Consider the following 45,285-nt stretch of genomic DNA (forward strand, 5'->3'; position numbering starts at 1 on the left):
TCGCGGAGCGTTTAACTCAGTCGGAGCTTGTACCCCGACTGAGTATAGTTTGTCATAACCTCCACCTACGCTAACGCTTAGAGGTGGGGGATTTCTCCGACTGAGTTGAATCTTATTTTTTATTACTTATTTTATCGCTTGTTTTATTGCTTATTTTTTCCTGCGCCTTGCAGGAATCACAGACTGCGGAGAGAATGGTATGACCAAAATCCAGGCTGATGCCATATTGCTCATGCAATTTTTTCTCGGCAGAACGGAAAATGTCATTTTTTAAATGATAGATTTTCCCACACACTTCGCATTGCGCATGAATATGGCTGTGGCATTGTCCGTGCATCTCCGAATATTGAAAGCAGGTCGCATTGGTTGCATTCTCCTTGTAGCGAACCAGCGTTCCTTCTCGGCTCAATCGTTCCAGGTTTCGATAAATAGTGGAGCGATCGACGCGCTCGCCCTGTGCTTCAAATTCTTTTGTCAGATCATGTGCTGTAAAACGCCGATCTGCATGCGCTTTCAAATAATCGATAATCAGATTTCTTGATTTGGTTTTGTATTCGCCTTTCATGCATTCTATTATATGCGAACGCATATCACAAATGCAACCTCCTATCGCAAATACACGCATTCATTACCGGTTGCGGATTCGGATATCGGTCAGTGCGACCTGGTCGCCGGTCAATGCGACATAGACAGGTTTTGAAGCATCTTTCATGATTGTCGTGTTTTCCATGTAGATGCCCAGATTGTTTGTGGAGATTGTGACATGGTTGCCTTTTCGCGTTACGTCAAATGCGGATTCCATGCCGACTTTGTTGATTTCTTTCCACTGTTCCCAGCCCGGGAAATCTTCTGATTTTTTCATGATAAATTTGTTTTCAACGTAGTCTTCGCCGCCGGTTTCCTCACCATTTAATTTCAGAAGTACATATTCTTCGTAGCCTTTGCCGTTGACGCGCCCGTCATCCGAATAAAACAGAATAATATACGGGCAGTGCCACATATGGCTGGCCGACGGCAAACTCATAGTATGGAATGCCACATGTAAGTCTTCTTTTACCGGGATGCCCTCGGTTGATGCGATGCGTGGTCTGTCAATCTGCACATTCGGGATGTCGGATTCCATTCGATCGATGTAGTTAATTGCCTCGACGATTTTCTTGATTTCGCCTTCCGTTACATGTACACCGGTCGGTTCGACACTGATCTGCTCCAACTCGCAGTGTTCGCCAGTCAGACCAATGAATGAGGCTTTTGATTTATCCGGCAAAGCAATAATAATATCCACGGTATATTTTGCACTGGTCATTGTGATTGAGACATGATCCTCAAATCTGCCTCCAGAAATAATATACTGTTCTGCGCCATCCTCCGATTGAGCCGCATGATTTTCCATTACATTGACTTCTATATTTCGTGCACTGGTGGAAATATAATGGCCGTCAAACCAGATTTCACCATATTCCACATAATGATATGCCTCGATTGCTTTTTGATTGTCATGGACCTGACGATCATAGGAATCAAACAAAATGATGGACGGAGATGAAAATTGACCGGTGGCTGTATTCTTCGGCTTACATGTAAACATAATCTGTATTGCCTCTGTTCCCAGCGGGATTCCGACGGTGACCTCCTCACGGTATTCGTTGCAGGACAAATGGTCCTGCAATTCGAGCACTTCGTTCTGCTCGGTGCGCGTATATTCGCGGTCCATCAATTGCACCATCAAGTCGGCGATGTCCGGATCAAACCTGCTTCCGGCCTCTTTGATGAATTCCTCACGAACAGTCAAGTATGGCAGCGCATCGCGATACTGCTTTTGGGATGTCATCGAATCAAACGCATCCGCCACGGCAATGATCCGCGCGATTTCCGGGATGGTCTTGCCTTGCATTCCGGTTGGATAACCGGTTCCGTCATAGCGTTCATGACAGTATAATGCTGCCTCGCGCAAATATGGATATTCTTTGATATTGGCCAGAATCTCTCCACTGATGATCGGGCGGTTCTTTTGAATTGCCAGCTCCTCTTCTGTCAGATTGTCTTTTCGGCCGATCAGGGAATCCGGTATGGCAATCATACCGACATCATGCAACAGCGCTGCATAATATACTTCATCTGCCTGTTCCTCGTTTTTGCCCAGCATAACTGCAAGCTTTCTGGCATAATCTGCCACACGCTCCGCATGGCCTTCGGCATAGGCATCGCGCTTTTCAACCGCAATAACGAAAGCAGTTGCCGTCTGATCGAACAGACGCTTCATACTTTTCTTTTCTTCCTGCAATTCGTTCATCTCAAGTTTGTGCGCACGCTTTACCGTCTGGTTGATATCGAGATGTGCAAATACATACATCAAAATGGATACGATTACCATTGCCATATTGACGATGGAAATACCGTATGCAAAAATCTGGATAATTGCAACGACGATTGGCACGAAAATATACAGACTCAATGCAGTATAAATCAGCTTACCAAACGACTTCCTGTATTCATGGACAACGGTATACTGTACCAGCGGGCCGACGACAGGGACTACGTAACACAGCAAAAACAACGGTCCGCGATGATAAATGTTATTGGCATCGATGCTGTAATACCAGTGTGTGAACTGCGAGATTACAACCATAATCATACCCATGATCGATATCACATTTACGAATTGCACGCGTTTCGGGATTTTCTCAACCTTGCCCTCCACCTGCAACAAATCTCGCAGATAGCGGTTGAATACCCATACAATTACGGATGTCAGGAAAAAAACAGCAAAATTGCTCACGCGAGACATCACATAGCCTACACCGTCCGGTTTGCCGGAATAAACATAAGCCATGCGGTCAAAGTACAGCAAAAATGTAGCTGTCAGTTCCATCATAATCAAAATCCGCTTACGCCGCTTCGAAATGAAATCCGTAATCAACAGCAGAACGGCAATTGTCATGCATGCAACAGAGAGGATAAACATGATATTCAATTGGTTTGTTCTAATGAATTCAAACATTTGCTCAATGCTCCTTTATCTTTGCTTCCAATCCGTCCCAATCGAGTTTTTTCAGCAGCTGCGCAATCGTATCCATGAATGCTCTGTCGTCTTCCGGCAGTGCATTGTGTGAAAGCTGCTCCAGAATCATTTCAACCGCATCATAATCCATCATATCAATCATCTCTGCCAGAGCCTGATAAGCATCCTCCAGCTCGGCCGGATCGATTGGTTCAAGATCTTCCTGTATGGTTTTCTTCTTGATGTCCTGAAGTTTGTCCTTGTATTCCAGATAATCATCCAGCAGCAATCCGGTATTTTCGATAATGTAATCCACATCCTGACGATTTCCCGCGGCCTCGAGTGCCTCTGCCATATGCGACAGATTCTGTGCACCAATGATTCTTGCGGAGCTCTTCAGTGCATGTACCTTGATGGTATAGAGACGATAATTCTGCTGGTCAAAGGCATCGCGGATTACCTTCGCATTCTCGTCAATCGTATCAAGGAACAGATCCAGTGAGAACAGATATCCGGAAATGCCTCCCGAATTTTTGATTCCCTCTTCCACATCTATTCCATCCACCTGATAAAGCCACATCTTGTCTTCCGGCATTTCGGTCAGTTCGACAACCGCATCTTCCCGCGTAGGCTTTTCGATCATATGCTCCGGCAAATGCTGCATAATCGTTTTTTCGAGGACTTCACTGTCAACCGGTTTAGAAAGATATCCATTGAAACCTTTTGATTTGTAGAAGGCTTCGCCTGCCGTTGCGTTTGCGGTCAGCGCATATACCGGCAGATTCTGATCCATTTCACGGATTCTTGCGACCGTTTCAATTCCATCCATTCCCGGCATCATATGATCCAGGAGAACCACATCAAAGTGCGAATCCCTGATTTTTTCGAGCGCATCTTCGCCGCTTGAAGAGGTCGTGACAAATACCTTTGTTGCTTTCAGCAATCCCGTAATGACATTCAAATTCATCGGGTTGTCATCCACCACAAGAATATCTGCATCCGGTGCGATAAATTGAGGTACATAAGGTCCGCTCTTCTTTGAATCATCACGCTCAATGAACACACCGAGCGGAGTTTCGTCGACGATCTTTTGCGTCAGTGTCAGAATAAATTCGGAACCTTCTCCATACACACTCTCGCACCAGAGGTTGCCGCCCATCAGCTCTGCAAACTTTCTTGAAATGTCGAGTCCGAGGCCGGTTCCCTGAATGCCGGAATTCTTTTCTTCATCCAATCGTTCATAGGCTGAAAACAGCTTATCCATATCCTCTTCGCGGACACCGATTCCCGTATCCTTGACATAGAATCGCAAATAAGCCACATCATCTCTGCGCTCATCCATGGTAACACCGAGCACAAATCCGCCCACCTCGGTATATTTCACCGCATTCGTCAAAAGATTCAGGACAATCTGTTTGATCTTGCCTTCATCTCCGTACAGTGTCTTTGGAATCAGTTCATCAACGACCACATCAAACTGCAGTTCTTTTTCGGTACTGCGCACACGAATCATGGACACAATGGAGCGGAGCATGTTTTGCACATCATAATTTTGTTCCACCACATGCATTTTGCCCGACTCAATCTTGGATATGTCAAGCAAATCATTGATCAATCCAAGCAGGGATTCGGACGCATTCCGAATATCGAACCCGTAATTCATCATAGCGAGGAAATAGCCTTTCGGCACATCGGTCGCATCTTCTCTCATCATCATCTCATTCATACCCATAATCGTATTGATCGGAGTACGGATTTCATGTGACATATTGGCAAGGAATCTTGATTTTGCCATATTTGCCCGCTCTGCATCTTCTTTTGCCTGACGGATTTCGTCATATTGGCGTCGGATGACAGTGGATTTCAGAATACGCCATACCACGATACCCGCAATCACAGCAATCAAAATTCCGAGAAGAACACGGATAAAAATCAGATCATTTAAGGTCGGCCGCTTCACCAGTTCATATACTTCTTCCTGTATTACATTTCCTGTCGAATGATTGATGACCTGAATATGCAATTTGTATTTTCCATAACGGAGGCGCGTATATTCAAGCGCCTGCAAATCAGTTTGATTCGCTGTGATTCCATCATCCGGACCTTGTTCCAAATACATACGCACCGTCGGATTCAACAGGGTATAATCCATTACGGATGCCGCAATCCGGACACGCCCGTTGGAAACAGGCAGATGATAAACACCCTTCTCATCGGGCAGAATTATTTCATCATCAGAGATGATGGATTTGATACAGATTTTGATTTGTGCAGTTTCTTCATAAAACTGATTGATATTGACCCTGATGACTCCGTACCGACCCGGTATATACAGATTGCCTTCTGCATCCTTGTAATTCACCGCCAGTCCGGTCATCGCATACGGCAGTCCATTTGAAATCGTATACAAATTGAATTCTTCGATTGTGTCGTTCAGCAAATCCTCTGCCTTCACCGAAAACAGTCCATAGGAAGACAAGACCCATGCTATCCCCTGATTATCAAAGCTGATATCATAATTGTTATTGTTTGGAAAACTCTTAATTTCCCGCATATTGCCGTCTTTAAAAGTTTCAATGGAGTTCGAAGTTACAATCCAAAAGGTTTCATGCTCATCATCTCTGATGATTTTCATAACCACATCACTGGTCAGACCGTTGTCCCGATTCAAATGCGTAATCTCGGCCTTTTTGATTGCATAAATTCCGTCCCCATCGGTTCCCACAAAAATGACTCCGTCTTTGTCTTCTGCCACGGTAAGGAATACTGTGTTTTTAATCCCGTCTTTGCTGCTGACGGTTCTGGTAATCTTGCCCTTTTCGATTACGGCCAGGCCTCCGTTTGTTCCGACCAGAGTCGCACCTGTTTTTGAAAAAGCAATACAGCGCACCTGATTGTCCGGAAGCCCGTCTTCCGTCGTCCATTGCTGCATACTGCCATCTGTCCGATAGCAAATCAGCCCGATATCATTGGTATATGTGCCAATCCAGATATTATGATCACTGTCCTCAATCACAGAGCGAACACGCGAGCCCTTCAGATATTCCGTGAGCGCATTTGTGACCGGTTTTTGATTCTCATCCAGAATAAACAATCCGTTATCGGTTCCAATCCACAAATGATTTGACTGCAGGCAGACAGCATTGGTCACATCCCGCGGCAAGCCGGCCTTTCCACTCACATCAACAAAGTTGTTGGTCACAATCTTCATCACACCCTGTGTGGAAGAAGCAAACCACATATTGCCCTGATAGTCCGATGTCATCATTTCAATTCCGCTTTGCAGAGGGATATGATCCAGCAAAACAAATTTTTGATTTGCATTGAAATATCCGACCTGCGAAGTGGAAGCAACCCACAGCCTGCCACATTCATAGCTCATCCAATGAATATCGGACAATGGTGCGACGGACAGCTTGGTCATTTGAGACGCATGGTCTCCGAATTTGCCATAATACAGATCTGTTTCACCGGTTCCGAGATAAAGATATCCTTCATTCTGATGATCCACCATAAATGTGGTAATTTTATCCATTGCAAGTGTTTCACTGGTATACAGATTTGTGATTTTGCAATTGACAATGCAAAAAATAATGCCGCTTGACGTCTGTCCGAATATGCGTCCGTTTTCATCCTGCTCGAGCTTTAGAATCCGTTCATCATCCAAAAGCTGATGCGAAAGCAAATGCACTTTCATCTCACTGTCCACATAGCAGATTCCGGACGTGGTACCGACAAATACATTTCCGTTGTCATCTTCGGCAAACGAACGAATCGACGATGACGGCAGCCCATCGCGATAAGTCAAATGTGTCTGGTCCTCTCCGTCGATGACCACAACTCCATTGTCATTGGTGCCAACCCAGACTCTTCCGTATATGTCCTCATAGATATAGCGGGCACTTGTCAGACCGTTGTTCGGATTGAGCAGTTCAAATTCCGTACCGTCATATCGGAGTACACCTCCATATCCACCGATCCAGATATAGCCATCCTGCGCAGTCATAATGCACATCGCATCCGATGTCGGCAGGCCATTTGATGAATCATAAATCTTGGTCGAATAGTCTACCCCCGATAATTGTCCGGTAACAGCATAGCCGCCTCCCCTACCTGAGTCATCCTGTGTTTTTGCGCCTAGCGGAACTGCTGCCGTAAGCCCGATGGACACGGCCAACAGAACTGCTGCACATTGAATTTTTCTGCATTTCATGAATCAGCCACCTCCATCTAATACTTTTTGTTATATTTGCGCAGGATGATTTTGATTTCCGGAATCGCATCCACAAATACTTCCACGCATTTTGGATCAAACTGCGAACCGGCTCCGTCCTGTAACATCGAGATTGCCTGTTCGAGAGAAAATGCCTTCTTATATACCCTAGAAGAAGTCAGGGCATCAAACACATCCGCTACCGCCATAATACGCGCAGACAATGGAATTACCTCCCCGTGCAATCCTTCCGGATATCCGTTGCCATCCCATCTCTCATGGTGGTAAGCAGCCATATTTCTCGCTTCTTTCAGATAATTTTCTCCGCCGATGGTGTCGATGGCCTTCTCCATAATCCGCTTTCCTGCAATGGTATGGGTCTTTATTACTTCATATTCCTCTTCTGTCAATTTGCCCGGTTTGTTTAAGATGCTGTCCGAGATGTTGATTTTTCCAATATCATGAAGCGGCGCACTTCGCACGACATCCGAGATGAATTTGGAATCGATTTTTCCGGCATAATATCCCTTCTTTTGCAAGCCTTCCACAATGATTCTGACATATGCCGCAGTCTTTTGGATATGGGCACCCGTGTCGGAATCACGGTTTTCCACGAGGTCCGCCATTGTAATGATCAATCCGTCCTGCATCTTTGCCGTATGTTCTGAAAATCTGCGGATACTGCGCAATTGTTCGGTCTGATGCACCGCCATATCACAAATCTCATGATAGAGTTTCTCCAGTTCATCACCCGTGCGTATATCGATTGCACGCAATTGCCGGACAGCCTCATCCATCTGAGCCTGATCGGACTCCGCTTTTACAATATTCTCAAGACTCATTCCGATACTCTTAATCGGATATGTAGTATTGATACTCGTAGACCAAAGTCCCACCGCCAGAAGCAGAATCAAAACTCCCGAAATCACCATCAAAACACGGCGCTGGAAATTGCGCATATAGCCTACAAGATAATCCACAGATGCTTCTGCTCTCGCATAGGCAACACACTGGCCGAGTTCATTGACAATCGGCGAATATGCCGAAACAGACCAGGACCATACATTTTTGGTTTCAATGACCGGAATTGCCTTTCCACTTAACAAATCTTCCTGATACGGGCGCACTGCATCCTCAAGCGGCAAAATATCTCCCGGACTATATCCAAGTTCATTTTCATATCGCTCATCATTCTCCAGTCCGTCCAGGTCAAATACATAAATTTTATTGTCTTCTTCATATTTTATGATGGATAGATAGACAACACCGGATGCATTTTCACGGATATTGTATAGCATCTCCTCTGTCTCTTCATAGCCACTCACATCTCTTCCGTCTGCAATATATTCCCCGATCTTCTCCGGATCCACCTGTCCCGCAGCAAATTTTGCGGCCGTCTCTACGATATGGGTACGCTCATTCCGCTCATTTTCAAAATAAAGACGGATTCCAACCCCCCCGGTGAACAATGCAGAGGCCAATGTCATTACAGTAAGCATGATTGCAATTCGCACTTTAATGGTTATTCTGGTCGTTCCCTTCCAGTTCTCGAGATTTTCGCGTTCCAGATCTGACAAAGGTTTTTGCCGCCATCCGCTTTCTTTGATGCGCATACGAACCCTTTCCGGAACAAAATGCAGGATGATAAGTGCCAATAACAGTCCAATCGACTTATCCGCGATATTCACAATGATATTTGCAGGAATAAAACATAGAAAATCCGGGATTCCGGTGCTTGATGCCATCGCTTCCATCAACAATACAAGCGACTGACTCTCCGGTTTGTTAAACAGGCCCCACTGAATGATGGCACTGAGTATTCCCGAACCTGTACCTATTACAAGAATATAGATCAGCACATTTTGATAATTTAATTTCTTTTTGCGCCGCACGAACCAAACCGTATAGATTGCAATCAATGCGTTTACGGTTCCAAAATAAATATAATGAGGACTAAACAGGCTGAAAATCATATTGGATGCTACAGCCGTAAAAATCCCCGGGAAATATCCCCCCAGAACAGAAAGCACTATGATACCGGTCGAATCCAGATAAAGAGGAATCTGAAGACGGTATCCAATCAGAGACAACAATACATTGACTCCGATTCCAATCATAACCGAACAAGCCCGAAACATACTGTCTCTGGCTGCCTTACTCCTTTTTGCCCCCACTCAAAACACCTCCATTGCTTACCCCAAGCAGTTTACGTCATGCTTTTCCTTCTCTTATCACGCCGTACGCGATTGATATGTCGCTCGAAATCTCCATTGGTAATCAGGCTGGCAATCACGAGCTGTTCAAAGGTCGGAACCGTGCAGGAATAAAACCCCAGACGCTGTTCATATCGTTCGACCAGATGCTTCGGCAAAACCATATAACCCATTCGAAGAGACGGCGAAATCGTCTTGGAAAAGGTGTTGATATAAATCACATTATCATCTTTTGAAAGAGCAAACAACGTCTCTTCCGGTTTGTTCGAAACCGAAAATTCAGATTCGTAATCGTCCTCCACCAGATAATGTCCCGGTCTCTTTGCCCAGCGGATATATTCAAATCGTTTGGATGCAGAAGCCTTAATACCGGTCGGATAACTGCGATAAGGAGAGACATGCATCACGGTCGCATCGGTTTTTGCCAGTGCTTCGCTTTGAATGCCATCCGCACCGAGTGGCAACATGTCACAGGTCACCCCTGCTGTCCGATATATTTTTTCAATCTTTTCATATGATGGTGACTCCAATGCATAGATAGCCTCATTGCCCAATATTCCGACAATCATACTATATAAATATTCTGCACCGGATCCGATAATAATCTGATTGAGATCCACATGGATGTCACGATTGCGCGCCAGATAGACTCGAATTGCTTCGCGCAATTCCTCTCTCCCGCAATTTGGGGATGCATCCAAAATATCCTCCTGATAGTCACTCATGACACGTCGCATGGTGCGCGCCAAAACAGAATACGGGAAAGTCAGTTCCTGGCCGGTTGCAATCCGGCTGTGTAACTGTACCTGTCCGGTCTGCACAAATCCGTCTTCGCTTTTAAAAATCACATAATATCCGCTTCGCTCTACACTCTCGACATATCCCTCTTCACAAAGCAGTTCATATGCATTCTTTACCGTAATCACACTCAATCCGGTTTCCGCAGCAAGCATTCGTTTGGAGGGTAGCTTGCTCCCGTATGGATAAATGTTGTCCACAATATCTTTTTTTAATAATGCATATAATGCAATATAGGCAGATTTATACTTCTTTCTGTCAATCAGATATCCCATCTTATATTCCCTTTATCTGCGTCTGTTTCGTCCTGTTTCTCTGTAATAATCTTCCTTATCTTCATACATCATCTGCTCCGAGGCTTTGATCAGTTCCCCGATTTGCTTCTTTTGACCATGTGCATATCCCACTGCTGCAATCCGTTCATTCTGCCTCAGCAGCTGTCTGAATCCATCCATTAATTCTGACAGTTTTTTGTCTGATATATTTTCAATCACACAGATAAACTCATCGCCACTGATTCGGCATGGAATTCCGGTCGGGATTCCTTTTCTGATGAGTTCTGCAACACGTCTGATCAATCTGTCACCGGCTTCATGTCCCTGCGTATCATTGGTTTCTTTCAGGGAATTGATATCGATGAAAGCAATTCCGATTTCCTTGTGCTCGTCTACCGAATCCATATATTCCTGAAATCCGCGCCGGTTGCGAAGTTCTGTCAAATAATCCCGGCAGGAAATCTCATTATAGAGTCTGGCATCAGCAGCCGCCTCAGCCACCAGTCTTGACTGGATAATGACATAAATCACATTCATTGATAATGCCGATACCATGTATCCGTATCGTATGTTTTTATCCATTGTCAAGATAATTGAGCCGAGTACCGGAACCAATACTATTAAAACCACAAAAATTTTGTTTTGAATACGAAAATTTCTAAATTCGAAGATATAAAGAAATATCATGGCAATAAAGCAAATCCCCGGGATGACTCCCATATAGGAATAGCAGGAACCGGCTTCAAAATAGCCATTTTGGATATGAAACAGCTTTCCTGACAACGTCAACACCGTAAGAATACATATATCGAGCAAACACAAAGCAGACACTGCATACGCAAACCGCTTTGTAAATGTCTTACTGCTTTCAGATATCAAATCATACAAATAGAATGAATAGGTAATGACAATGCAGTCTGTCAGAATGGATGCAAGATAATTAGAGCCACAGAGGAGCAGATTCCATTCACTCCTGCCCTCTAAGACGCATGTCACAATCTCAACCATTAAACCGGCGAAGGTCATCCACATGCAGTAACGGAAACGCCTGGTTGGTTTCAACGCTTTTTTTGGCACCTGATATAAACCTATCGCAATGACAACAATAAAAAGAGCCGCTATCAGATTTGCAGCAACCAAAATTCTGTTCATAAAATCTCCTGTTCCTATTCCTATTTCACGTTCTCTCTCGTAAGTCAATTATAACTGAATTTGCCGGTCTTCTCAACGAAAAAAGAAGCCGCATGCTCTGCAGCTTCTTTCCCGTTATCTCTATTCTGTTCTAGGCAATATTCCATTGTGCATTGTCACTCTGCAATTCGGTCATATGCCGGAAAATGCCGTTTTCTTTGGCCAATAATTCTGAAGGAGTGCCTTCCTCCGCGACCTTGCCATCCGCAAGTACCACGATTTTGTCAGCCGCTTCCACGGTTCGCATGCGATGTGCGATAACCAGAACCGTCTTGCCTTTTAACAGACGTGAAAGTGCAGACTGCACTTTGGTCTCATTCTCGACATCAAGCGAAGCCGTCGCTTCATCGAGCAATACAATCGGTGCATCTTTTAACAATGCTCTGGCAATTGAAATGCGCTGTCTCTCTCCTCCGGAAAGTTTCGCACCATTCTCTCCAATCGAAGTCATATAACCGTTTGGCAGTTTTTCGACAAATTCATCACAATTTGCCGCACGCGCTGCTGCAATGACTTCTTCATCTGTTGCACCATGTTTGCCCAAACGGATATTTTCCATGATGGTATCGTCAAACAATACCACATTCTGAAATACCATCGAGTAATCGCTGAGCAACACTTCCGGATCCACCGAATTGATATCCACTCCGCCGACTTTAATGCTGCCCTCATTGATATCCCAAAGTCTGGCAGCCAGTCTGGCACAGGTACTCTTGCCGGAGCCGGAAGGACCAACCAGCGCAGTGATTTCTCCTTCTTTTGCGGTAAAGCTGACCTGCTTCAAAACCTGATTGTTGTCATAAGAAAATCCCACATTTTCAAATACAATATCATGTCCGTCTGTATCAAAAGACTTTTTGCCTTCTGCAATCTTCATCTCATGAATTTCATTCAGTCTCGATGCAGACACCTGAGACACCAGCATCTCCGCAATCAGCGCCAATGCCTGATCAAACGGTGCATACACTCTTGTGATGGCAAGCATGAACATAAACAGTACCATAAAATCAATCTGTCCGTCCAAAATCAGTTTTGCTCCGGTAAGGATGGTCGTTGCCACACCCAGTCGCATAATCACACTTGCCGCATTCACAAAAATCCCGCAGGATAATTCGCCCGCAATCATCTTTTTTTCATGCGCATCGATTTTTGCATTTAATTCATCCAAAAACTTTTCTTCCTGATTGGTTGCTCTGATTTCCCGTATATTTTCAATCGTCTCCTGGATTCCATCTGCCACCGTAATGCCGGCCTGCTTGGTAATTTCAGAGTTGCGCTTATTGATTTTGCGGCTTCCAAACAATAGAATAAATGCCACCGGTACACCCCAAAGACATGCAATGGCAAGTCTCCAGTCAAATGCAATCATCATAATTGCAACCACAGCTGTTGAGATATAAGAGCCATACAGATATCCCAGGCAGTGAGACCAGACATGCTCGAGTCGATTCACATCTCCCATAATGGTCTCCGTCAAATCAGCCATATCGCGCTTGCCAAAGAATCCCAGCGGAAGTTTTCTCATTCGCTCCGCAAGTGAGATGCGCACATCCTTGACCTCTCCATAAACCAGCCCGTAAGTTGCTCTGTACTGTTGCAAATGTGCAAGCAATGCCAGTACGACAAAGCCCACTACCATCAACAAAAATACCCATGGTTTCGGAAGCCCTGCCCCGTTGGTCAGGGTATCCATATATTTTTCCATCATCAGATACAGGATTCCCATGCCACCCATGACAATCAGATTTGCTATCACCGTCCACACCGTGGCCTGTTTTGTATTACGGATTCCCTTCTCTGTCAAAGCATATTTTCTTTGAAATTCTTTTCCAAACATTTATACTGCCTCCCCTGTAGAAATGCGCCATTTCACTGCCTGATTATAGTCCGCCCACATGCGTGCATACATGCCGTTTTGCTGTTTTAGCTGCGCATGTGTTCCTTCTTCTACCACTTTTCCCTCATCGAGCACAATGATCTTGTCCGCTCCGGTCACCGTTGATAAGCGATGTGCAATCATAATTACGGTCCGTCCCTTTGTCAATGTTGCAAAAGCTTTTTGAATCAGAGATTCGTTTTCCGGATCTGCAAATGCTGTCGCCTCATCCAAAACCACTATCGGCGCATCCTTTAAAATTGCCCGGGCAAGTGCCACTCGCTGCTGTTCTCCTCCGGAAAGGTAAGTTCCTTCCGTGCCGATTACAGTATCCATTCCCTCTGGCAATTTTGCGAGAATATCATCACATTGTGCGGCAGATAATGCGCGTTGCACTTCCTCCCTGGTCGCATCAGGTCTTGCGATTTTAACATTTTCATAGATGCTGGCTTTGAACAGCCGGTTATTTTGAAATACAAATGCGATGCGATTCATCAGCTCATGCGGATTGGTCTGTCTGACATCCACCTGTCCCACCAGAACGCTTCCGGATGTGACATCCCAGAAACGCGGAATCAGACTTGCCGCAGTCGTCTTTCCTCCACCGGAAGGGCCGACCAGTGCAACTGTCTGTCCCGGCTCTACTGCAAAGGAAACATGATCGATCGCCGGCACATCCGCCCCGTCGTATGTAAAGGAAACATCCCTGAATTCGATGCTGTTATCCTTTGGCAGCTTCGGATGATTCGTCTGTTTTAATACCGGTGCATCCATCACCTGTGAGATTCTTCCGAGCGCGGTACTTGCGAGCATCATGCCGCTTGCTGCAAACATAATTCTTGCAAGTGCGGTGGATACGATTGCGGAGAAGACTGCATAGAATGCAAAATTGGTAACAAATGCAGCAAAATTGCCTGCAGATAATGCCCCCGGTGCAATCAGAATTGCTGCCGGCACCAGGAAAATAAATGCGCCGGCGGTAAATGTCAGATTCACAGACTGTGGGACTCTGCAGACGCCGTCTGTATATTCCTCTGCTTTCGTGCTGTAATCCTCGATGGCATCTTTAAATGCTTTAAATGAATATACAGTTTGCTGGAATACTTTCACAACCGGAATGCCGCGTACATATTCGGTTCCGGCTTTGCTCATATAATCCTGTGCCACCTGATATTCCTGCATCATCTTTGCATTTTTGCCCCCCATCATTGTGAACATCGCAACAACAGAAATCACTGCTGCCAGCAAACAGGCGGTTCCCATTCTCCAATCAAAGACAAACATCATGACAACCATGCCCAAAAACATCGTAACGCTTCCGACGATATCCGCAAGATTGTGTGCCAGGAGTGTCTCTGTTTCAGATGCAGCTCCATCCAGACGGTTCCTCAATAACCCGGATGCATTCGAATCAAAAAATCCCAGCGGTGTTTTCATCAAATGTGTCATTCCCTGCTTGCGTATATTCGAAGCAGTCCTAAACGCTGCCAGATGTGTACACATCAATGCCGCAAAATAAAAGAGAATCCCTGCAAATGCAAACGCAAATGCCATCCATCCGTATCTTCCGATATCTGTCGCCTGTGACCAATTTGGTGCGACAGTAATCAACCCTCTCATAACCAGCCATATGCACAGATACGGCAACATTCCCAGTACCATGGCGATGGCTGATAAAAACAACCCTATGTAGGTCAATACCCTGTAATTTCCGGCATAATCCAGCAGGATTGCCAAATCACTTTTTCGTCCCGACTTTTTCATAACTACCTCCTTGACTCATCTATTTTTTATCGGACTCTGTTACGTTGGTTAGTTCCAACTAACCCATGTGCATAAAATAAAGTTAGTGGGCACTAACTGTATTCATTATAGTTAGTGTCCACTAACTTGTCAAGGACATCCTAGGGCTTGCAGGCAATCCGTATGTCATTATCTTAAGGTCAACAGATATTTCTTGTGTTCATCCGATACACGGTAGCTTTCGATGGCTTTCTGTATGGTTTTTCGATGAACCCAGTCTTCCAGCCTGTGTTTTTCGAGATAAGGAATTGTCTTGTCATACTGCTTTGCAAGCGCGGTTGCAAAATACCAGGCAATCATCATTTTCAGATAATAATCTTCACCGTTTTTTTCGGCAACCAGTTCCGGATATTCCTCGCGGAAATCTTCGTCCAAGAATTCATTCATCAACATACGCATTCCGAATCTGGCAGTATAGACATGTTCTGACGCAATCCACTTTTTGATATACGGCAACAGTCTTTCATGATTTTTCTTAAAACATTTCGGTGTCGCCTGATCCGACAGTGGCCAGCAGTCCACATAGGGCAAAAATGCTTCCACTTTCTGAATGCAGGTGTCAAAATCCCTGATCATCGCCACTATAAAAAAGTGAATCAGATTTTCCTCATAATAAGTATGTGGCAATGTCTGCAGAAATGCATCACAGTCCTCGCTTGCAAATACTTCTTTTGCGATTTTTCGCAATTCTGGAGTCCTGACTCCGATGATTTTGTCCGCATCAATATTCGGCACCAGTTTCACCTGAAATGTACGATAGGTTTCATCTCTTGCCGCAACCAGTCTATCGATTACTGTCATTGTCTGATTCTCCATGTCTGCGATCAATGCCTTTGCGCTCATAATACTTTGCCTTGGCCTGATACATTTCACTGTCAGCTCTTTTTTCTAACTCATGAATATCTAATTCTTTATGATTCTTAGCGGCAGCATAGCCGAGAGAAATGGAAAGTTCTTTTGCATATTCTCCCTGCCACTGCGCTGCTGTCGTCATGACCTGATTAATGATTGTATCCACATCATCCGTATGGAGAATTGCCATAAATTCATCTCCACCGGTTCTATAAACCTTGCCTTTCTTTCCCACAGTAAGTAAAAGGCAGTCTGCAGCCGCTTTAATCAGTTCATCACCCGCAACATGTCCCAATGTGTCATTCACCATCTTTAATCCATTGACATCCGCTGAGAGAATTGCAAAATCTTCATCCATTCCCTGCTCGCGATATACTTTTAAATCCTCATCATAGCTTCGGCGGTTAAACAGTCTGGTCAGCTCATCCGTCATTGCAATTCTGACAAGCCATTCTTCATGCTTTTTCTCATCATCCACATCTCGTGTTGTGAAAACAATTCTTTCCGGAATTCCATTTTCGTCCATTTCCACAGGGATATACTGTGCTCTGAACCATCCGTCCTTCACATCAATAAAATCCTTACTGATTAGCCTTTTTTTGCCCAGCCGTTCCCTGACTGTTGTAATATCCGTAAATTGATTAAATTCTTCTATCTGATCCGGCATAACCCGATGAAACAGATTTGCTGTCATTGCTGTATGCGTCTGCGTTTGCAGATTCAGTTTCTTCTTAACCGCGTCTCCATCCCGCACAGACATTTCCGTATTATCCTTAAAGTCAATCAGATTCACTCTGTCATAAATATTCGCGATTGCCCTAAGGACATTAATCTTGTCCTGAATCTCATCATTTTTTGCTCTTTCCAGTTTCACGCTTGCCTCAGCAGTCCACATCAAAAAATGATAGCGAACGCCCATACCAACCATAGAAATCAAAGTAAGAATCGAATAATTGATGGTATTGATGCCGGCAGCACCGTCGATTTGATACAGCAATTCATAGACAAACGCATATACGATTAGGCTCAAAACAATACCAATCCATGGTTTGAGCGTAATAAAACAGACAAGCATAATCTCTACAGCATAAAAAGTAAGTATCTGCTCTCCGTTCGCATATCTGCGGTAAGAGCTCCACATAGACCAGATTGACATCACAAGATAATAGCAGATGTTAAGAATCACAACCTGGACATGATTGATAACCTTATTCTTTAAAATATGTCTGGTGCTTAAGAATACGATAAACGAAGATATAATGCAAAAAAGAACGCTGGAAAAGCTGCCCCACTCCTCTTTGCCAAAGTTCTTTCTTGTCAGCATAAACAGCGCAAGCGAAAATGTCTCAAAAAATACCACAATCAAAGAGACATATTCGATATGTCTGGTCCCTGTTTCATCCATCAGTTGTCTGACATCCGGGTCCAGTTTTGGAATAAATGGTCTTTTTAACATATTTTTTCCTTTGTCCTTATCATTCATATTGATATCATATATTATACCATTAATATATTGGAAAAAACATGCTTGTTACTTATCACTTATTCTTCTGATGGAGCTGCCTTATAGAGCTCCTCTACAAATCTTTTGCCAATCTGGCTAAGTCCATCTTTATGTATATAACCAATTTCCATATAGCTATACGGAAGGTGTGCGCTTTCTCTAAGCGGGATAATCTTATAATCACTCCATCCTACGGCGCCTCTGACAGCTCCCGAACAAAAAGTAAATCCGTTCAGTTTATTCATAATCTGAAGCATGGATGCTCTGTCCGAAACCTTTATCGAATACGGATAATCCTGCTCTCCAAAAATCTCCTCCGCCATATACAAAGGACTATCCTTTCCCTGCTCATAGGTTAAAAGAGGATATTTTGTGATATCTTCATAGTCTATGATGTCTCTGTCTGCAAGCGGATGATTTTTTCCCAGATATACATAAAATCTGCAACTTACAATCTTCTTATATGTCAGAGAATGATCTACAAAAAGTTTCTTTAAGGCCTCCTTATTGAAATCACTAAGAAACAAAACCCCAACCTCGCTTGCTGATGTGCTTACATCTTCTATTACCTTGGAAGTAGTCGTTTCAAGAATTGAAAAATGATATGTTGAAGCATCATAGTCTTTAACAGTATCTGAAAATGCTTCACACACAAAGGAATAATGTTGTGTCGAAACGCTGAATATTTTTCTGGCATTCCCTTTGCCATCATATCGCCATATGAGCTGATCATACTGATCACAAACTTTCTTTGCATAAAATAGGAAGTCAGATCCTTCAGCTGTAAGGTTAACCCCCTTATTGGTTCTATTGAAGATCGTTATTCCCGACTCTTCTTCAAGACCTCTTATTGTATTGGTAAGTGTAGGCTGTGATATAAAAAGACTCTCTGCTGCCTTGTTCATAGAGCCTGTTTGTGCCACAACCATTGCATAGCGTAGCTGTTGCAGTGTCATTCATAATCCCTCATATCACTTTTTTGTTTGGATAAAATGCTAACACATTTATTAACAAATGTCTTATTTCAAAAAGCTATCTCCGGTAATAAGCAGTGATTATTTTTGAGTATCACTTAACGCAAGCACTCCGCCATCCATTCGATATACGATATCTGCATAATTATATGCTGACTCATCATGCGTTACGATTACTACAGCCGCACCATCTTTTGCTTTTTGACGAAGAAGTTCGAATACAATTTGTGTATTATCATCATCAAGATCACCTGTCGGCTCATCTGCAAATACTACAGAAGGCTGATTAATTAATGCTCTTGCAATTGCACATCTTCTGAGTTCTCCTCCAGACAACTGGCTTGACAGATACTCCTCTCGTTCGGAAAGTCCCAGGAGCTCAATCAACTCCTCTGCTCTATCTGAATCATTGCCATTATTGTTTGCTAAAAGTATATTCTCCTTAATCGTTAAATTACTAAGTAGACTTTGGCCTTGCGGAATAAACCCGATATTTTTGCTTCTAAAGTCAGAAATAAAATCATCGTTCTGCTGATATAAATCGATATCATCATACAAAACGCTTCCTTCTTGCGGTTTCAACAAACCGGCCAACACGCTGATAAGCGTTGTTTTCCCACTCCCGGATCTTCCGAAGATAACCGTAACCTTACCGGGAACAATTGTTATATCAACAGAATTTATGATAGAGATCGTATTATCTTTTTTTCCATTTTTCGTATAAGAAACTAATATATTCTTTGCATCAATCGTCATGATATTCGCTATTTCCCTTCGAATATGTTGTTGCTTTCCTACTCTCTTAATATCCTTGCTGTATCCACTGACACAGCCCTATACGCTGATATCAAACCCGATATTGTTCCAAGAAGCACAACGCTTATAAAGGTTACAAGGATATAGTATGTGGTCGTAACCACACCAGGAAGCAAATACGGAAGATCAAGTCTGGTACCAATAAGAACACTAAATGAATACATAAATGCTCCCGTGATGATGATGCCAAACACACTTCCGATAATTCCAATTATAATTGCCTCTGACATAACCAAAACACCCAGCTTCTTTCGTGAAACTCCGATTACTCTAAGCGCTGCAAACTCTTTCTTTCTCTCACCTGTGATGATGTAGAAAGCTGCTATCAAAATGATTGCTGCAAACGCCCATATGATTTTGACAAAAAACGAAATTGCAGAAGAGATGATGCCTAGCCGATCCGAGGTCGAAGTCATCATTGTCCTTGCTCTGACAGCTTTGACTTCGCTGTTGTTGAGATTAATATCAGATACTATCGTATCGATGTCATATCCGTCTTTTACATCAATATAAACAGAAGATATCACATCATCCGGGCTTTGCTTTGATAATATGCTAATCCCTTTATCCTCCGCTGCCTCTATTAAAGTTTTAACTGTATCACCTGTTGTATATACCGCAGTATCAAGTCCTGTTCCGGTCTTTTCAAGCTTGCCGACTACAAGAAATTCCTTTCCATACAACTTCAAGGTATGGCCCACTTTAGTAGAGAGCATTGAACCAACAATGATCTCATCATCCTTAAGCACGCCCTGATAGCTTTCATTCAACCAGGGTTTGATTGTGAAATCAGTCTCTTCATCAAATCCGATTATCTGAACCTTAACACTACAGCAGTCTGCATTGGCCGACACCAGAAAATATTGCGCCGATATCCTATCTACTCCCTCAATACTTTCAAGGTCATTTAAAATACTTTTATCCATATAAAAATATCCGGGTGTTCCCTGAAGCAGGAGATTTTGAAGATCTACCTCTGATTCTGCATCCTTTGGAAGCACAATGATATCTGCGCCCAATCTTTCATTCAAGCTATCAAGTCCGTTATTAAGACTTTTGATAAAGATGCTTCCTCCGAATAATGACATTGTCAAAATTACGAGTATTAGAATTAATCCTATCGTTCTTTTTTTATAACTGATTATATTTTTTAACGGCAGTTTCGCTATGTTCACTTACTAACTCCCTGCTTATTCTTCTTGATAAAACTAATAACTACATCTGCAACTGATACAACAAACACAATCGCGCTAATGACTCTTACTGCTGGCTGAAAGATACTGATACATCTCATACTGCTCATCATGCAAAGTGAAAAAATAGTTCCAGGAACTAAAAATACGGCTACCGCAGTTGGGATCTGTGCAAGTGTTATACCAAGCTTCACCTTTTCATTACTTATAATAACTGCTGCCAATGACTGAACAACAAGAATAACGCCAAGTGTCGTAACCACCAGTTGTGCATAATGGCAAGCCATTACATGTTCTTCTGACAACGGACAAGCAGCGAATACTGTAAACGATCCGATTGCAAGTATTAATGAAAGTACAAGTTCAATGAACTTTACAAAATTCTTTTTTAAATAATTCATATTTCATCCTTCCCATTTGATCTGATTTAAAACTCTTTTATAAACATTCTCTTTAGATTTAGATATTGTATTCCGGTTGCGGAATCGCCTGCGCCAATTCGAAAAATTCAAGGATTTGTCTCCTCATGTCAAGAAACGATGCACTTCCTCTCTGTCTTGGTCTGGACAAATTCACATCTATAATCTTACTAATCTTACCCGGTCTTGGCGTCATGATGACAATTCTATCGCTTAAATATATCGCTTCATCAATATCATGCGTCACCAAAACCATAGTAGTTCCATCCTTTTTCCACAATTCCAAGAGTTTATCCTGAAGATCCGCCCTCGTAAAAGAATCAAGAGCTCCCATAGGTTCATCCAAAAGAAGAGCCTTAGGTTCATTGATCAGCGCTCTTGCTATGGCAACTCTTTGCGCCATACCACCCGAAATCTGGTGTGGATACGACTTCTCAAATCCTTTCAGTCCGACAAGTTCAATATAGTTTTCTATATTTTCTTTTTTGCTTTTATAAACATTTCTTGCCCTTAAACCATAAGCAATATTATTCCTAACGCTCAACCACGGGAAAAGGCTTCCCTGCTGAAACACGTATCCTCTGGACGGATCAGCACCTGTGATTTCTGCCCCATCTATGAATAACTGCCCTGTCTGAGGTTTGTCCAGTCCTGCTATAAGACGAAGAAGTGTTGTCTTGCCACACCCGGATGGTCCTATAATTGATATAAACTCTCCGGGTTTTATTTCGAGATTCACATCTTTCAAAGCTTCCACTCTGTTACCATCTGAATCTTTATAAATACGATTTACATTGCTTATGCTGATAGAACTTTTCATACTTTAATAACCCCCTGTTGCCATCTGAGTACTCTTTTCCTGATAAGACCAATCAGAAAATTGATAAACGAAAACAGGACAGCCATGATAACAATAGCGGCAAGAACCTTATAATATGCGCTCCATACCTTGGACTGGTTGATATAATATCCAAGACCTCCCGGTTGACCCAACATCTCGCTCATTACAAGCGTGGTAAATGCCATCGCATTTGCCGATCCGATGCCGGTAAAGATATCCGGCATCGCATGCGGTATGGCTACATGCAGTATCTGATTGATCTGCCCTCCCCCAAGGACTGTTGCTGCTTCGTAGCTCTGCTTAGGCGTACTTTGTATACCCTGAGCTGTCAGGAATGCAATCTGAAACCAAGCACAAATTACAATTAAGAATACTGCTGCACTAAATGATGTTGGGAAAAGTGTAAGCGCAAAAGGCATCCATGCAACTGCCGGCACGACTCCTGTTATCTTAAGAATAGGAAATACCCAATAATATACCTTCGGAAACCATCCAATCAATATACCTGTTCCAACTCCAAGCAGTACCCCGCAACTAAAACCGGCTAAATAAAGCCTGATAGAATATAGCGTATTCTGTACGATGTAGCTCCCTTCTGCAAGATAGGCTTCTATAATTTGAGCCGGTCCGGGGAAAAACGGTTGTGCAAAGATTTGAAGCTTAGTTCCTCCTATATCCCATATGGCAAGAGCGATTCCAAGTGCAAATCTAAATGCTGCATTTTTTGCATAAAGTTTTCTTTTATCTTTTTGAAAACTCGACCGTATTCCGGATATTGCATATATCAAAATCAATGCTACCAAAACCACAATGTAAGCACTATTAATATCAAAAGCAATCCTCAGATTCAAAATATTTAACGTATATATTTTGAATGTTACATCTGCCTTTTGAGGAAACAGGACATTTACCAATATTGCCACGATAAAACCGGATATTGTAAATAGTATCATGGCAATTTTCTTTTGCTTTACTGTTTCTAACGTTATCAATTTCCCACATCTACTTTCTTATAAATATTATTTGTGAACTCTTCCGGATTCGTTTCAAGATATCCAATGTCATAGAGGCCCTTCGCAAAATAACTCACATTTTCTTCTACAAGCTCATCCCAGTTTTCTGCATGCTGTGTTGCAGACGGATATCCATAACTCTTTACAAGTTCTACTGCCAGTTCTCTGTCTTCAATCGCAGCATAATTTTTCTCTACGATGATATCGACCGCTTTTTCAGGATTTTCATATATCCATTCCTGCGCTTTTCTGTAAGCACGAAGCAATGCGGCAACTTCCTCCGGATTCTCTTCAAGTACTTTGGTAGAAGCATATAAGAAGCAGCAGAATTTATCTTTAAAATACGCATCCGTTCCAAGATCGAAGATAATCTTGACATCTCCTGCCTTTTCATGAATTGATCCAAGTGGATCCCAAAGCGCTGCAACATCAATCTCTCCGCTTTGTAAAGCTTCAAACTCTAGATTTCCATCTGAATATGGAAGGAATGTCACCTCTGCATCTGCAGGATCTGCAGATATTCCAGCATTTTCAAGCCATAAGCTCGCCACCTGATGAGGAGTTCCACCGATTTCATCCACACCAATCTTCTTACCTTTCAAATCCTCCACAGTCTCGATATCAGAATCAGTTCTTACCGCAAACTTAATACATCCCTCGTGAAGACCGTCTACAACCTTTACATCGATTCCATTCTCAATAGACGGGAAGAACTGGAAATCTCCATTTACAATCGGGATTGTGCCGTTGTTCAAACCAATCTTTCTGGTCTCAAAATCTGCAGAAATCAAAGTTACGTCAAACCCCTCTTGTGCAAAGTAACCATTTTCATAAGCGATATAAATAGGCGCTCCACAAAGGGCTCCATCCTTTCCTGGGATATCAATCTTGCCATACTTATAATCCCCATCTGTCGCAGTTGCTCCTCCTTCAGTAGTAGAATCGGATGAAGATCCCTTTTCGCTGTCATTAGTTGATACTGCACAGCCCGTAAATAATGAAAAAACAAGCCCAACTGCAACCATCTTTTTTAACCAATTTTTCTTTTTCATATTTGCTCCTTCGTAAACACTAAATAATTTCTCTTTTTCTTCATACTCTACAAAATGTCTTGCACACGTCTTGTATGCGCCTGTTAAGCAGCAGAGCTATCAGCATCCAAAAGTCCAGCCACCTTGAACGCCTGATCTAAATCTGCAATAAGGTCATTCACATCTTCCAGCCCAACTGAAATTCTGATAAGATTTGCAGGGATATCTGCAAGCTCTTTCTCTTCATCTGTAAGCTCACTGTGTGTTGTATCCGGCGAATTTACGATAAGTGAACGCACATCGCCAAGATTTACAAGATAATGGAATAGCTTAAGATGATTAAGGAATCGTGCTTCCTGCTCCTTGCCTCCCTTAATTCCGAAAGAAAGAAGTCCTCCACCACCATTTGTCAGATGCTTATCCGCAACTTCTTTATATTTATATGAGTCAAGCTTAGGATAGCGAACCCATTCTACTGCCGGTGAGTTTTCAAGATACTCAGCAATCTTTAAAGCATTTGCACTCTGCTTCGCAATTCTTTCTGAAAGGGTCTCAAGGCCCAGAATTCCAAGATATGCATCATTCGGTGAAAGTGCAGCTCCCAAAAGGTTAAGGTATACAAGTATTGCACGGAATATGAAAAAGTTGTCCGGGAACACTTCTTTCGGACTCTTACCTTTAAGCATCACAATTGGCTCATAGAACTGTGGATATCTGTCCTGTGTATAATAGTCAAGCTTACCATTGTCAAGAATAAGACCTGCGATGATATTACCATGTCCTGTAAGTCCCTTGGTTGCAGAATAAACAACGATGTCAGCACCATGTTCAAGCGGTCTGTAGATATAAGGAGTTGCAACTGTATTATCAACAACAACCGGTACACCATGCTTATGGGCCACCTCGGATATCGCATCAATATCCGGAAGATATGCATTTGGATTGGATATCGACTCAAGATACACTCCCTTAATGTCATCTCCCTCAGATAGTTCCTTATCAAGTTCTTCCGGATCAAGAACACTTCTTGTAAGTTTTATTTTCACTCCGACTTCCGGGAAAAGTCTATCGAAACTATCAATCGTACCTCCATAAAGGTAAGGTGAAGCGAGAATTGTTCCGCCGTTTGCTGCAAGATTTAGAAGTGTGTATGTAATTGCTGCCATTCCTGATCCTACTGCCACAGCATTCTTAGCACCTTCGAGAGCCCTAACTCTTTCAGAAAAATAAGTTACTGTAGGATTGCCGACTCTTGTATAAAGATATCCTGCTTCCTTATAAGTAAATAGATTCTCAGCATGCTCAGTATCTCTGAAATCAAATGCTGCTGTGTGATAGATCGGAGGTGAAACCGAATACTTATTATCAGCAGAATCATATCCTGCCTGAATCTTCAACGTGTCAAAACCATATTCTTTGTCTGCCATAATCATTACATCCTTTCTAATATTTGTTTTTGCATTGTCTTCATTAGGTGGTTGTTAACTGTTAGAACTTATATTGCCACTTGAACCAATAGGCGTCCATAATCAAATCCTGATAGTTGTTATAAGCTTATTTAAGTGGTATAGCCCAGATTTGTAACGGTTATAAAAATTTGCGAAAAAAAAGAAATCGAGCTTCCTCGATTCCTTTTTCATCATCTATCTGCAATTTTAAATCTGACTTACTGCAAAATGCTTAGCCGATCGTGCACAGCTTGCCACGAAGGACATATCCTATCTTCTCATAACAGGCATTGGAAGCTACATAATCTGCATCGGTATAAAGCATCGGTACGTATCCTGCCTCTTTTGCTTTCATCGTCACCTGATACACAAGATTTTCCGCATAATGTCTTCTTCTAAATTCAGGCCGTGTAAATACAAGGTTTATAGATGCCATATCTCCGTCAGGTGCATATTTACAACTGGCTACGTTGTGCCCCTGTTCATCCTTCCAAAGATACATATTCCCTGATCGGATAAACTCTTCAGCATCTTCCCGGTAACCTGAAATATCCTTCTGGTCAATGCTTAGTTCCTTGTGGAATCTATCCATGAAGTCAACCAATTCTTCCAGGTCCTTCATCTCACAACAGTGGATGCCGCCATCTGACTCTGTGTCAGGTCTGACAGGCTCAAGGCAGTCATAAGCAAACATATTTGTAATGATCTTCAGCTCCAATCCTTCTTCCGCTGCGCGTCTTATAAAATACTCCGCAAGAGAATACTTAATGTTAAAATGATATTCTCCGGTAAGTAACTTATTTTCTTTGGCCAGCTGATATGCCTTCTCCATTTCCTCTTCTGCAGCATCATCTGCTGTCCATATCCAAACCGGAAACGGATGCCCTGTAAAGCAAAGGATCAGCCGCTCATGGTCAGACAACAGTAGTTTACATTCCCCGCCCATGATCCGCTTCAGAACAAAAAATGTGTATCTGTCTCGTTCTAAAAGTTTATAGTCCCTTTCATCAACATAAGTCTCTATCATAGCTTTACCAGTACCTCCCACCTTCCGTTACGCTTACCGTTCTTTCTGCGTTATCGAAGGATTCTTTCGTAATTCCTTTAAAATGCAATTATTGCACTATGTAGAATCGCCGTTCGGCAGTTGTTTTATACCATCCATACTGACCATGGACAGAGTCTCCATCTGCTTAACAGCGAGTTTTCTAAGCAACACTATCCTTTCAGACATAGTTTTACCCTGTCCAATCAGGATTGCATTATAGCTTTCCATGTTTGCCAACACGAGAAGCTGATTAAGGTTGGCATCATCTCTGATGTTTCCTTTCTTATCTGAATTAGCATCTCTCCACTGTTTTGCAGTCATACCAAACAATACAACATTAAGCATATCCGCTTCATTGGCATATTTATATGAAATCTGCTCCGGTGTCAGTTCCGGTGGAATCAGATAATCCTTGATCGCATCAGTATGAATTCGGTAATTAAGCTTGGCAATCTCACGGTTCAGGTTCCAGTTCAAAGACAGGCGGCTGTTCTCATCCTTCTTTAGGCGCTGATAATCCTTCATGATATAAAGCTTAAACTCAGCAGATACCCAAGACGCAAACTCAAGTGCTATATCAGAGTGAGCATATGTTCCACCATAGCGGCCAGCCTTCGTAACAATACCTATGGCATTCACACCATCTATCCATTTTGTAGGAGACATTGTAAATGCATTTAACCCGGCTTCTGCTCTAAACAGGTCGAATTCGACCTGTTTAAAACTCGAATTATGTAAACTCTCCCAAATACCGAGAAATTCTATTGTTTCTCGACTTCTCATCCAGTTTTTGACAACATCGTGCGGCATATCACTTTTATAACGCGCTATGTCCGTTAGGGATATAAATTCATTTTCATAATCCGCAGTATAAATCCCTATGTCAAATCCTTTAGCGTGTATCGTTTCCTTCTTTATTGTTTTTGGCATATTATTTCACCTCCCCGATTAGGTAATCATATAGCTTTTCAGCAGAACTGAAGTCGATATCATGGTCATTCTCGTCTGTAATCATGCCAGGCTCATACTTTCGTCCATAATCCAATTCATAGATGAAATAATCGATATCCTCAACATCATCCTTTAACAGTTTTCGAAGCAAAAATACAACCGAACTCTCATGCGAGATCTGAAGTCCGGCGCCATTACAGAAATCACATTCAACATTATCTCTGCTTTTCCTGAAAAGCTCATCAACCTTATCAACAAGATCCGATGCTTCTCTTAACCGGCTCATAATATCCACAAATTCTTCTTTACTGATATTTGCGCTGAATTCTTTTGCATTTTCGTGCAAAACTCTGTGAATCATCTTCTCAACTTGCTGAAATCGTATAATTCCCAGTGTTCTATTATCTAAAAAAGAAGCACCGTTTTTATCTTTTATTACCCATTCACAGTCAGAATTATTGATAATATACAGGTAATCTGTCCTGTTTTCAGTAACATCAATAACTCTCTCTTCCTTACAGGCAATCGAATGAATCAGTTCTTCCTCGTAACCATAATGAGACTTATTAAACCGGATCACAAAACTCTCATAGTTGCCGTAATTCGAAAAAAATCCCGCTTCGAACATCTCCAGAATTCTATCTGCATTCCCACCCGGATACATATCTCCATTAAACTCTACTGACGAGAAAATCTTCCCTTCCCGATCAATGTAAATAATCTTTCCTCTTGTCATCACGCACCTCCGATTTTTTCTTTTATCGTATAATATGCGTGATTTTTTGTCATTGGACGGATAGTCCAAAATCCCGGCTATGCAACAAGTGGCGAATAATATGCCTGCATTCGTTTTACAAATTGGTTTGAATTAGCCTTTGTAACCAAAGAACTATCATACGTATACTTTGTGTATTGTTTCACTAACAGATTCTCCATATGAACATGGAACAATTCACTAAGGCGAAGAAGATTATCAACCGAGGGCAGTATTATTCCCTTAAACCATCTGTATACCGGTTGCGGGCATGACAATCCAAGATACTGTTGAATATCCTTTACGCTATATCCATTCTCATATGCATATTTTCGGAGGTTGTTTCCGGTCTTCTCCATATCGATTATAGTTTTACTTTCAGTCATTCGTACTGTCCCCTTTTATTCTGTAATAAACCTCCATCTCAACATCCAGAGTAATGGCTTTCGGACGTGTGTTGCCCATTTTTCTGCAAAAGGCACACAGTCTCCACATGATAAGTGTTCGGGAACATATCCACACAGGCCACTTTCTGTACGCGATAGCCACGCGCTGTTAAGACTTCCAAATCGCGTGCCAGTGAAGTCGGCTTGCAGGAAATATAAATCATGCTGTCGACTCCATAATCAATTATTTTCTCGAGTGCCTTCGGATGAATTCCATCACGCGGCGGATCTAAAATAATAAAGTCCGGCTTTTCTTCAATTTCATCGAGTGCTTTTAAAACATCGCCTGCCAGGAATTCGCAGTTGGATAGACCATTCAGTTTTGCATTTTCCTTTGCGGCTTCCACTGCCTCTTCAACAATTTCCACTCCGACGACTTTCGCACAGGCCGGCGCCATCATTTGTGCAATGGTGCCCGTTCCGGAATATAAGTCATAGAGGGTGGCGCCCTTCATCTCTTCCTTCGAATTTGTACCATATGCCTCGCGGATAAATGAGCGCGCTTTCTCATAAAGCACTTCTGCTCCAAGTGAATTGGTCTGGAAGAATGAAAATGGAGAAATCTTAAAACGAAGACCCAGAATTTCTTCATAGAAATAATTCGCGCCATACAGAATGTCGGTTCCTTCGTCTTTGACAACATCCGCAAGGCTGTCATTTTTCGTATGCAGAATTCCCTTGATTTTTCCGGTCAGTTTTCCTTCTGCTTCCAACTCCAACAACTCCTGTTGATAGGATTCCAGAAGCTCATTTTCGTCAAATGCATCAGGCAGTTTTGTCGTCGTCACCAGATCGATTAAGATTTCCTGCGTTTTGACCGCTTTGCGTACCAGCAGGTGTCGCAGATAGCCCTCATGCGTCAGACGATGCAGATACGGCACTTTACTCTGCGCAAAGAAATCACAGGTTGCCTGCAGAATAAACCGGAAATCACTGTCTACGATCCGGCAGTCATTTACAGTTACAATATCATAAAAGCTTCCACGCTTATGCATTCCAAGTGCAAGCGGGCCATCCTTATATTCATCACCAAACGTAAATTCCATCTTATTGCGATATGCTTCCTGAAGCGGGCTTCCGGTAATTGGCAAAAACTCATATCCACTTTCTTCTTCCGTTCCAATCGCATCCGCAATCAGCTTTCGCACCTGCGCCTCTTTCATTTCAAGTTGCTGCTCATATGGAAGTGACTGATAAGTGCAGCCTCCGCAAATGCCAAAGTGCGGACAACAGTCTGCCGGTGCATTTTCCATTGGACTTTGCTCCAACACTTCCAGCAATCTGCCTTCATATTTGCCATGTCGCGCTTTGTTGCATGCAAAAGAGACCATCTGTCCGGGAATGGTATTTTTTACAATCAATTTCTCCCCGTCTGCGGTCTCTACGACTCCCTTGTTCGGGAAGTCCACATATTTTACAAGGCCTTCGCCACGAAATCCTTTTTTCATTCGTTTTCTCCAGTCATTTCGATTTTTTGCTCTTTTATTTCATAGAAAAAGGGATCTGCATTGCAGACCCCTTTGTAGTGTTTTATTTCTCCTCAGCTGCCTTCGTGGTTTCCTGCTTTGGATCCAGGTCATCATCCTCGAAAAAGTCTTCGTCGAAATCATCGTCGAAGTCATCCTCAAAATCATCCAGATAGTCCGGTGTAAAGAAACGGTAAATACCGTATGCAGCTGCTGCGATTGCAACAATCACACCGATAATCGCAAAAATGATAACTGCCTTCGATGGCTTCTTCTTCTCTTCCTCTTGCTTTTTCCCAACTAGTTCATTCAATTTTACCTTTGCTAAGAGTTCTTCTACTTTGTCCATTTGAAATACCACCCTTTCAATCACATTTTTATTATCCGGAACGCTTGCTCCATTACAAAAATTATAGCATACCTCATTTTCAATTCCTAGCCTATTTTTGTAATCCAGTTGCCGGAACTAGAGCTTCTTTAGTTTTGCAAATGTCGCAAACATTTTTTTGGTTCCCACAGTGTCGAAGTCGACCGTCACCTCATAATCGCGACCGCCGGATACCAGCGCCGTGACAGTGCCCTCTCCGAATTTCATATGAGATACACGGTCTCCTACGCCGTAATTCAGATTCATTGCACCTGTTGTAGCGCTTTCAAACTGGCGCTGTTGCGATGGTGATACATATTTGCGCACCGGTGTGTTTTGAAATCCCGGGCTTTCAAAACGCGGTACTTCCCGTTCGCGTGAATAGGAGCCCTTTAACAAATCATCCGGGATTTCCTTCACAAAGCGTGAAAGTTTGCTCCACTGTGTTTCTCCACGCACCATGCGTGACTTTGCCGCGGTCAGCGTCAAATGCTCTTTTGCACGCGTGATGCCGACATAGCAGAGACGGCGTTCCTCTTCCACCTCGGAATTGGCGCCATTGCCATCAATCTCGTCGGAAGTAATGGACATATAGCTTGGAAAAAGCCCATCTTCCATTCCGGTCAGATAGACATTCGGGAATTCGAGTCCCTTCGCGGAATGCAGGGTCATCAGAACAACATAATCCGTATCTTCGTCGAGGCTGTCAATGTCTGCAACCAGCGCAACTTCCTGTAAAAAGTCATTGAGCGATGGAGTCTCTGCCGTTTGCATATAATCAGCGGCTTTTGAAATCAATTCGTCAATATTCTCAATACGCGCCTGTGCTTCATCCGTGCCTTCCGCAACCAGTTCTGCCACATATCCGGTCTGATCAAGCACGGCTTTGATCAGTTCTACCACATCTTTGTTTTGTGAAAGCACACGCATGGATTCAATCAAATTGACAAACGGACGAACTTTGTCTGCAGCCTTTCCCAATTTTGGGACAGCATCCGCGTGACAGAGTGCTTCATAAAAATCGCAGCCATGTTCAATGGAAAAATCCATAATTTTCCCGATGGAGGTGGCTCCGATTCCTCTCTTTGGCACATTCAAAATACGCTGAACGGATAAGTCATCATGCCCGTTTCCGATTGTCTTCAAATAGGCAAGGACATCCTTGATTTCCTTGCGGGCATAGAAGTTGACACCACCGACAATCTTATATGGTATATTTTTGCTGATAAAACGCTCTTCGAACAGACGGGATTGCGCATTCGTACGATACAGGATTGCAAAATCCTGATATCGATATTCGTGGTTGCGTACCTTTCTATCAATATCACGCACCACATAATCCGCCTCTTCATAGCTGTTGTCCAATTGCTCCAGCTGAATTTTTTCGCCTTCCCCGTTTTCAGTCCATAACCGCTTTGCTTTTCTTCCAATATTATTTTGAATGACCGCATTTGCTGCATCAAGAATGTTTTGTGTAGAGCGATAATTCTGCTCAAGCTTAATGACTTTCGCATCCTCAAATTGCTTTTCAAAATTCAAAATATTATAGATATTTGCCCCGCGGAATTTGTAAATCGACTGATCGTCATCTCCGACCACACACAAATTCTTGTATTTCATGGCGAGCAGGCGAATCAGTTCAAATTGAACCGTATTGGTATCCTGATACTCGTCCACCATAATATAGCGGAATCGCTCCTGATAATTGGTAAGCACTTCCTTGTCCAGTTTGAACAGCTCGACCGTCAAAAGTAATAAGTCATCAAAATCCAGCGCATTATTCTGTTTCAAGGCGCGCTGATATTCCGCATATACTTCTGCCTGTTTGCGCTTTGTGAAATCACCGACCGCGCGATTGGCAAATTCAATCGGGCCAATCATCTCATTCTTTGCCGATGAAATCACACTCAGGAACATTTTTTCCTTCATCATCTTGGTATCGATTTCGAGACGTTTACAAATATCCTTCATCAGCGATTTCTGATCGTCCGTATCATAAATCGTAAAATTGGTGTCGTATCCCAACCGGTCGATATATCTTCTCAAAATTCGCACACACATAGAGTGAAAAGTTGAAACCCAGATTGCTTCCGAGCCGAATCCCACCAGTCTGTCAATTCGTTCGCGCATCTCTCCGGCCGCCTTATTCGTAAAGGTAATTGCCAGAATATGATACGGATCCACCTTCTTCTCCTGAATCAGATACGCGGTTCGATGTGTCAGCACTCTTGTCTTTCCCGAACCGGCTCCTGCCAAAATCAAAAGAGGACCTTCTGTCGTCATCACTGCCTCCTTCTGAGGCGCATTCATCGCATTCAATAAATCCATTCTGCTATCCTAATCCTGTTTCTTAATTCTCATACAAATTTCAATCCAAAGTATTATATCACAGAACTTTCCCCGTTACTATCTGCTACTTTGAATTGCAAACAGGTGGGAAAAATATTCTTGCTTTTAAAACTTTACTATGATAAAATTATTTTAGTTAGATTTAGGAGGAATGCAGATGAGTAAAAAAATCAGAACAGAAGAAGTGGACCATTTATTCGATGCCATCCTTTCTTTGGAAAATCGCGATGAATGCTACAACTTTTTTGAGGATGTATGCACCATCAACGAGTTGTTATCCATCTCTCAGCGATTTGAAGTGGCAAGAATGCTTCGCGCACAGAAGACTTATCTTGATATTGCAGAAAAGACAGGTGCTTCTACCGCTACCATCAGTCGTGTAAATCGTTCACTTAATTACGGATGCGATGGATATGATTTGGTATTCAAGCGCTTAGGTGAAGAGAATTAATTAGTAAAAACAAAACAAGCTCTAAAAAAGAAGGCTTACCGATTCGGTAAACCTTCTTTTTATTTTAGTTTTATTCTTCTTTGGCATCCGATTCTGCCGGATGGTCTGCATTTTCTCCCATGGTATCAATCAAACGCTCGATGACCATTTTCTTGACATATACATCAAAGCTCAACATACAGATAAAGCTATAGGTGTGAAGCATTTTCTGGTCTTCTTCCGGGAAATCGGTAAAAGTTTCCTGCGCCTGCTTATATTTCTTTGCGATATCCTTAAAGAATTTGCCGGCTTCAATGTCTTCTACTTTGAAGATTTCATCATAGACATCCTCCATGTTAAAATCTTTCCCGTTGAAATAACGCTCCGTGATTGGGTTCAGAATTGACTGAATATCGCTGATGCTCAAAATATTCTTGAAATAATAGATGAACAGCAATGTCAGCATATGCTCTTTGGAATATTTCTTTTTATCCGGTGACGGAAGCAAATTGTTTTTTGCGTAATTGTTGATCATGGTTTTGGTCAGAATCTTGTCCACATCATGACGCTTACAACCTTCTAACTGCTCGTCCATAAAGGTTGTCACCTGATCCATATATAAATCAATATTCGGCACATCTTCTGATTTGATATAATCCATTCCGCGAATGACATTGACAATATTCGCAAGAAATTCTTTCATTTCGTTCTCTTGTTTCTCCATTTTTTCACCTCAACTCCCATTTTATAGTATTCAAAACTAGATGTAAACATTTTTAAATCTCATCATGCGAAAAAATGGATTCCATTTACTGTCAAAAAGGAAGCGGTCATCATAATGACTGCGGCAAGCAACACGCCGAGCATGGCTGCCAGAACTGTCGATTTGAAGTCCATATCCAGAATGGAGGCTGCCAGTGTTCCGGTCCATGCTCCTGTGCCCGGAATCGGAATGCCGACAAACAGAAACAGTGCAACAAACAGTCCTTTTCCGGCTTTTTCCTGCAGTTTTTTCCCGCCTTTTTCTCCTTTTTCCAGACAAAAAGTAAAGAATTTGCCAATCACTTTTTTGTCTGCGCCCCAGATCAGAATCTTGCGCGCAAACAGATAGATAAACGGTACCGGAATCATATTTCCGATGATGCAGACGATAAATGACGGCACCATTGGCAGTCCGAATCCCTGTGAGAAGGGAATTGCTCCTCTTAATTCAATGATTGGTACCATAGATAACAAAAAACAAAACAAATATTTCCTAAACATTCAAATAATTCTCCAAAAATGTGATTAATTTTTCCATTTCTTCCTGCGTACCGATGCTGATTCGCAGATATGGTGCAATCCTCTTAGGATGATTAAAATGACGCACAAAAATATGTTCTTCGCGCAGTGCCTCGAACAAAGCGATATTATCAATCTTCGGATGGGTTGCAAAAATAAAATTGCTCATGGAATCGCCAAAGACGAATCCCAGGCGCTTTAATTGTGTCTTGGTCCACTCTCTTGTCTGAATGATTTTTGCAGTCGTCTGTGCAAAATAATCCTCATCATTGATTGCCGCGGTACCAAGTGCGATTGTCAGCGCATCCATTGTATAGGAATTGAATGAATACTTGACATCATTCAGATATTTTATCAGGGTTGGATTGCCAAAGCAATATCCGATTCGACTTCCCGCAAGAGAACGGGATTTTGAAAATGTCTGCACCACAATGACATTATCATATTTTTCTATCAGGCCGATTGCACTCTCACCGCCGAAGTCAATATATGCCTCATCGACAATCACAACCACATCCGGGTTTGCCTGTACAATCTGTTCTACGGCAGACAACGGGAGTAATTCTCCTGTCGGTGCATTCGGATTCGGAAAAATAATGCCGCCATTGTCTCTGCAATAATCCTGTGGATTCAACTGAAACTGCTCATCAAGCGGAATCTGTTCATATGGAATTCTGAGCATATCAGCCCATACATCATAGAATGAATAGGTGATATCAGGAAACAGAATCGGCTTTTTGCTGTTAAAAAATGTCATGAACAGCATTGCAATGACATCATCCGAACCAACCCCGACAAAGGTCTGATCCACGGTCATACCATATCGCTTTGCGATTGCACTTCTCAAATCATTTACAAGCGGATCCGGATACATACGAAGCCGATTGACATCAAAACTTCGCAATACCTTCTCGACACCCGGAGCAGGCGGATATGGATTCTCATTGGTATTCAATTTGATCATCGACTCTAACTTCGGCTGTTCTCCCGGTGTATACGGGGTTACTTTTCTGACATTTTCTTCCCATTTACGCATAATTCAATTTCTCCAAAAAACGATTGTCAACACACTAATGACATTTTAACGGACTTTCTAAAAAAAAGACACCTAAAAATAAAAAAAATACTTTTCTTTTTATATTGTCATGCTATGATGAGGTTTAGATAGGACTAAATGAGGAATATACTATGAGAAAGAAACAATCAAACAAATCTCGCACACTGGATATGACCACCGGCTCTCCGTCGCGATTGATTATGCAATTTCTGCTGCCGCTGCTCGGAGGTGTGCTTTTCCAACAATTTTACAATTTGATGGATACCATCATTGTCGGACTGTACCTGGGTGTGAAACCGCTTGCCGCTGTTGGTGCAACAGGAAGTATCTGCTTTTTACTCATCGGATTCTGCAACGGAATGTGCAGCGGATTCGTATTGCCGGTTGCACAGGCCTTTGGTGCCAAAGATTCCGCGCGATTAAAAAAATATGTTGGCAACTCCATCGTTCTGACTGTCATCTGTGCTGCAGCGATGACAGCATTTACCACAGCCAACTGTCGCCAGATTCTCGAATGGATGAAGACACCTTATGATATCATTGACCATGCAGATGCCTATGTATTTATCATTTTTCTCGGGATTCCAGCCACGATGATGTACAATCTGCTGGCCGGATTTCTGCGCTCTGTCGGCAATTCAATTGCACCGTTTGTATTTCTGGTATTTGCAGCACTGATGAATATCGGATTGGATTTGCTGTTTATGATTCCAATGAATATGGGTGTACGCGGCGCCGCACTGGCAACGGTACTTTCCCAGCTCATATCTGGTATCCTGTGTCTGATTTATATCTTATTTAAAATGGATATTTTGCACATCAGCCGCTCGGATCTGCGATTGCAGCGCAATCATGCAGGCATTCTTTTGCGCATGGGATTTCCGATGGGAATTCAATATTCCATCACCGCAATCGGAAGCGTATTATTGCAATGGTCCGTCAACGGACTCGGCTCCATCGCAGTTGCTTCCATGACTGCAAACAGCCGTGTCTCCGGATTCCTGATGGCACCGTTTGATGCACTTGGTTCCACCATGGCCACCTACGCCGGTCAAAATGTCGGTGCAGGCCAATATGATCGACTGAATAAGGGATTGCGTTCCGCCGGCATCATCGGACTAATCTATTCCACCGTCGTCATGTCAGCGGTCTTCCTGTTCTCAAAACAGATTCTGCTGCTCTTTGTAAAGGCATCAGAAACCAAAGTCATCGCGCAGGGAAGTTACTGTCTGATTATCAACCTCGCATTTTATTACTTCCTGGTATTTGTCAATGTCCTCCGTTTCATGATTCAGGGAATGGGACATTCCGGACTGGCCGTCTTTGCCGGCTTGTTTGAAATGGTTGCACGATCCGTTGTCGCAATTTTTCTGGTGCCATACTTTGGATTCACCGCTGTATGTTTTGCTTCACCGCTTGCATGGGTGCTCGCAGATGTCTTTCTCGCCCCGGCATACATGTATTGTGTAAGGCGATTCAAACGCCAAAAAGAATTGGTTTCCGCTACATAAACGATAAAAAAAGAGGAATGTGTCTGCACATTCCTCTCTTCATATCCGTTCTTTCGTATCTGTTATGTTATTTCTAATCTTCCGTCACATGTTCCGCACCCTGCCCCAGAATGCTTCGCACATGATCATCCGCCAGAGAATAAAATACGGATTTGCCTTCCCTGCGCGCTTTGACCAGTCGGTTGGTCTTTAAAATTTTCAGCTGATGCGAAACCGCAGACTGTGTCATGCCAAGCGCTTCCGCCAGATCGCAGACACATACCTCCGACTCAAACAATACATAGAGAATGCGAATTCTGCTGGAATCTCCAAACACTTTAAACAATTCTGCCAAATCATACAGAATATCCTCATCGGGCAATTTTTCCCGGACAATATTCAATAAGTTCTCATGGATACAGGTATCGTCACAACAATCCAGGTCCATGATTTTCTTCTGACTCATGTTGTCACCTCTTAATCTTTCTTCACAAATAATGCACGGATGGCATTCAAAACAGCAATGACCATCACACCGACATCTGCGAATATTGCAATCCACATATTTGCGATTCCCAAAGCTCCGAGGATCAGGCAAATGACTTTGACTCCGATTGCAAATACAATATTCTCATAGACAATGCGCATACATTTTTGCGCAATTCTGATTGCCTTTGCGATTTTTTGCGGATTGTCATCCATCAATACAATATCGGCCGCTTCGATTGCGGCATCGCTGCCCAATGCGCCCATCGCGATTCCGACATCTGCTCTCGAGAGCACCGGTGCATCATTGATTCCGTCACCGACAAATAAAACCATCTCTTTGTCATGATGCTTTTGTGCAAGTACCTGTTCAACTTTTTCGACCTTGTCGGCCGGAAGCAGTTGCGCATATACCCGGTCGATGCCAAGCTCACCTGCAACTTTGTGTGCCACTTTTTCGGAATCTCCTGTCAGCATAATCGTCTGTCTGATTCCGACTTTCTTCAAATCTGCAATTGCAGATTTTGCGGTTGCCTTCATGCGATCCGAAATTACGAGATAGCCCTCGTATCTGCCATCAATTGCCATATGAACAATGGTTCCGACTGCATCAGTCTGTGTCTGAATTTCATCCGAAAGACCGATATGCTGCATCAGCTTTTCATTACCGATGGCCACGCGCTTTCCTTCGACAGTTGCCAATACACCGTTACCACTGATTTCCTCTATATCCGATACTTTGCTCAAATCCAGTTCTTTTCCGTATGCCTGCTGCAGGCTCTTCGAAATCGGATGCGTCGAATGACTCTCTGCATAGGCCGCATATTCAAGCAATGTTTCTTTTTCGATGTCTCTGTTGTGATAAATACCGGTCACTTCAAACACACCTTCTGTCAATGTACCCGTTTTGTCGAGCAAAACATATCGGCTGTTTGACAGACTCTCGAGATAATTGGAACCTTTTACCAGCACACCGGCTTTGCTTGCACCGCCGATTCCCGCAAAGAATGAAAGCGGAATGCTGACAACCAGTGCACATGGACAACTGATTACCAAAAAGATCAATGCACGGTAAATCCAGTCAGACCAGGTCGAAAAACCATGTCCGTTTCCGGTCACGAACAATACCAGCGGCGGAATCAGCGCCAATGCCAGCGCACTGTAGCAAACAATCGGCGTATAGACGCGGGCGAATTTGGAAATAAAATTCTCCGAGCGACTCTTACGCGAACTTGCATTTTCCACCAGTTCGAGAATCTTGGATACGGTGGATTCCTCAAATTCACGTGTTGTCCGGATATGAAGCACTCCATTGAGATTCACACAACCGGAAATCACCTCTTCGCCTTCTTTGACTTCTCTCGGCAGTGATTCTCCTGTCAACGCACTCGTATTTAAAGTTGATTGTCCCTCCACAACGATTCCGTCGATTGGGATTTTTTCTCCCGGTCTTACGACGATAATCGATCCGGTAACAACATCATCCGGTTCTACCACTTCAATTCCATTGTCTGTCAGCAAATTGGCCGTATCCGGACGAATATCCATCAGTGCTGCAATATTGCGACGACTCTTTCCGATTGCATAGCTCTGGAAAAATTCTCCGATCTGATAGAATAACATAACGGCGATTGCCTCAGTGTAATCACCATTCTCATAAATGGCGATGCTCATTGCACCGATGGTTGCAATTGCCATCAGAAAGTTCTCGTCAAATACCTGTTTGTGATAGATTCCTTTTGCTGCCTTTCGCAAAATATCATATCCGATGATCAGATAAACCGCCAGATAGCATCCCAATCTCAGCATTCTTGCCCAGAGCGCTTCCCCAAACGGAATCCACATCAGGACAAGCATTGCAACGGAAGCAATGATAATGCGAAGCAGCATTTTCTTTTGCTTTTTATTCATAATAGATTTCACAATCGCTTTCTACTTTTTTGCAATTTGCCAATACAGCATCCATTGTTTCCTTCTCATCTGCTCCGTCTTCAAATTCAACCTTCATCTTTAATGCCATAAAATTGACGGTTGCATTCGCTACACCGGCTGTATTCTTTGCAGCCTCTTCCATTTTGTTTGCGCAGTTTGCGCAGTCAACCTCGATTTGATATGTCTTTTTCATAATAAATACTCCTTTCATCTTTTCATATGAACAATCATTCATATGTTCATAACTTCATTATACATATGCCGCCTGATCTGTCAATCCTTTTTTTAGAATCATTTGGAAAAGATTGCACTCTGTGATACCATGTGTTCATGAAGAATTATAAAATGATTATCCAATATGACGGAACCAGATACAGTGGCTGGCAGGCGCAAAAAGATACGCCTGATACCATTGAAGGAAAAATAGAAAATGTTCTCACACATTTGTTTGAAGAACCAATTACAATCACAGGAAGCGGACGCACGGATGCGGGCGTACACGCGCTTGGACAGGTTGCCAATTTTCATGCTTTGGATATGCCTTGTGATACCATCCATGATTATCTGAATGCGCATCTGCCAAAGGACATCGCTGTATGCTCTGTAGAGGAAGTCCCTGAGCGTTTTCACAGTCGTCTCAGTGCGATCGGCAAGACTTATTTGTATCGCATTCACACATCTCCTGTTTCCGATGTGTTTGCACGCAAATTCTATTATGATTATCAGACCCCGCTGGACATTGCGCGCATGAGAAAAGCTGCATCATATCTGATTGGCACGCATGATTTCAAATCTTTTTGTGCGAACAAGCGCATGAAGAAATCGACGGTGCGCAGAATCGACGACATCGTCATTACCCCTTCGGATTCCGAGCTGGTCATCGCTTACACCGGCAACGGTTTTCTGATGAATATGGTGCGCATCCTGACAGGTACTTTGATTGAAGTCGGAGACGGACGGCGTGATCCGGATTCCATCCCTGACATTCTGGCTGCACTTGACCGGGAAGCAGCAGGCTATACTGCCCCTCCACAGGGCCTGTACCTGAAAGAAGTTTATTATGATTGACTTTGCCTGCCGACTTGAATCACGATTCCATGAGTGCTATAATCCATGTAAAAATATTATGAAAGGATAAATACATGGGGAATTTAGTCAAAAAATTTGCCGCTTTTGCTGATAGCAATCGTCATCTTTTTATATTGTTATATTTCATTGTCTATATGGTTTGGTTCACCATCATTGAAAGCACGGTCACCACAAGCTTTCATGTGATTCATACCCCGTTTGATGACTTGATTCCGTTTTGCGAATACTTCGTCATCCCGTATGTACTCTGGTTTGCCTATGTCGCATGGGGAGTTGTATATTTCGCATTTCGCAATGTGGATGAATATTATAAATTATGCATGTTCCTTTTTACCGGAATGACGATTTTCCTCGTAATTTCAACGGTATATCCGAACGGTCATTTCCTTCGTCCAAGCTATTTTACACATCATAATGTATTTACCAAATTGTGCTCTATCATCTATTCGACCGATACTGCAACCAATCTGTTCCCGAGCATCCATTGCTACAATGCTCTGGCCATTCACTTTGCTGTTATGACCAGCCGGGAATTCAGACATAACAAAATCGTGCGATTCATCTCATTGATTTTGTGTGTCAACATCATTCTGGCAACCATGTTCATCAAGCAGCATTCCTGCTTTGATGTCATCACAGCTCTGCTGCTTGCCGCAATTATGTATCATCTTGTATATGTTCTTGATATTTTCCGCCGCCAGACCGGTCCGAAAATGCAATTTAAAAAGCCCCAATAATGGGGCTTTCTTTTTTTGCTTTTAAGTTGTAATTCGTACATTCATCCAGGAAAGCAAATCCGCATAGACCTCTTCCTTATCCGTCTCATTCAAAATCTCATGTCGATCGTTCGGATAAAGCTTGTAAGTCAAATCCAGACTGCCGCCCTGTGCAAACAAATCATAAACTTTTTTGACACCGATTCCATTGTTTCCAACCGGATCGTCCTGCCCGGAAACAATAAACAGCGGAAGCTTGTTCGGAACCTTTTTGATATTTTCAAAATTGCAGGAACACTGCACCGCCTGAAACAGTCCTTTATATCCGTTGACCGTAAACATATAGGTACATTTTGGTTCGCTGTAATACCATTTTACAATCTCCGGATCCTTGGTCAGCCAGCTGTTCGTCGCATCCTTTCCGGTCAGGTCATATCTCTTGTACGGCTTGTCAAAGGAAAGCTTTGCCACAAATTTGCTGACATAATGCCAATTATGAATTTTTGCAAGGAAATTGACTACCTTAAATCCCATATTGGTTGTCTTTTCCGGGATATAGCCGGTGCCCATAATAATTGCACCTCTGAGATTGTCATTGTATTGTGACAGATAACTGCGCAATAAATAGGATCCCATGCTGTGTCCCAGCATAAAATACGGAACATCCGGATATTGCTCCTGCGTCATGGTGCGAAGCGTGTGGATATCCGTAAGTAAAAGCGAAAGCGGGTCCGGCTCTCCGAAATATCCCCACTCCGACTTGTCTGTTACCGAATCACCATGTCCGAGATGATCATGTCCCACTACCATATATCCATGCTCTGTCAGAAATTTTGCAAATGCATCATAGCGTTCCACGAATTCCACCATGCCATGCACAATCTGCAAAATTGCTTTTATCTCTCCATTCTCAGGCATATGTCGAACTGCATGAATCGTCGTCTTGCCATCACTGGATGGAAATGTAAATATCTCTTTCATTTTGTAAAAACCTCCCCGGATTTTATTTCGTCTTGGCAATCAGTTCGGTCATACACTCCGATAATTCCCGAACTTCTTTTTTCTGTAATTGCACTTCCGAAAGAATATCATCAATCTGCAAACGGTTGCGTGCTTCCATGCGCTCCACTTCCGTCTCAGCATCTTTGATCAGTCCCGCCGTATCAATCAATTGACGATAAGCCCCAATCGGCGCAGTCTCCTGCATCTTTTTGCCTTCTTTGGATAAGGCATTCAGATCCTTCATAATTTTGGAGACGGCAACATTGTTTTCCTTGAGCAGATTGATGAGCGTGCGGATATTCTCTTCCATCACCGCAATCTGCTTTTGCGATGCCTCAAATTTTTCCATCAAATCCTTCACGGACTGGTCATAATTTGATGCATAATTGCGAATCGCCTCTGCCGAAGCCACAAACTGCACTCCGGATTCCCCCATTCGACCGGCATCAATGGCTGCATTCAGTGAAAGAACACTCATCTGCTTTGCGTAGTCTTCCATTGTTTTCAAATTGCGGATATTGTCCATATATTCTTTCTTCATGGAATCTGCAATCTCACTGAGTGATTTTGAAGGGTCGGTAAAATGCTTATTATTATCAACTGCCTTCAAGCTGTTTTCTGAAATTTTGTCCAGCTTATTCAAAAATGAAGTCTGTGAAGCATCCCACTCCTCTGCCGTTGTCGCCGCAACGCTCATGGTTTCATGAAGCGCATTGATCAATTTTGCATTTTCGGAAAGGATGGCTCCGGATGCATCCAGATTCTCCGCAATCTGATCAAGATCATTCTTCATCTGAATTGTGGAATTCTCATATTCCTGCACATTGGATTCCATCAAAGTGGAGCTCTCCGCCACTGCAGTGAATAGATCGTCCTTTCTTTCGAGTTCTTTTGACAGACTTTCGATTTTTTCCAAGTTTTCTTTATTTTTGCTACCAAACATAACAGCACCTGCATCTTTATATTTTACAACAATTATACTTTATCATACCTGCCTTTATTTTGTAAGGTGTAGGCTTCATTTTATTGATTGTTTTTCACATATAGTACTTGATTTCCAGCTGCACCTGCCTGCCCCGGTAATCATTTACTTTTGGAGTGTAAACAATGGACAAAAACATTTGATTCGCACTGCCCCAAAATGCGTTTTCCACTTCCGCATCACCATATTTTTCACGCAGAAAATCAAGCAGCAAATCCGCTTCATGGAAACAGATTCCATCGATTGAAGTGCCGATCTCAGTTTCAAACGTAATGCGCAAAATCTGATTGGTTTTGCCCATGCGGCGCATCCGGCGAATCCTGCATTGACTTGCACCAAAAACCGGTCCTGCGTTTTCATTTCCAAACGGTTCAAGTACCTGCAACTGTTCCACCCGTTCCACTGTCAGATATGACAGTGGTGGACAGGCATCCAGGCTGACCGTCTCAATCTCCTGTTCTGTTGTAATCGGAGATGTTTCGTTGATGACAGTGCGAAACCGGTCAATCTCTTCCTTGCGCATCGAAAGGCCGGCCGCCTTCGGATGACCGCCGAATTTGAGAAACAAATCCGCATGCTTTGCCATCTCCTGTGCCAGCGAATATCCTTCTATGGAACGCGCAGATCCCTTGATGCAATCTTCTCCGTCCGTCAAAATAAACGTCGGCTTGTAATAGCGTTCACGAATGCGTCCTGCCACAATTCCCGCGATACTCTCATGCACATTCTGAAGATACAATACCAATATCGGATCATTCTCATATCCGTTTTCTTCGCAGACGCGAATCGCTTCTTCGACGCCTTCTGTGGTCAGGTCCTTTCGCTCATCATTCAGGGTCACAAGCTCCCCTGCCAGCTTCAATGCACGCATCGGATCCTCTGTCAGAAACAATTCCAATGCGCGGCTTGCCGTATCCAATCGCCCGGTCGCATTAATGCACGGTCCCAGTACAAAGCCAAAATGATAGGCCTTAATCTGCGCATCCTGCAATTCGCATTGGCGAATCAAGGCTGCCATGCCAAGATTTTTGGTCCTTTGAATGACACATAAAGCCTCTTTGACAATCACACGATTTTCTCCAACCAGTGGCATAATATCTCCAACCGTTGCCATGCCGACATTCTCGATAAATTCATCAGTTTCTGCCGGATTGACATTTGCCAGCTCATATGCAATGCGCAACACTTTCCATGCAACCGACGCGCCGCAAATCTCCTTAAACGGATATTCGTCTCCGGGCAAATGTGGATTTACCACCGCATCCGCATCCGGGATTCCAACGGTCACCTGATGATGATCCGTCACGATTACGGTCATTCCGTATTCCTTTGCCAATGCAATCTCATCGATTGCCGATATTCCATTATCGCATGTAATGATGCAATCCACCGCATCCGCTTTGGCTTCCTCTATCAGATTCCGGTTCAGCCCATATCCGTCTACAATGCGATGCGGAATCTGCACACTGACATTTGCACCCAATCTGCGCAATCCTTTTGTCAGAATATACGAGCTCATCACCCCATCGATATCATAATCGCCGATTACACGGATATGTTTGCCCGCCTCAATTTGGTTCAACAAAATCTGCGCTGCGGACTTCGCATCCTTCAACAAATACGGACTGGGTAATTCCTCCGGACTTCCCTCCAGATACTCCCGAATCTGCGCCTCATTTTCCACGCCCCTGTTTCTCATAATCCGCGCCACCAGCGGATCTATTCCATACTTCTTTGCAATTCCATCGAAATCCCCACTCTTTCTGATTTCAACAAATTTTCGTTTCACAGTCTTCATGTCCACCTCTTCATTCTTTTTTATTTTACGCAATTTAGCATCAATTTTAAAGCCCCATAATCTACCGGTCCTGCCATTCACAGTTTGCATTGCCTGGCATCCTCGCCCCATGCCCCCGGCAACCCCTTCACTTTGCAAGAATATTTTGGTTTTCATATATGCAAAAGCTCGCATCCTGAT

At 43.0% G+C, this 45,285-nt stretch carries 38 protein-coding genes; 4 read left to right on the forward strand and 34 right to left on the reverse strand.

Features of this window, described 5'->3' with window-relative positions; all coding sequences use genetic code 11:
• Positions 1–112: 112 nt before the first annotated feature.
• The 25 genes from CSX02_RS03250 to pcrA all read right to left on the reverse strand — a co-directional run bounded on the left by CSX02_RS03250 (position 113) and on the right by pcrA (position 32,821).
• Positions 113–589: a Fur family transcriptional regulator gene (locus CSX02_RS03250; protein WP_189281317.1), complete on the reverse strand. Its 477-nt coding sequence runs from the start codon at positions 587–589 to the stop codon at positions 113–115.
• Between the two features lie 39 nt (positions 590–628).
• Positions 629–3,001 carry an HD domain-containing phosphohydrolase gene (locus CSX02_RS03255; protein ID WP_099385622.1) on the reverse strand — a complete coding sequence of 791 codons (2,373 nt, stop codon included), beginning with the start codon at positions 2,999–3,001 and terminating at the stop codon, positions 629–631.
• Positions 3,002–3,005: 4 nt separating this feature from the next.
• Entirely contained in the window at positions 3,006–7,214 is a 4,209-nt protein-coding gene (locus CSX02_RS03260; protein WP_099385623.1) for a hybrid sensor histidine kinase/response regulator, read from the reverse strand.
• 17 nt (positions 7,215–7,231) lie between these two features.
• Positions 7,232–9,388, reverse strand: a complete 2,157-nt coding sequence (locus CSX02_RS03265; protein ID WP_242970404.1) for an HD domain-containing phosphohydrolase — start codon at positions 9,386–9,388, stop codon at positions 7,232–7,234.
• Positions 9,389–9,420: 32 nt separating this feature from the next.
• The gene (gene pdxR / locus CSX02_RS03270; RefSeq protein WP_099385625.1) at positions 9,421–10,500 is read right to left on the reverse strand and encodes a MocR-like pyridoxine biosynthesis transcription factor PdxR; all 1,080 of its coding nucleotides are present in this window, start codon (positions 10,498–10,500) and stop codon (positions 9,421–9,423) included.
• 12 nt (positions 10,501–10,512) lie between these two features.
• Positions 10,513–11,652 (reverse strand): GGDEF domain-containing protein, encoded by a 1,140-nt coding sequence (locus CSX02_RS03275; RefSeq protein ID WP_099385626.1) that lies wholly within the window; start codon positions 11,650–11,652, stop codon positions 10,513–10,515.
• Between the two features lie 130 nt (positions 11,653–11,782).
• Positions 11,783–13,528 carry an ABC transporter ATP-binding protein gene (locus CSX02_RS03280; RefSeq protein ID WP_099385627.1) on the reverse strand — a complete coding sequence of 582 codons (1,746 nt, stop codon included), beginning with the start codon at positions 13,526–13,528 and terminating at the stop codon, positions 11,783–11,785.
• On the reverse strand, positions 13,529–15,331 hold the full coding sequence (locus tag CSX02_RS03285) for an ABC transporter ATP-binding protein (protein ID WP_099385628.1): 1,803 nt from the start codon (positions 15,329–15,331) through the stop codon (positions 13,529–13,531). It abuts the gene before it with no gap.
• A 168-nt stretch (positions 15,332–15,499) separates the two neighbouring features.
• Entirely contained in the window at positions 15,500–16,171 is a 672-nt protein-coding gene (locus CSX02_RS03290) for a DNA alkylation repair protein (RefSeq protein ID WP_099385629.1), read from the reverse strand.
• Positions 16,155–17,678, reverse strand: coding sequence for a sensor domain-containing diguanylate cyclase (locus CSX02_RS03295; RefSeq protein ID WP_189281319.1), 1,524 nt, complete (start codon positions 17,676–17,678; stop codon positions 16,155–16,157). The genes CSX02_RS03290 and CSX02_RS03295 overlap by 17 nt, the downstream gene beginning before the upstream one ends.
• Before the next feature lie 86 nt (positions 17,679–17,764).
• On the reverse strand, positions 17,765–18,682 hold the full coding sequence (locus CSX02_RS03300; protein WP_099385631.1) for a LysR family transcriptional regulator: 918 nt from the start codon (positions 18,680–18,682) through the stop codon (positions 17,765–17,767).
• Positions 18,683–18,781: 99 nt separating this feature from the next.
• On the reverse strand, positions 18,782–19,456 hold the full coding sequence (locus CSX02_RS03305) for an ABC transporter ATP-binding protein (RefSeq protein ID WP_099385632.1): 675 nt from the start codon (positions 19,454–19,456) through the stop codon (positions 18,782–18,784).
• Positions 19,457–19,494: 38 nt separating this feature from the next.
• Positions 19,495–20,691: an ABC transporter permease gene (locus CSX02_RS03310; RefSeq protein WP_099385633.1), complete on the reverse strand. Its 1,197-nt coding sequence runs from the start codon at positions 20,689–20,691 to the stop codon at positions 19,495–19,497.
• On the reverse strand, positions 20,688–21,110 hold the full coding sequence (locus CSX02_RS03315) for a DUF4418 family protein (protein ID WP_099385634.1): 423 nt from the start codon (positions 21,108–21,110) through the stop codon (positions 20,688–20,690). Before CSX02_RS03315 ends, CSX02_RS03310 begins: the two co-directional genes overlap by 4 nt.
• A 58-nt stretch (positions 21,111–21,168) precedes the next feature.
• Positions 21,169–21,948: an ABC transporter ATP-binding protein gene (locus CSX02_RS03320; protein ID WP_099385635.1), complete on the reverse strand. Its 780-nt coding sequence runs from the start codon at positions 21,946–21,948 to the stop codon at positions 21,169–21,171.
• On the reverse strand, positions 21,945–22,922 hold the full coding sequence (locus CSX02_RS03325; RefSeq protein ID WP_099385651.1) for an ABC transporter permease: 978 nt from the start codon (positions 22,920–22,922) through the stop codon (positions 21,945–21,947). The genes CSX02_RS03320 and CSX02_RS03325 overlap by 4 nt, the downstream gene beginning before the upstream one ends.
• Before the next feature lie 35 nt (positions 22,923–22,957).
• A complete protein-coding gene (locus tag CSX02_RS03330) occupies positions 22,958–24,034 on the reverse strand; it encodes an ABC transporter substrate-binding protein (protein WP_099385636.1) in 1,077 nt (358 codons plus the stop codon).
• Positions 24,035–24,117: 83 nt separating this feature from the next.
• Positions 24,118–25,440 carry an O-acetylhomoserine aminocarboxypropyltransferase/cysteine synthase family protein gene (locus tag CSX02_RS03335; protein WP_099385637.1) on the reverse strand — a complete coding sequence of 441 codons (1,323 nt, stop codon included), beginning with the start codon at positions 25,438–25,440 and terminating at the stop codon, positions 24,118–24,120.
• A 253-nt stretch (positions 25,441–25,693) separates the two neighbouring features.
• Positions 25,694–26,488, reverse strand: a complete 795-nt coding sequence (locus CSX02_RS03340) for a GNAT family N-acetyltransferase (protein WP_099385638.1) — start codon at positions 26,486–26,488, stop codon at positions 25,694–25,696.
• A gap of 96 nt (positions 26,489–26,584) precedes the next feature.
• Complete coding sequence (locus CSX02_RS03345; protein WP_099385639.1) at positions 26,585–27,439, reverse strand: KilA-N domain-containing protein; 855 nt, start codon at positions 27,437–27,439, stop codon at positions 26,585–26,587.
• A 1-nt stretch (position 27,440) separates the two neighbouring features.
• Positions 27,441–28,196 (reverse strand): hypothetical protein, encoded by a 756-nt coding sequence (locus CSX02_RS03350; protein WP_099385640.1) that lies wholly within the window; start codon positions 28,194–28,196, stop codon positions 27,441–27,443.
• Between the two features lie 77 nt (positions 28,197–28,273).
• Positions 28,274–28,600: a helix-turn-helix domain-containing protein gene (locus CSX02_RS03355; protein WP_099385641.1), complete on the reverse strand. Its 327-nt coding sequence runs from the start codon at positions 28,598–28,600 to the stop codon at positions 28,274–28,276.
• Between the two features lie 38 nt (positions 28,601–28,638).
• Complete coding sequence (gene rlmD / locus CSX02_RS03360; RefSeq protein ID WP_099385642.1) at positions 28,639–30,108, reverse strand: 23S rRNA (uracil(1939)-C(5))-methyltransferase RlmD; 1,470 nt, start codon at positions 30,106–30,108, stop codon at positions 28,639–28,641.
• An 82-nt stretch (positions 30,109–30,190) separates the two neighbouring features.
• The gene (locus CSX02_RS03365; RefSeq protein WP_031543821.1) at positions 30,191–30,475 is read right to left on the reverse strand and encodes a hypothetical protein; all 285 of its coding nucleotides are present in this window, start codon (positions 30,473–30,475) and stop codon (positions 30,191–30,193) included.
• A 117-nt stretch (positions 30,476–30,592) separates the two neighbouring features.
• The gene (pcrA, locus tag CSX02_RS03370) at positions 30,593–32,821 is read right to left on the reverse strand and encodes a DNA helicase PcrA (protein WP_099385643.1); all 2,229 of its coding nucleotides are present in this window, start codon (positions 32,819–32,821) and stop codon (positions 30,593–30,595) included.
• Positions 32,822–32,999: 178 nt separating this feature from the next.
• On the opposite strand from pcrA, the gene CSX02_RS03375 reads away from it, so the two are divergent.
• Positions 33,000–33,293 carry a YerC/YecD family TrpR-related protein gene (locus tag CSX02_RS03375; RefSeq protein WP_031543824.1) on the forward strand — a complete coding sequence of 98 codons (294 nt, stop codon included), beginning with the start codon at positions 33,000–33,002 and terminating at the stop codon, positions 33,291–33,293.
• Positions 33,294–33,363: 70 nt separating this feature from the next.
• Here CSX02_RS03375 and CSX02_RS03380 read toward each other — a convergent pair whose 3' ends face one another.
• The 3 genes from CSX02_RS03380 to hisC form a co-directional block, all read right to left on the reverse strand.
• Positions 33,364–33,996, reverse strand: a complete 633-nt coding sequence (locus CSX02_RS03380) for a DUF1836 domain-containing protein (RefSeq protein ID WP_031543826.1) — start codon at positions 33,994–33,996, stop codon at positions 33,364–33,366.
• A 62-nt stretch (positions 33,997–34,058) separates the two neighbouring features.
• The gene (locus CSX02_RS03385; protein ID WP_330399416.1) at positions 34,059–34,499 is read right to left on the reverse strand and encodes a small multi-drug export protein; all 441 of its coding nucleotides are present in this window, start codon (positions 34,497–34,499) and stop codon (positions 34,059–34,061) included.
• 28 nt (positions 34,500–34,527) lie between these two features.
• Complete coding sequence (gene hisC, locus CSX02_RS03390) at positions 34,528–35,589, reverse strand: histidinol-phosphate transaminase (RefSeq protein WP_099385645.1); 1,062 nt, start codon at positions 35,587–35,589, stop codon at positions 34,528–34,530.
• A gap of 152 nt (positions 35,590–35,741) precedes the next feature.
• Between hisC and CSX02_RS03395 the strand changes: the two genes are divergently transcribed.
• Positions 35,742–37,121 carry an MATE family efflux transporter gene (locus CSX02_RS03395; protein WP_031543829.1) on the forward strand — a complete coding sequence of 460 codons (1,380 nt, stop codon included), beginning with the start codon at positions 35,742–35,744 and terminating at the stop codon, positions 37,119–37,121.
• Between the two features lie 73 nt (positions 37,122–37,194).
• Here the strand turns inward: CSX02_RS03395 and CSX02_RS03400 are convergent, their stop codons facing one another.
• The 3 genes from CSX02_RS03400 to CSX02_RS03410 are packed head-to-tail and all read right to left on the reverse strand — an operon-like array spanning position 37,195 to position 39,711.
• The gene (locus CSX02_RS03400; RefSeq protein ID WP_099385646.1) at positions 37,195–37,566 is read right to left on the reverse strand and encodes an ArsR/SmtB family transcription factor; all 372 of its coding nucleotides are present in this window, start codon (positions 37,564–37,566) and stop codon (positions 37,195–37,197) included.
• A gap of 11 nt (positions 37,567–37,577) precedes the next feature.
• On the reverse strand, positions 37,578–39,497 hold the full coding sequence (locus tag CSX02_RS03405; RefSeq protein ID WP_099385647.1) for a heavy metal translocating P-type ATPase: 1,920 nt from the start codon (positions 39,495–39,497) through the stop codon (positions 37,578–37,580).
• Positions 39,490–39,711: a cation transporter gene (locus CSX02_RS03410; RefSeq protein WP_099385652.1), complete on the reverse strand. Its 222-nt coding sequence runs from the start codon at positions 39,709–39,711 to the stop codon at positions 39,490–39,492. Before CSX02_RS03410 ends, CSX02_RS03405 begins: the two co-directional genes overlap by 8 nt.
• Before the next feature lie 137 nt (positions 39,712–39,848).
• Here CSX02_RS03410 and truA point away from each other — a divergent pair, with 137 nt between their 5' ends.
• Positions 39,849–40,586, forward strand: a complete 738-nt coding sequence (truA, locus tag CSX02_RS03415) for a tRNA pseudouridine(38-40) synthase TruA (protein WP_099385648.1) — start codon at positions 39,849–39,851, stop codon at positions 40,584–40,586.
• A 74-nt stretch (positions 40,587–40,660) separates the two neighbouring features.
• Positions 40,661–41,344, forward strand: coding sequence for a phosphatase PAP2 family protein (locus CSX02_RS03420; protein WP_051637918.1), 684 nt, complete (start codon positions 40,661–40,663; stop codon positions 41,342–41,344).
• Positions 41,345–41,365: 21 nt separating this feature from the next.
• On the opposite strand, the gene CSX02_RS03425 is transcribed toward CSX02_RS03420, so the two are convergent.
• The 3 genes from CSX02_RS03425 to recJ form a co-directional block, all read right to left on the reverse strand.
• Positions 41,366–42,304 carry an alpha/beta fold hydrolase gene (locus CSX02_RS03425; protein ID WP_099385649.1) on the reverse strand — a complete coding sequence of 313 codons (939 nt, stop codon included), beginning with the start codon at positions 42,302–42,304 and terminating at the stop codon, positions 41,366–41,368.
• Positions 42,305–42,326: 22 nt separating this feature from the next.
• The gene (locus tag CSX02_RS03430) at positions 42,327–43,241 is read right to left on the reverse strand and encodes a methyl-accepting chemotaxis protein (RefSeq protein WP_189281321.1); all 915 of its coding nucleotides are present in this window, start codon (positions 43,239–43,241) and stop codon (positions 42,327–42,329) included.
• 121 nt (positions 43,242–43,362) lie between these two features.
• Positions 43,363–45,285: single-stranded-DNA-specific exonuclease RecJ (recJ, locus tag CSX02_RS03435; RefSeq protein WP_330399418.1), on the reverse strand; the 1,923-nt coding region annotated here is incomplete at its 5' end.

The sequence above is a fragment of the Agathobacter ruminis genome (assembly GCF_002735305.1).
Lineage (GTDB): Bacteria > Bacillota > Clostridia > Lachnospirales > Lachnospiraceae > Roseburia > Roseburia ruminis.

What these genes read in the sequence shown, in the direction of transcription:
- CSX02_RS03295 (WP_189281319.1), bottom strand. Translation starts at nt 17,678, where the DNA reads ATGTTAAAAAGACCATTTATTCCAAAACTGGACCCGGATGTCAGACAA.
- CSX02_RS03275 (WP_099385626.1), bottom strand. Translation starts at nt 11,652, where the DNA reads ATGAACAGAATTTTGGTTGCTGCAAATCTGATAGCGGCTCTTTTTATT.
- CSX02_RS03380 (WP_031543826.1), bottom strand. Translation starts at nt 33,996, where the DNA reads ATGGAGAAACAAGAGAACGAAATGAAAGAATTTCTTGCGAATATTGTC.
- truA (WP_099385648.1), top strand. Translation starts at nt 39,849, where the DNA reads ATGAAGAATTATAAAATGATTATCCAATATGACGGAACCAGATACAGT.
- pcrA (WP_099385643.1), bottom strand. Translation starts at nt 32,821, where the DNA reads ATGGATTTATTGAATGCGATGAATGCGCCTCAGAAGGAGGCAGTGATG.
- CSX02_RS03410 (WP_099385652.1), bottom strand. Translation starts at nt 39,711, where the DNA reads ATGAAAAAGACATATCAAATCGAGGTTGACTGCGCAAACTGCGCAAAC.
- CSX02_RS03385 (WP_330399416.1), bottom strand. Translation starts at nt 34,499, where the DNA reads ATGGTACCAATCATTGAATTAAGAGGAGCAATTCCCTTCTCACAGGGA.
- hisC (WP_099385645.1), bottom strand. Translation starts at nt 35,589, where the DNA reads ATGCGTAAATGGGAAGAAAATGTCAGAAAAGTAACCCCGTATACACCG.
- CSX02_RS03285 (WP_099385628.1), bottom strand. Translation starts at nt 15,331, where the DNA reads ATGAAAAAGTCGGGACGAAAAAGTGATTTGGCAATCCTGCTGGATTAT.
- CSX02_RS03300 (WP_099385631.1), bottom strand. Translation starts at nt 18,682, where the DNA reads ATGACACTGCAACAGCTACGCTATGCAATGGTTGTGGCACAAACAGGC.
- CSX02_RS03335 (WP_099385637.1), bottom strand. Translation starts at nt 25,440, where the DNA reads ATGGCAGACAAAGAATATGGTTTTGACACGTTGAAGATTCAGGCAGGA.
- rlmD (WP_099385642.1), bottom strand. Translation starts at nt 30,108, where the DNA reads ATGAAAAAAGGATTTCGTGGCGAAGGCCTTGTAAAATATGTGGACTTC.
- CSX02_RS03405 (WP_099385647.1), bottom strand. Translation starts at nt 39,497, where the DNA reads ATGAATAAAAAGCAAAAGAAAATGCTGCTTCGCATTATCATTGCTTCC.
- CSX02_RS03345 (WP_099385639.1), bottom strand. Translation starts at nt 27,439, where the DNA reads ATGCCAAAAACAATAAAGAAGGAAACGATACACGCTAAAGGATTTGAC.
- CSX02_RS03420 (WP_051637918.1), top strand. Translation starts at nt 40,661, where the DNA reads ATGGGGAATTTAGTCAAAAAATTTGCCGCTTTTGCTGATAGCAATCGT.
- CSX02_RS03365 (WP_031543821.1), bottom strand. Translation starts at nt 30,475, where the DNA reads ATGGACAAAGTAGAAGAACTCTTAGCAAAGGTAAAATTGAATGAACTA.
- CSX02_RS03400 (WP_099385646.1), bottom strand. Translation starts at nt 37,566, where the DNA reads ATGAGTCAGAAGAAAATCATGGACCTGGATTGTTGTGACGATACCTGT.
- CSX02_RS03315 (WP_099385634.1), bottom strand. Translation starts at nt 21,110, where the DNA reads ATGAATTATTTAAAAAAGAATTTTGTAAAGTTCATTGAACTTGTACTT.
- CSX02_RS03330 (WP_099385636.1), bottom strand. Translation starts at nt 24,034, where the DNA reads ATGAAAAAGAAAAATTGGTTAAAAAAGATGGTTGCAGTTGGGCTTGTT.
- CSX02_RS03320 (WP_099385635.1), bottom strand. Translation starts at nt 21,948, where the DNA reads ATGAAAAGTTCTATCAGCATAAGCAATGTAAATCGTATTTATAAAGAT.
- CSX02_RS03255 (WP_099385622.1), bottom strand. Translation starts at nt 3,001, where the DNA reads ATGTTTGAATTCATTAGAACAAACCAATTGAATATCATGTTTATCCTC.
- pdxR (WP_099385625.1), bottom strand. Translation starts at nt 10,500, where the DNA reads ATGGGATATCTGATTGACAGAAAGAAGTATAAATCTGCCTATATTGCA.
- CSX02_RS03280 (WP_099385627.1), bottom strand. Translation starts at nt 13,528, where the DNA reads ATGTTTGGAAAAGAATTTCAAAGAAAATATGCTTTGACAGAGAAGGGA.
- CSX02_RS03395 (WP_031543829.1), top strand. Translation starts at nt 35,742, where the DNA reads ATGAGAAAGAAACAATCAAACAAATCTCGCACACTGGATATGACCACC.
- CSX02_RS03290 (WP_099385629.1), bottom strand. Translation starts at nt 16,171, where the DNA reads ATGACAGTAATCGATAGACTGGTTGCGGCAAGAGATGAAACCTATCGT.
- CSX02_RS03325 (WP_099385651.1), bottom strand. Translation starts at nt 22,922, where the DNA reads ATGATACTATTTACAATATCCGGTTTTATCGTGGCAATATTGGTAAAT.
- CSX02_RS03355 (WP_099385641.1), bottom strand. Translation starts at nt 28,600, where the DNA reads ATGACTGAAAGTAAAACTATAATCGATATGGAGAAGACCGGAAACAAC.
- CSX02_RS03340 (WP_099385638.1), bottom strand. Translation starts at nt 26,488, where the DNA reads ATGATAGAGACTTATGTTGATGAAAGGGACTATAAACTTTTAGAACGA.
- CSX02_RS03250 (WP_189281317.1), bottom strand. Translation starts at nt 589, where the DNA reads ATGCGTTCGCATATAATAGAATGCATGAAAGGCGAATACAAAACCAAA.
- CSX02_RS03375 (WP_031543824.1), top strand. Translation starts at nt 33,000, where the DNA reads ATGAGTAAAAAAATCAGAACAGAAGAAGTGGACCATTTATTCGATGCC.
- CSX02_RS03260 (WP_099385623.1), bottom strand. Translation starts at nt 7,214, where the DNA reads ATGAAATGCAGAAAAATTCAATGTGCAGCAGTTCTGTTGGCCGTGTCC.
- CSX02_RS03305 (WP_099385632.1), bottom strand. Translation starts at nt 19,456, where the DNA reads ATGACGATTGATGCAAAGAATATATTAGTTTCTTATACGAAAAATGGA.
- CSX02_RS03425 (WP_099385649.1), bottom strand. Translation starts at nt 42,304, where the DNA reads ATGAAAGAGATATTTACATTTCCATCCAGTGATGGCAAGACGACGATT.
- CSX02_RS03350 (WP_099385640.1), bottom strand. Translation starts at nt 28,196, where the DNA reads ATGACAAGAGGAAAGATTATTTACATTGATCGGGAAGGGAAGATTTTC.